50 protein-coding genes and 1 riboswitch (2 of these 51 cut by a window edge) are annotated in these 57,671 nt (G+C 43.4%); of the genes, 32 read left to right on the forward strand and 18 right to left on the reverse strand.

Going from position 1 to position 57,671, the window contains the following annotated elements:
• From F6K53_RS00235 to glp, 3 genes are all read right to left on the reverse strand, one after another.
• Positions 1 to 191, reverse strand: the start of a protein-coding gene (locus F6K53_RS00235) for an HD domain-containing phosphohydrolase (RefSeq protein ID WP_293067622.1). It extends 415 nt beyond the left edge of the window; only the first 191 of its 606 coding nucleotides appear in the window; it begins with the start codon at positions 189 to 191; its stop codon lies beyond the left edge, outside the window.
• A 245-nt stretch (positions 192 to 436) separates the two neighbouring features.
• Positions 437 to 2,065, reverse strand: a complete 1,629-nt coding sequence (gene hflX, locus F6K53_RS00240) for a GTPase HflX (protein WP_364302420.1) — start codon at positions 2,063 to 2,065, stop codon at positions 437 to 439.
• 511 nt (positions 2,066 to 2,576) lie between these two features.
• Positions 2,577 to 3,911 carry a gephyrin-like molybdotransferase Glp gene (glp, locus tag F6K53_RS00245; protein WP_293079545.1) on the reverse strand — a complete coding sequence of 445 codons (1,335 nt, stop codon included), beginning with the start codon at positions 3,909 to 3,911 and terminating at the stop codon, positions 2,577 to 2,579.
• A gap of 209 nt (positions 3,912 to 4,120) precedes the next feature.
• On the opposite strand from glp, the gene F6K53_RS00250 reads away from it, so the two are divergent.
• The 9 genes from F6K53_RS00250 (at position 4,121) to F6K53_RS00290 (ending at position 12,798) form a co-directional block, all read left to right on the forward strand.
• A complete protein-coding gene (locus F6K53_RS00250; RefSeq protein ID WP_293079548.1) occupies positions 4,121 to 5,476 on the forward strand; it encodes a Mur ligase family protein in 1,356 nt (451 codons plus the stop codon).
• A gap of 101 nt (positions 5,477 to 5,577) precedes the next feature.
• Entirely contained in the window at positions 5,578 to 6,405 is an 828-nt protein-coding gene (locus tag F6K53_RS00255; RefSeq protein WP_293067631.1) for a Uma2 family endonuclease, read from the forward strand.
• A 16-nt stretch (positions 6,406 to 6,421) separates the two neighbouring features.
• Positions 6,422 to 7,591 carry a DUF58 domain-containing protein gene (locus F6K53_RS00260; protein ID WP_293067634.1) on the forward strand — a complete coding sequence of 390 codons (1,170 nt, stop codon included), beginning with the start codon at positions 6,422 to 6,424 and terminating at the stop codon, positions 7,589 to 7,591.
• A 238-nt stretch (positions 7,592 to 7,829) separates the two neighbouring features.
• Entirely contained in the window at positions 7,830 to 8,195 is a 366-nt protein-coding gene (locus F6K53_RS00265) for a ferredoxin-thioredoxin reductase catalytic domain-containing protein (RefSeq protein WP_070395220.1), read from the forward strand.
• Positions 8,192 to 8,623 (forward strand): DUF309 domain-containing protein, encoded by a 432-nt coding sequence (locus tag F6K53_RS00270; RefSeq protein WP_293037216.1) that lies wholly within the window; start codon positions 8,192 to 8,194, stop codon positions 8,621 to 8,623. The genes F6K53_RS00265 and F6K53_RS00270 overlap by 4 nt, the downstream gene beginning before the upstream one ends.
• Positions 8,624 to 8,821: 198 nt before the next feature.
• The gene (locus tag F6K53_RS00275; protein ID WP_070395222.1) at positions 8,822 to 9,304 is read left to right on the forward strand and encodes an LptA/OstA family protein; all 483 of its coding nucleotides are present in this window, start codon (positions 8,822 to 8,824) and stop codon (positions 9,302 to 9,304) included.
• 159 nt (positions 9,305 to 9,463) lie between these two features.
• Positions 9,464 to 10,192 carry an LPS export ABC transporter ATP-binding protein gene (gene lptB / locus F6K53_RS00280; protein ID WP_293028094.1) on the forward strand — a complete coding sequence of 243 codons (729 nt, stop codon included), beginning with the start codon at positions 9,464 to 9,466 and terminating at the stop codon, positions 10,190 to 10,192.
• 38 nt (positions 10,193 to 10,230) lie between these two features.
• On the forward strand, positions 10,231 to 11,397 hold the full coding sequence (locus F6K53_RS00285) for an LptF/LptG family permease (protein WP_293028091.1): 1,167 nt from the start codon (positions 10,231 to 10,233) through the stop codon (positions 11,395 to 11,397).
• Positions 11,398 to 11,553: 156 nt separating this feature from the next.
• Positions 11,554 to 12,798, forward strand: coding sequence for a hypothetical protein (locus F6K53_RS00290; protein ID WP_293079551.1), 1,245 nt, complete (start codon positions 11,554 to 11,556; stop codon positions 12,796 to 12,798).
• Between the two features lie 522 nt (positions 12,799 to 13,320).
• On the opposite strand, the gene F6K53_RS00295 is transcribed toward F6K53_RS00290, so the two are convergent.
• Complete coding sequence (locus tag F6K53_RS00295; protein WP_293028086.1) at positions 13,321 to 14,745, reverse strand: NADP-dependent isocitrate dehydrogenase; 1,425 nt, start codon at positions 14,743 to 14,745, stop codon at positions 13,321 to 13,323.
• Positions 14,746 to 15,426: 681 nt separating this feature from the next.
• Here F6K53_RS00295 and F6K53_RS00300 point away from each other — a divergent pair.
• From F6K53_RS00300 to F6K53_RS00325, 6 genes are all read left to right on the forward strand, one after another.
• Positions 15,427 to 16,134: a response regulator transcription factor gene (locus tag F6K53_RS00300; RefSeq protein ID WP_293067643.1), complete on the forward strand. Its 708-nt coding sequence runs from the start codon at positions 15,427 to 15,429 to the stop codon at positions 16,132 to 16,134.
• 380 nt (positions 16,135 to 16,514) lie between these two features.
• Complete coding sequence (locus tag F6K53_RS00305) at positions 16,515 to 17,003, forward strand: adenylyltransferase/cytidyltransferase family protein (RefSeq protein ID WP_071106454.1); 489 nt, start codon at positions 16,515 to 16,517, stop codon at positions 17,001 to 17,003.
• 523 nt (positions 17,004 to 17,526) lie between these two features.
• Positions 17,527 to 18,264, forward strand: a complete 738-nt coding sequence (locus tag F6K53_RS00310) for a GUN4 domain-containing protein (RefSeq protein ID WP_293047808.1) — start codon at positions 17,527 to 17,529, stop codon at positions 18,262 to 18,264.
• Between the two features lie 171 nt (positions 18,265 to 18,435).
• Entirely contained in the window at positions 18,436 to 20,040 is a 1,605-nt protein-coding gene (locus tag F6K53_RS00315; protein ID WP_293067647.1) for a GAF domain-containing sensor histidine kinase, read from the forward strand.
• Between the two features lie 320 nt (positions 20,041 to 20,360).
• On the forward strand, positions 20,361 to 21,743 hold the full coding sequence (locus F6K53_RS00320; protein WP_293028073.1) for an IctB family putative bicarbonate transporter: 1,383 nt from the start codon (positions 20,361 to 20,363) through the stop codon (positions 21,741 to 21,743).
• A 71-nt stretch (positions 21,744 to 21,814) separates the two neighbouring features.
• A complete protein-coding gene (locus F6K53_RS00325) occupies positions 21,815 to 21,985 on the forward strand; it encodes a hypothetical protein (protein ID WP_293037574.1) in 171 nt (56 codons plus the stop codon).
• Here F6K53_RS00325 and smpB read toward each other — a convergent pair.
• Positions 21,972 to 22,439, reverse strand: coding sequence for an SsrA-binding protein SmpB (gene smpB / locus F6K53_RS00330; RefSeq protein ID WP_075903642.1), 468 nt, complete (start codon positions 22,437 to 22,439; stop codon positions 21,972 to 21,974). The two genes, F6K53_RS00325 and smpB, sit on opposite strands and share 14 nt — an antisense overlap.
• Positions 22,440 to 22,579: 140 nt before the next feature.
• A riboswitch (Glutamine riboswitch) is annotated at positions 22,580 to 22,664 on the forward strand.
• A gap of 35 nt (positions 22,665 to 22,699) precedes the next feature.
• Between smpB and F6K53_RS00335 the strand changes: the two genes are divergently transcribed.
• Together F6K53_RS00335 and F6K53_RS00340 are read left to right on the forward strand one after the other, a co-directional pair.
• A complete protein-coding gene (locus tag F6K53_RS00335; protein ID WP_293026007.1) occupies positions 22,700 to 22,873 on the forward strand; it encodes a DUF4278 domain-containing protein in 174 nt (57 codons plus the stop codon).
• Positions 22,874 to 23,212: 339 nt separating this feature from the next.
• The gene (locus F6K53_RS00340; RefSeq protein ID WP_293067652.1) at positions 23,213 to 23,614 is read left to right on the forward strand and encodes a hypothetical protein; all 402 of its coding nucleotides are present in this window, start codon (positions 23,213 to 23,215) and stop codon (positions 23,612 to 23,614) included.
• Positions 23,615 to 23,655: 41 nt separating this feature from the next.
• On the opposite strand, the gene F6K53_RS00345 is transcribed toward F6K53_RS00340, so the two are convergent.
• Genes F6K53_RS00345 through F6K53_RS00355 form a run of 3 tightly spaced genes read right to left on the reverse strand, consistent with a single transcriptional unit; the run spans position 23,656 to position 26,189 of the window.
• The gene (locus tag F6K53_RS00345) at positions 23,656 to 24,846 is read right to left on the reverse strand and encodes a TRC40/GET3/ArsA family transport-energizing ATPase (RefSeq protein WP_293026011.1); all 1,191 of its coding nucleotides are present in this window, start codon (positions 24,844 to 24,846) and stop codon (positions 23,656 to 23,658) included.
• A gap of 53 nt (positions 24,847 to 24,899) precedes the next feature.
• A complete protein-coding gene (locus F6K53_RS00350) occupies positions 24,900 to 25,325 on the reverse strand; it encodes a DUF2358 domain-containing protein (protein WP_293037587.1) in 426 nt (141 codons plus the stop codon).
• 45 nt (positions 25,326 to 25,370) lie between these two features.
• Positions 25,371 to 26,189 carry a DUF928 domain-containing protein gene (locus F6K53_RS00355; RefSeq protein ID WP_293067659.1) on the reverse strand — a complete coding sequence of 273 codons (819 nt, stop codon included), beginning with the start codon at positions 26,187 to 26,189 and terminating at the stop codon, positions 25,371 to 25,373.
• A gap of 225 nt (positions 26,190 to 26,414) precedes the next feature.
• Between F6K53_RS00355 and F6K53_RS00360 the strand changes: the two genes are divergently transcribed.
• From F6K53_RS00360 to F6K53_RS00370, 3 genes are all read left to right on the forward strand, one after another.
• Entirely contained in the window at positions 26,415 to 28,106 is a 1,692-nt protein-coding gene (locus F6K53_RS00360; RefSeq protein WP_293067661.1) for a transglutaminase family protein, read from the forward strand.
• Positions 28,107 to 28,276: 170 nt separating this feature from the next.
• The gene (gene hisA / locus F6K53_RS00365) at positions 28,277 to 29,050 is read left to right on the forward strand and encodes a 1-(5-phosphoribosyl)-5-[(5-phosphoribosylamino)methylideneamino]imidazole-4-carboxamide isomerase (RefSeq protein ID WP_293026019.1); all 774 of its coding nucleotides are present in this window, start codon (positions 28,277 to 28,279) and stop codon (positions 29,048 to 29,050) included.
• Positions 29,051 to 29,828: 778 nt separating this feature from the next.
• Positions 29,829 to 32,123 carry a tyrosine-protein kinase family protein gene (locus tag F6K53_RS00370; protein ID WP_293079555.1) on the forward strand — a complete coding sequence of 765 codons (2,295 nt, stop codon included), beginning with the start codon at positions 29,829 to 29,831 and terminating at the stop codon, positions 32,121 to 32,123.
• 90 nt (positions 32,124 to 32,213) lie between these two features.
• Here the strand turns inward: F6K53_RS00370 and F6K53_RS00375 are convergent, their stop codons facing one another.
• Positions 32,214 to 32,462 (reverse strand): hypothetical protein, encoded by a 249-nt coding sequence (locus tag F6K53_RS00375; RefSeq protein WP_293079558.1) that lies wholly within the window; start codon positions 32,460 to 32,462, stop codon positions 32,214 to 32,216.
• Between the two features lie 1,203 nt (positions 32,463 to 33,665).
• Positions 33,666 to 35,309 (reverse strand): hypothetical protein, encoded by a 1,644-nt coding sequence (locus tag F6K53_RS00380; protein ID WP_366511306.1) that lies wholly within the window; start codon positions 35,307 to 35,309, stop codon positions 33,666 to 33,668.
• A gap of 288 nt (positions 35,310 to 35,597) precedes the next feature.
• On the opposite strand from F6K53_RS00380, the gene F6K53_RS00385 reads away from it, so the two are divergent.
• Complete coding sequence (locus F6K53_RS00385) at positions 35,598 to 37,253, forward strand: glycosyltransferase family 39 protein (protein WP_293067670.1); 1,656 nt, start codon at positions 35,598 to 35,600, stop codon at positions 37,251 to 37,253.
• A gap of 69 nt (positions 37,254 to 37,322) precedes the next feature.
• Here the strand turns inward: F6K53_RS00385 and F6K53_RS00390 are convergent, their stop codons facing one another.
• Positions 37,323 to 38,927: a glycosyltransferase family 39 protein gene (locus F6K53_RS00390; RefSeq protein ID WP_293067672.1), complete on the reverse strand. Its 1,605-nt coding sequence runs from the start codon at positions 38,925 to 38,927 to the stop codon at positions 37,323 to 37,325.
• Between the two features lie 523 nt (positions 38,928 to 39,450).
• Positions 39,451 to 40,686 (reverse strand): transposase, encoded by a 1,236-nt coding sequence (locus F6K53_RS00395; protein ID WP_293067705.1) that lies wholly within the window; start codon positions 40,684 to 40,686, stop codon positions 39,451 to 39,453.
• A 243-nt stretch (positions 40,687 to 40,929) separates the two neighbouring features.
• Between F6K53_RS00395 and F6K53_RS00400 the strand changes: the two genes are divergently transcribed.
• Positions 40,930 to 42,930, forward strand: a complete 2,001-nt coding sequence (locus F6K53_RS00400) for an FAD-dependent oxidoreductase (RefSeq protein ID WP_293067675.1) — start codon at positions 40,930 to 40,932, stop codon at positions 42,928 to 42,930.
• 480 nt (positions 42,931 to 43,410) lie between these two features.
• Here the strand turns inward: F6K53_RS00400 and tatC are convergent, their stop codons facing one another.
• Complete coding sequence (tatC, locus tag F6K53_RS00405) at positions 43,411 to 44,193, reverse strand: twin-arginine translocase subunit TatC (protein ID WP_070395249.1); 783 nt, start codon at positions 44,191 to 44,193, stop codon at positions 43,411 to 43,413.
• Positions 44,194 to 44,265: 72 nt separating this feature from the next.
• A complete protein-coding gene (locus F6K53_RS00410) occupies positions 44,266 to 45,855 on the reverse strand; it encodes a glycoside hydrolase family 57 protein (RefSeq protein ID WP_293067678.1) in 1,590 nt (529 codons plus the stop codon).
• 245 nt (positions 45,856 to 46,100) lie between these two features.
• Between F6K53_RS00410 and F6K53_RS00415 the strand changes: the two genes are divergently transcribed.
• The gene (locus tag F6K53_RS00415) at positions 46,101 to 47,300 is read left to right on the forward strand and encodes a histidine kinase (protein ID WP_293037618.1); all 1,200 of its coding nucleotides are present in this window, start codon (positions 46,101 to 46,103) and stop codon (positions 47,298 to 47,300) included.
• Positions 47,301 to 47,376: 76 nt separating this feature from the next.
• Here the strand turns inward: F6K53_RS00415 and mutT are convergent, their stop codons facing one another.
• The 4 genes from mutT to F6K53_RS00435 form a co-directional block, all read right to left on the reverse strand.
• Positions 47,377 to 47,790, reverse strand: a complete 414-nt coding sequence (gene mutT, locus F6K53_RS00420; protein ID WP_202970699.1) for an 8-oxo-dGTP diphosphatase MutT — start codon at positions 47,788 to 47,790, stop codon at positions 47,377 to 47,379.
• A gap of 121 nt (positions 47,791 to 47,911) precedes the next feature.
• Positions 47,912 to 48,412: an A/G-specific adenine glycosylase gene (locus tag F6K53_RS00425; RefSeq protein ID WP_293029534.1), complete on the reverse strand. Its 501-nt coding sequence runs from the start codon at positions 48,410 to 48,412 to the stop codon at positions 47,912 to 47,914.
• A gap of 396 nt (positions 48,413 to 48,808) precedes the next feature.
• On the reverse strand, positions 48,809 to 49,156 hold the full coding sequence (locus F6K53_RS00430; protein ID WP_293029537.1) for a DUF760 domain-containing protein: 348 nt from the start codon (positions 49,154 to 49,156) through the stop codon (positions 48,809 to 48,811).
• Positions 49,157 to 49,388: 232 nt separating this feature from the next.
• The gene (locus tag F6K53_RS00435) at positions 49,389 to 50,348 is read right to left on the reverse strand and encodes an RNA polymerase sigma factor, RpoD/SigA family (protein ID WP_293029540.1); all 960 of its coding nucleotides are present in this window, start codon (positions 50,346 to 50,348) and stop codon (positions 49,389 to 49,391) included.
• A gap of 159 nt (positions 50,349 to 50,507) precedes the next feature.
• Between F6K53_RS00435 and F6K53_RS00440 the strand changes: the two genes are divergently transcribed.
• The 9 genes from F6K53_RS00440 to F6K53_RS00480 form a co-directional block, all read left to right on the forward strand.
• The gene (locus F6K53_RS00440) at positions 50,508 to 51,146 is read left to right on the forward strand and encodes a histidine phosphatase family protein (RefSeq protein ID WP_293029543.1); all 639 of its coding nucleotides are present in this window, start codon (positions 50,508 to 50,510) and stop codon (positions 51,144 to 51,146) included.
• Positions 51,147 to 51,787: 641 nt separating this feature from the next.
• Positions 51,788 to 53,245 carry a PAS domain S-box protein gene (locus F6K53_RS00445; RefSeq protein ID WP_293037621.1) on the forward strand — a complete coding sequence of 486 codons (1,458 nt, stop codon included), beginning with the start codon at positions 51,788 to 51,790 and terminating at the stop codon, positions 53,243 to 53,245.
• 571 nt (positions 53,246 to 53,816) lie between these two features.
• Positions 53,817 to 54,041 carry a sensor histidine kinase gene (locus tag F6K53_RS00450; RefSeq protein ID WP_364302468.1) on the forward strand — a complete coding sequence of 75 codons (225 nt, stop codon included), beginning with the start codon at positions 53,817 to 53,819 and terminating at the stop codon, positions 54,039 to 54,041.
• Positions 54,041 to 55,780, forward strand: coding sequence for an EAL domain-containing protein (locus F6K53_RS00455; protein ID WP_364302453.1), 1,740 nt, complete (start codon positions 54,041 to 54,043; stop codon positions 55,778 to 55,780). Before F6K53_RS00450 ends, F6K53_RS00455 begins: the two co-directional genes overlap by 1 nt.
• A 42-nt stretch (positions 55,781 to 55,822) precedes the next feature.
• The gene (locus F6K53_RS00460) at positions 55,823 to 55,945 is read left to right on the forward strand and encodes a hypothetical protein (protein ID WP_293027957.1); all 123 of its coding nucleotides are present in this window, start codon (positions 55,823 to 55,825) and stop codon (positions 55,943 to 55,945) included.
• Between the two features lie 23 nt (positions 55,946 to 55,968).
• A complete protein-coding gene (locus tag F6K53_RS00465; protein WP_293037627.1) occupies positions 55,969 to 56,361 on the forward strand; it encodes a response regulator in 393 nt (130 codons plus the stop codon).
• Between the two features lie 108 nt (positions 56,362 to 56,469).
• On the forward strand, positions 56,470 to 56,670 hold the full coding sequence (locus tag F6K53_RS00470) for an ATP-binding protein (protein ID WP_293027952.1): 201 nt from the start codon (positions 56,470 to 56,472) through the stop codon (positions 56,668 to 56,670).
• Between the two features lie 21 nt (positions 56,671 to 56,691).
• Positions 56,692 to 56,919 (forward strand): ATP-binding protein, encoded by a 228-nt coding sequence (locus F6K53_RS00475; RefSeq protein ID WP_293079564.1) that lies wholly within the window; start codon positions 56,692 to 56,694, stop codon positions 56,917 to 56,919.
• Between the two features lie 171 nt (positions 56,920 to 57,090).
• Positions 57,091 to 57,671: the 5' portion of a YebC/PmpR family DNA-binding transcriptional regulator gene (locus tag F6K53_RS00480; protein WP_293027962.1), read on the forward strand. It continues 187 nt past the right edge of the window; the window shows 581 of its 768 coding nt (coding positions 1-581); the start codon lies at positions 57,091 to 57,093; the stop codon falls past the right edge of the window.

Raw genomic sequence — 57,671 nt, forward strand, 5'->3', positions numbered from 1 at the left:
ATTTTCCCTAAACCGTGGCAATAGCACAAAAAAACCAGCTGACGCATTGCTTCTGGCTCTAAGTTTAACCAGCGCCCAAAATGCATGCACATAGTTCGCAGACGATAGCACCTTAAGCCAATCGGGACGTTGCGAGCCAACTGGATTTGTTCAAGGAAATTTAGGATATCGGCGTCCCCAGAACGAAGCATCAAACTTTGAAGTTGGTTTTGGTTTTAACAATTAAATTATCCCTATCTATTAGCTTACAGTTGTGATTTTTTTATGAAGCTAACCCAGTTGATTAAGTCATTATATCATAATGGTAGTCCTCTAAAAGTAGTAATAGACTTTGATAAAATCGACTCATAGCAAGACATAAAACTGCCAAAAGAACTACTTGTTTAGAACGAGCGAACTCACGATTTTAGTTATTTTTTTATGAAGCTGATTCACTTTATTGAGTTGCGATCGCATAGTGAACTAACTCAACTAGTTTCTGACGCAATGTCTCCAGTCCAAGACGTTTACTAGCAGAAATAAAGACTCCTTGAGGAAATTCTTCTTTCGCTAACGCTAGGGTATCACTATCTACTTGGTCGATTTTATTAAATACTACTAAAATCGGTCCTGGTGTAATGGGCATATCCCTCAGAATCCCCATTACAGAACGAATGTGACTAGCCCACGCTGAATGGGATAAATCCACTAAATGCAGCAAAGCATCTGCTTCTGTTACTTCTTCGAGGGTAGCCCGAAATGAATCTACTAAGGGTGGGGGTAACTCGTGAATAAACCCTACCGTATCGATCAATAGCATAGCGCTAGATTTCCCCGTTACTGAGTCAACAATAGGTAAGCGTCGGGTGGTGGGGTCAAGGGTAGCAAATAACTGGTCAGCGGTATAAACCTCAGCATTGGTTAGGGTATTCAACAGGGTAGATTTGCCAGCATTTGTATAACCAACGACCGCTACTGTCGGAACATCCTGTTGCTGACGCCGCTGCCTTAACCTTGACCGATGAGCCTGTAATTGGTTTACTTCTTGTTGAAGTCGGGCAATTCGACGCTGAATGGAGCGACGTTCGGTTTCCAGTTTGGTTTCACCCGGACCACGAGTACCAATGCCACCCCCTAACCGGGACATCGCCTGACCCCGACCAGTAAGGCGAGGCAACATATATTCTAGTTGTGCCAGTTCCACCTGCAATTTACCAGCACGGGACTGAGCTCTTTGGGCGAAAATATCGAGAATCACTTCAGTACGGTCTACAACCCGAACACCAATTTGGGATTCTAGGTTGCGAGCTTGTGCTGGTGATAGGTCGCGGTCAAATACTACCAGATTAGCGGCTAGAGTTTGGGTAGTCAGGGCAATTTCCTCTACTTTACCGCTACCAACTACTGTTTGGGGATGGGGATGCGATCGCTTTTGCTGGATTACCCCTAATACTTCTCCACCAGCGGTTTCCACCAACCGCCCAATTTCTGCTAAGCCATCTTCAAATCGCTCTGGGCTGATTTTTTCAGTCATTAACCCTATAATCAGCACCCTATCTTGGTCAACATCGACTTCCTGAGCCACAAATTGCCGTCGAAACTCAGCTTCTAGCTCTTCGACCAATTCCTGGAAATCCTGCTTGGTCAGAATATCCAGACTAATGGGTGATGATACACTCCAATTTAGGAGTTGAGAGTCTACCTTATTGTGTCCTTCTGAGTTACTAGGAGGGAGCAAATGTGCGAGATAGGTTTCTTTGATATAACCTGTTGCTCCACCACCCCGCCTTATCATACCTGACCCAGTAATCGTAAGTACCACCAATGCATCCAATCGCTGAATTGCCATAGCCGTGAGGGTAGATTCTCTAGGGGTTTCTGATTTGAGCTGAGTGGCGATACAGCGAATCCCGCACAATCGTTCAGCACCGTAACGGGGCAATTCCAGGGGAGGAATTTTGGTCTGAGTAGGGGTACCTACAGCCACACGAATCACTTGTCCCCGGCGATTGATGTAGGTGCATAGGGGCTGTTGAATGTCTGTGCTAATGGCTGCAACACGTTGAGCAAACTCCGGTGTAGTCAAGTTATCGCTAGGTAAGCGTTGGTGATACAGCCGTTTTAGTTGCTTGAGCTGGCTAGGCTTAAGACCTTGAAGATTACCGTAGATAGTATCGATAGGCGCTACTGACCAGTAACCTGGTTTCCAAGACTACTCTATCTATTTTAGGACTTACACAGTGAAACCAAAAATCCGGCTTTGCTACGGGTATAGGGTGATGGGGTGGGTGACCGGTTGACCGGGTGTGGCGAGCAAGGTATGACAACAAAGCGTTAGTCCACAGGAATTACGCACCAAGACCCTTAAAACCCAGTTTCTGGTTATAAATTAAAGATGCTTGCTTCCATGGCTTTTACCTTTTAGACATCTCCAGAAACTCGGTTTTGACCCAGGCAGTCCAAGGGTTTGAGGTTAATTTTTGGAGATGTCTATTATATCAAATCCGGATAATTGTCTACATTTACGATATCTAGACAAAATCTTTTTGCCCCTGCTCCCCTCCTACCCTGCTCGCCTCACCAGGAAGTATGGTTATTCAACCGGATTTCATATTACCTTTTGCCCTAGCCAAACCTTCCCCTACCTGTAAGACTAATACTGATTCACCAGCCCGAATCAAGGTTTTACCGATTGGCACCAGCGCTAGACCATTGGTATAAGCAAGATTAATCAAATTACCAGAACTATGACTACCACTGGCCAGATGAAATTCGTAGGCACCAGCTGCATCTAAACACAGTTGTCCCCACAGGTAAGTTTCCCGGCTTCCACCGGCATGTAAGTCATTAGATGCGATCGCTTTGACAAAAATTGGTTTCGAGACTTCCTCCGGTAAACCAGATAGTTTTAACAGTGCTGGTTTAACAAACCGCCAACAACTAACTAGTGCTGAAACGGGATTCCCAGGTAGACCAAAGTACAGTACTGGACGTTTTGAACAGGAGGGAGTGCTAGAAAGGTCACTGTCTTCTATGGAATTAGGCAAGGGGGAGGTAAAGGTAGCAACTGTTAGGGGTTTACCGGGTTTAACGGCAACCGAGTGGATGTGAATCTCTGCCCCGAGCTGGGCTAAGATTTTGTCTACATAGTCATAATCTCCCACTGATACACCGCCAGTAGATAGAACCATATCTGCTTCGGAGATAGCGTTTGCGATCGCATTTTTTAGATCGTCTGGCTGATCGCGCACAATCCCCATAGCTATGGGTACTCCCCCTAAGAGGGAGACAAAGGTAGCCAAGGCATACTGATTAGAATCGACAATTTGACCAGGTTTTAGGGGTTGGTCAGGGGTTACTAGCTCGTTGCCAGTGGAAAAAATTGCCACCCGAGGACGCCGATACACTGTCAATTGGTTACACTGAGCTGCAGCTAAAATGGCGATTTCTGGAGCACCAAGCCTAATGCCTGGTTTCATAAGACTGGTTTGGGCTTGGTAAAAAGATGCCCGATGACGGACAAAGGCTTGGGGTTGGGGAGCCTCCAAAATCACCACCTGGTTGTCCTGGAGCTTGGTGTTTTCTTGGATCACCACCGTATCAGCTCCTTTTGGCATACAACCTCCAGTAAAAATCCGTGACGCTTGTCCGGGTTTGACTTCACATTGGGGTTGATATCCAGCAGGGATTTCTTCTACTATAGTTAAAACTACTGGTTGTTCGCGATTGCAGGATTGGACATCGCTATAACGCACGGCATACCCATCCATGGCTGAATTATCCCAGTGGGGAAAATCTAAGTTACTGGTCACTGTTGCTGCCAGAATTCTATTAGTGGCAGCGGATAGCTCTACCACCTGTGTTTCCAGCCGTGGGTCAAAGGGTTGAACCAAATTGAGAATGATTGACTCTGCTTCTTGAACTGCTAGCATTGCCTATTAAGTATGAAAGATGAACGATGCAGCACTATTGCATGAAGGACACAGTGAAGTACTTGCGCTGTGGTGGGCGTGAAATCTTCCCTAATTATCCTCCACTTCATCAATGGTAGGTTTTTAGTTTTGATCGGAAGTTTCGATTCTGATCGGTTCATCTTTGGTTCCAACTCTTTAATCCACGAACAACTTGTAGCTTTCATCCCGTGACTAGATCAATTATCGATAGATTACGATTAGGGTTATCCGTAGGCATTGCCAAAACCGTCACCGCTCTGGTTCGGTTATTAAACCTAGGGGCAGCAAGTGTTCTGCCTGGAGCAATTGCCCGTCGTCTCCAGCCTCAAGTGCTTCCCTTACTCTTGGATCAGGTCAGACGAGGTGTGATTCTAATTGTTGGTACTAACGGTAAAACTACCACCTCTCTACTTCTATGCACTATCCTGGAAGACCTTGGTTGGCAAGTTGCTCACAATAGTACTGGGGCAAATTTGATTAATGGCTTAGTGACCGCACTCCTAGTTAATACCAATGGCATTGGTCAGTTGGATGCTGACTACGCCCTTTTGGAAGTAGATGAAAATGTGCTGCCCTTGCTATTGCTTGATTGTCAGCCTAAATTTATTTTGGGCTTAAACCTGTTTCGTGACCAGCTGGATCGTTATGGGGAAGTGGATACTATTAGCCGTCGCTGGCAAAATGCGATCGCTCCCTTACCTGAGGAAACCGTTGTAGTTTTAAACGGCGATGACCCTACCCTGTCTTACCTCGGTCAACAGTTACCCCAGAGAGTCCTTTTCTTTGGGTTAAGTGAGCCAGATCTCTATCTTGATGAAATTCCCCATGCCGTTGACTCAATTTACTGCCCCAGTTGTGGACATCCCCTGGACTATGAGGGGGTTTATCTGTCCCATCTAGGAGACTATCACTGTCCTCAATGTGGCTTTAGTAAACCTCAACTCGGAGTCAATAGTAGCCAGTGGCCACAAATATTAATTGGTATCTATAACAAATACAACACATTGGCAGCGGGATTACTAGCCATAGAGATGGGAATTGACCGGGATACCATCTACAACAGTATTAAAAGCTTTCGCGCTGCCTTTGGACGAGCAGAAGAATTAGTTGTCGATGGGAAGCGGGTTCGGATTCTGTTATCCAAAAATCCAGTAGGGATGAATGAAACGATTCGGGCTGTAAATGACTTGCAAAAACAAGGTGGAGCATCCACTAAGCTAGTGGTACTCAATGACCGAACCCCCGATGGCACAGATGTGTCTTGGATTTGGGATGTGGATACAGAGAAATTAGTGAACTCAGGGGGAACTGTGGTAGTCAGTGGCGATCGCGTTTATGATATGGCACTCCGTCTACAATACAGCCAGAATCAAGACCAGAATCAAGACCAGACTAATTGCCAATTGATTATTAAAGAAGATTTATCAGACGCGATCGCTACCGCTTTGGACGAAACTCCAGCTGACGAAACCCTTCATATTTTGCCTACTTATTCTGCCATGTTGGAAGTGCGGGGACTTTTGACTGGGCGCAAAATTTTGTAGGTATTTTTAAGGGAGATAATTGGAAATTTTATTAAGTCCTGACTCATGAAAAATTCTGCCAAAATAAATCTATACCCCCAGCAGTAGCCGATCAGGAAACCATGACTCAAAGTATTGACCGGGTTGTTTTACCTCCTCCTTTCCCAGATCACACCCAACTACCAGAATCAGATGGAAGTTTTGTGAAAAATTTTCAGGAACACCCCCAAAGCATATTACTGACAGATTCGATTGGACCAGTTTTACAGCAAATCCATCCTGATGGACACTATGCCATTGGGCAAGACTGTGGTATTTATTGGCGAGAAACTGACCCACCCGAAAAAGGAGCAGAAGCTCCTGACTGGTTTTATGTTCCCAATGTTCCCCCTAAGTTAGATGGTGAAATTCGCCGTTCCTACGTTATATGGCGAGAATATATCGCTCCTTTAATTGCTCTTGAATTTGCCAGTGGGAACGGGGAAGAAGAACGAGACCAAACTCCTCTATCCCGAAGTGAGGAAGGAAAAGTAACTAAACCAGGCAAATTTTGGGTTTATGAGCAGATTATACGCATTGCCTATTACGGCATTTATGAAATCAAAACCGGTAACTTGGAGGTCTATGAATTCCTTAAAGGTTTCTATCACAAAATGAAGCCCAACGAGCGAGGTCATTATCCCATTGAACCATTAGGAATCGAATTGGGACTGTGGCAGGGAACCTATCAAAATCAAAACCAACTCTGGTTAAGGTGGTGGGATAACCAAGGTAATCTATTGCTGATTGGTAATGAGCGGGCGGAAGTAGAACATGCACGAGCTCAAAAAGCTGAACAGGCAATCTTCGAGGCTGTGCCCCGTTTCCTCAAGATGGGACTAACAGTGGAACAGGTAGCAGAAGCCCTTAGCTTGAGTGTAGAACAGGTAAGACAACAAGTTGAGGGTTGAATAACTGTAAAAAGTCATGAGCGTTATTAAACAAACCACCGAATGGTTAGAAACCAACTGGGTTAATCCCGCCTATGGAGGTTTGCTTTTAGCAGGTATTGCCATCTGTTTCTTTGGCGCTGCCACCAATACCATGGCAGGATGGCTCTATGTGATCAGTGCGATGATTTTTGCCCTACTGGTAATTGCCGCTATCTTGCCAGTGCGATCGCTTCACCATCTATCAGTACGCCGACATCCGATCTCACCGGTCAGTGTCGGAGACCAGTTAACCATTGAACTAGAAATCGAAAACCCCACCCTCCGGCCTCAAACCCTATTACAAATTCAGGATATGCTGCCACCGGAACTGGGAGCAATGACCAAAACCCCAGTAGCCAATATTCCAGCCCAAAGTGTCCATCGCTGGGTTTATTACCATCCCACTGCCAAACGAGGAGTCTATCGGTGGCACCAGGTACAATTGAGAACTGCCACACCCTTGGGATTATTTTGGTGCCGTCGCCGTCGATATGTCAGCGCTAGGGCAGTAGTTTATCCCACTGTACTTCCCCTTACTCGCTGTCCCCTAGTGGATGAAATGGGTAAAGAGGACAGTATGCAAGTCCAAAGCGATCGCAAATCTCAATCACTTAGCCAAGACCTTACCAAAGCACTACGACCTTACCGAGTTGGTGACCCTACCCGTCTGATTCACTGGCGCACCAGTGCTCGTTACGGTGAATTACTGGTACGGGAGTTAGAAGTATTGACTGGTTCTCAAGAAATTATCATATGCCTCGATAGCTCCAGTCAATGGCATCCCGAAGACTTTGAACAAGCCGTGATTGCTGCTGCTTCTATTTACTCCTATGCTTGTCGGACTAAGCCAAATGTGAAATTCTGGACACCGAGAACAGGGTTATTGCACGGTAACTCAGTAGTGTTAGAATCCCTTGCTGCCACCCAAGCCGGAGTTGATGGTAAAGCTGAAGAGCAACCCTATTTACCCCCCTATCTACCCTTGATCTGGCTGACTCAAAATCCTGTTAGTCTTAACTCCCTACCCCCTGGAAGTCGTTGCTTACTGTGGCCAAAAGATGTATCCGTGGGGAAGCCAGTCCAACAACTTAAGCGCGATAGTTTGGGAATTGTAATTAATACGACTGAGCCCCTAAAACCCCAGTTACAGCAACCGATACGATAGCAAATAAGCTGTGGAACGCAACGGATTATTAACAGAGGTAAGGTCAGATTTTTTGCAGTCATGTCTGCTGATTTAGGGTAAAGCAGAGGGTTTTGGTATGTCTTAACACCAATTCAACCCCATCAAAACAATTATCCTACACTATGTATCGGTATCCCAACGATCAACAACTATCCGATTTACGTTTAAGACAGTACGATACAATGCTAAAAACTGTTTCACAAGTCAATTTTCCTAAATGACTACATCACCAATAGCTAATCAAGCCAGTGATAGTAAACTGGAGGCGATGCAAAACTTTGCTCAGACTTATGCTCAGCGTACTGACACTTACTTCTGTGTTGACCCAAGCGTAACTGCTGTGGTTATTGAGGGACTTGCCAAAAACAAAGAAGAACTCGGTGCTCCCTTATGCCCTTGCCGCCATTATGAAGACAAAGAAGCAGAGGTGAAAGCTACCTTCTGGAATTGCCCTTGTGTCCCCATGCGGGAACGCAAGGAGTGCCACTGTATGTTATTTTTAACCCCGGATAATGATTTTGCCGGTGATAAGCAAGAAATTTCCCTAGACGAAATTAAAGCTGCGCGAGATAGCATGGCATGACAGCCATAGTACTACCTGAAGAATTTTGGCAGGGTGTCGATCAATTTAATCAGCAAGAGTTTTACGCTTGTCACGACACCCTTGAAGCTTTATGGATAGAAGCAGTTGAGCCGCAAAAGCGGTTTTATCAAGGCATTTTACAAATAGCTGTTGGCTGCTACCACCTAGGTAATCTAAACTGGCGTGGTGCAGTGGTTTTACTCGGTGAAGGGATCGGACGTCTCAGTAACTATCAACCAGACTATGGGGGGATTGATGTCACTGAGCTACTATCTCAAAGTGTTAATCTCCTACAGGCATTGCAAAACGTCGGCTCAGAGCAAGTTGCTGATTTTGTTAGACAGTTAGAGGCGGCTGACAGCAATGATGTTGTAGTTGGTGGCGAAGGGGTTAGGGGTTTTCCAAAACTCAAGGGAGTTGATGGTTAACCATTAACTTGTTAACCATTAGTTCTTAGGACATGCTTTGAAGGGATGAGAAACTTTGTTGGTGCCTAGTCGTCAAAACTAAAACACGTGCCTTAGAGCAAAAAGCCCATTTTAATTCCCAAGCTATGGCTGGATTTGCTTAAACTAGTAGGCAGAACAGCTTATTGGTATTCGAGATCAGTCATCACACACAACAGCATGAAGTCCGACCTTAAATATACTAACCGATTAAGGCATAATCTAGGTCTAAGATTATTCTTGCCAGTTACCTTGGTAGGTGCGATCGCATTACCAACTTTCCTTAACATCCCCCAAGCACAAGCCCAAAATAAACCATCAGCTGCTGATGGAAGTGCCTTGACGGTTCGCTCTGATGTCCAGGAAGCTAACTCCAAAACTGGCGTAGTCACAGCCCGTGGCAATGTCCAAATTAACTATCCCGCTCGCCAAATACAAGCAACTGCAGCCCAAGCCCAATACTTCAGCCGTGAGCGTCGTCTGGTTCTCAATGGCAATGTTTTTGTGTTGCAGGAGGGCAATAGTATTCAGGGTGAAACCATTACCTATTTGATTGATGAAGGACGCTTTGTAGCCCTGCCTCAACAGAACCAACAGGTAGAATCAATTTACATCGTTACAGACTCAGACAGCACCACATCACCGGCTCCAGGGCTTCCCTAGCTAAATCAACCCCTACCATCAGTCATTATGGCTTAAAAACTAGATCTTAATTGATAGAATAGCCTGCAACCACTTATGGTCATTTCCTGGTCATTAGTTAATTACCAAGTATATAAAGATTATGGACTATTGACTAATGACCGATTAAAGGTGCTATCTGTGAAAATATTATTAGATAATATCCATAAGTCCTATGGCAGGCGCAGTGTTGTCAGTCGTGTTCATCTTTCCGTTGCCCAAGGAGAAGTTGTAGGGTTGCTTGGTCCTAATGGTGCTGGTAAAACTACAACCTTCTACATTGCCACTGGTCTAGAAAAACCCAATCTGGGTACAGTTTGGCTAGATGATCAAGATATCACTGCCATGCCGATTAATCGGCGAGCCCAGCTAGGTATTGGTTACCTGGCTCAGGAAGCTAGTATTTTCCGCCACCTTAGTGTTCGGGACAATATTCAATTAGTCTTAGAACAAACTGGTGTGCCTCGTAGTGAGTGGCGATTAAGAATGCATTACTTACTCCAAGAGTTTCGTTTGGAAAAAGTCGCCAATACCTTAGGTAATCAAGTGTCTGGAGGAGAGAGACGTCGAACAGAACTGGCAAGAGCGTTAGCTGTTGGTTCACTTGGACCGAAGTTCTTATTCTTGGATGAGCCATTTGCTGGTGTCGATCCCATTGCTGTCTCAGAGATTCAAAAAATTATGGCTCGATTACGCGATCGCCAAATGGGAATTCTGGTGACTGACCACAATGTAAGAGAAACCCTAGCGATTACTGACCGCGCCTACATTATGCGAGAAGGACAAATCCTGGCTGCCGGAAGTGCTGAAGAACTTTATGATAATCCTCTAGTACGTAAGTATTACTTAGGGACAGGGTTTCAACGATAACAGAAGCTATTAAAAATTAATTTAGTGATTAGCAAATCATGAAATTTGGTAAATCCAAGTCCATCATTGCACTAATGCCTGGCTTATCAGTGATGGATCGGTACATCGTATTTGAGCTAATCCCACCACTGCTGTTTGGTATTGGTGCTTTTTCATCACTGGGTGTAGCTATTGGAACCCTATTTGAGTTGGTTCGCAAAGTTACTGAAGCAGGACTACCATTGGGAATTGCACTTCAAGTGCTACTGTTGCAGATACCCCAGTTTATTTCCTATGCTTTACCAATGTCCATGCTCCTAGCTGCTCTGATGGCATACTCTCGCCTCAGCAGCGATAGTGAGTTGATTGCCATGCGCAGCTTTGGGGTAAGCATCTACCGACTCGTAATACCTGCTGTAGTGGTGAGTTTGCTCGTTACAAGTCTGACATTTGTATTTAATGAATTAGTGGTTCCTGCGGCTAACTACCAGTCCAAAATCACCTTAGACAAAGCGCTTAAAAAAGAAAGACCATCCTTTCAGGAAAGGAACATCTTTTATCCCGAATATCAAAAAGTAAAGCTACCCAATGGCAAAAAAGTTAACAAAATTAAGCGTTGGTTCTACGCCGAGCAATTTGATGGTAAGCAGATGAGGGGCTTGACAATTTTAGACTTTTCTCAGACCGGTCTAGAACAAATTGTAACCTCTCAATCTGCCGTTTGGAACCCAACTGAAAATCTCTGGGATTTTATAGATGGCACGATCTATATTATATCTCCCGATGCTTCTTACCGCAATATCCTTAGATTTGAAAAACAAAAGCTACAACTTCCTAGAACACCTTTGGATTTGGCCAAAAAAAATCGTGACTATGGTGAAATGAACATTGCTCAGTCTCTAGAGCGTTTGGAGGTATTACGCCATAGTGGTAATGCTAAAAAAATTCGTAAACTTAGGATCAGAATTCAACAAAAAATTTCTTTTCCCTTTGTTTGTCTAGTTTTTGGTTTAGTGGGAGCTTCCTTGGGAACTCGTCCTCAACGTACAGGTAAAGCAACCAGTTTCGGAATTAGTGTTTTAGTAATTTTTTCTTACTACTTATTAGGGTTTATCACCAATGCCCTAGGTCTAGTTAACATTTTCTCTCCTGTTATGGCAGCCTGGTTGCCCAATTTATTTGGACTAGGTGCTGGAGGATTGTTGTTATATAGAGCTGCGCGATAAGTAGGCTAGATAGACAGGTGGTTATTGTTGCTAATTGTAAATTGCTAATTGTAAATTGCTAATTGTAAATTGCTAATTGTAAACCTGAATCGGTTGATTAGAGGCTAGCATCAAGTTACAGCGAAGCTGAAATGTCTAACATCGTTGAAACGTGCCATGTCTTCTCGTCATCAACCTCCTGCCTACCTCCGCTATTGGAAAGCTCAACTACAACCTTTGGGACGACCAGCATTTTGGGGAGCAGCTGTCTTGTTATCCCTAATGTTGTGGTTTCTCCGGGAATACTGGAACCATCCAGAATTGTTAAGGGCAATTGGGATCAATCAAGTGGCTGAAACTGATACTCCCACCGTTGAACCAACCCTGTCTTCTGAAGATGATGAACTAGCGGCAAGGTTAGCTGATATTGATAATTCTGCCGTGCTATTAGCAGAGCTCGAAGCCCTAAGTGCTATATCAGTACCACCACAGCAAACCAAGAAAGGCAAAAAGTCTAAAACCAAAAATTCAGAAGGGTTATTTACTCAAGTTATTCAGCAGACAAAAGCTAACTCCCAAGCAAAATCACCTTTGCTAAACCCAAACTTCCAACCTCAGCAGTCCTCAAAAGCCAGAAATCCCTTTGCTACATCTACAAACGATTTGTTTAATATCCCTCCCGTTCCTGGGAGTGACTTACTGAGCAATCCTAACTCTGTTAATCAGAGATCTTTATCCTCAAGCACACTGAACCAGACTAATTCTGTGTTGGGGTTGGGTTCCCTCAATTCCCTCTACACTAATCCAACACAGTTACCAGTCAGCCCTTTACAGGAAGCCTTGAATAGGCTTAATGCTGCTAAGTCTGTTACCGGTAATAGCAAAGCTCAACTACCTGCTAACATCTTGCCTTCAAATATCTCCTATGGAAACAGGGGACTTCTCGAACAACGGAACTCAGGAACTCAGGAAATTAAAGCTAGGGGCGGAATACCGTTGACGGCAACTGGGAATCAAGCATTACCGACTCCCTCCTATCCAGGACAAATTACCTATCCTGGGGTAACAACACCAGGTGTAACCGGCAACAGGACTTTCTCGACCACACCCACAACAGCTCCTTCTCCAGGACAAATTAATTATCCTGGAGTCAATCTACCTCGAACAAGGAACGATAGAACTTTTCCGACAACACCTACAGTTCCTCTCAATTCCAACACCTACTCTACTCCATTCCGGCAAGCTACCGGTGTAACAACGGCAGCACCTCTTAGACCAGTAGCACCGCAAGGAACAAGTAAATTGGGGCAATTTTCTACCCAGTCTACTAGTCAAAATCAGTTTTTCAATCAGCGTCGCTTAAAGTCTAAGCTTGAACCAAGTCAGCTGAGGCGACGTGACATACTCCCGAAGCTGCCCTAACGGGACAGCGCGGGATTCTTACCAACTCCAGCTATTGCCATCGGGCTTTGCCCGACGCGGGGCGCGTTCGGATACAAGGCCTTTGGCCACGCTACGCGAACGATAAGCTTTATTAACGACACGGTCAGAAGTTACCGCAAGAATAGGGTTTGAAGTTACGGTAAGACAGGGTCGCCTTTATGGTCGGCAGGCTATGCGTAAAAGGGTTAAGGCTATTGTTATAAGGCGACCCTGTCTAAGGCGCGCGTCTCTGGCCTTTATGGTTAGTCGGTTATGCGTAAAGGGTTAAAACTTTATGATTAAGGCTGCCCTATTCTAAGGTTTCGTCTCCGGGATGCCCCGACCCGCCGGAACAATACAAAAAAAAGTTCTATTTTCAGTTGGTAGGTGGCGATTAGCTCTTAATTTGTTTTCCCTACCATTGTTAATATATCACATTGGCATTTCGACGTTCCGACCCTTGTCCCGCGCTTCCCATACGACACTTACCCAATGAAGGAAAAGTGCGGGGCTTCTCGAGGTTTAGCTAAAATATTTAATGATTGCCTCAGCAAACTCAGAACACTTCAGGGGAGGTTCTACGGGTGGAGTCATCATCCGGGCTAGGTCATAAGTAACTTCCCGGTTAGCGATCGCATCTGATATCCCCTTCTTAATCAAATCAGCAGCTTCTTGCCAACCCATATACTCTAGCATCATCACTCCTGATAAAATCACAGAGCCTGGATTTACCCGGTCTAGACCCGCATGTTTGGGAGCTGTGCCATGGGTGGCTTCAAAAATCGCACACGTGTCACCAATATTCGCTCCTGGACCCATACCTAATCCACCAACCATAGCAGCAGCGGCATCGGATAGGTAATCACCATTAAGATTCATTGTGGCCAAAATAGAGTATTCCGCTGGTCGAGTCTGGATTTGTTGGAAAATGCTGTCCGCAATCCGGTCATTGACCATCACCTTATCTTGCCATTGACCTTGCCCATGGGTGTCCCAGATGGAATTAAGGACATTTTCCACTTCCTGGATCACTTTCCCCTGTTTTTCTGGGGTCAAGGCATCATAACCCGGTTCAATCGCGCGAGCATTCTCTTCCAGGGTAATATCAGGATTTTGCTCTTTGTTGCTCAGAATCCAAGATTCCCGTTCAGTTACAGATTCTGCTCGAAACTCTGTGGTTGCAAGTTCATAACCCCAGTCCCGGAACGCGCCTTCGGTGTACTTCATAATATTCCCCTTATGTACCAAAGTCACCATCTGCTTAGGCTTAGGTAACCTGAGGGCATGTTGGATGGCGCGGCGCACTAAACGCTGGGAGCCAGTTTTACTGATGGGTTTAATGCCAATACCAGCATCTAAGGGAATCTGTTTTGTGCCATGTTCTGGAGTCGCTGGGATTAGATCCTGATTGAGTAAAGTAATCAATTTTTCAGCAACTTCGCTTCCTTTGGGCCATTCAATACCCAAGTAGATATCTTCTGTATTTTCCCGATAGACAATCACATCCAGTTTCTCTGGAGTTTTGTGGGGAGAGGGGGTTCCTGGGTAGTACTTACAGGGACGCACACAGGCATAAAGGTCATTAATTTGCCGCAGGGCGACATTGAGAGAGCGTATACCACCACCCACAGGAGTTGTCAAGGGTCCTTTGATAGCAATGCCGTATTCTTTGATGGCATTTAGGGTGTCTTGGGGTAAATACTGATAAGTACCGTACTTTTCGCAAGCTTCGTCACCGGCGTAGATTTTAAACCAGCTGATGCTGCGCTTGGCACCATAGGCGCATTGGACCGATGCATCAATTACCTTCTGGGCAGCTGGCCAGATATCAACGCCAGTACCATCTCCGCGAATAAACGGAATAATTGGGTTGTCAGGAACAATGGGTTGACCATCCTTGTAGGTAATGGCAGAACCAGTCTGGCAAGGGGAAATTTTCTCGTACATAAAGTAGTTTTAATGAATTTCAGATGGAAGTTGGCAATAGACTTATAGTCAGAAAACTACCAGATCTACTGCACTGGGGTTGAGACATTAAGCTTTTTTGCTGATTAACCCCAGGTAAATGGTAGTTTACGTAAGGTCTATCCATAGGGGGATGGCAAAAACTATACTATAGTTAAGCTTCTCATTAAGATAATTACTACTTGACAGGACAAGAGTGGCAGAAAGAGCAGGTAGTTGTTGAGCTTTCTTCCCGAAAATTCCCATTTCTGGGTATTAGCATGAGTGAACGTAGTTCAAGTTCAAAGCTTTGATGAAGTTATTACACCATGGCTCAACTGTTTTAAATCAGCCTTTATGCTGAAATAGGGGTTCTATAGCTTAAGTTCTCCTGTAATAGGAAGGTGTTCAACTGTTTTACAACAGTCAGCCAAGGCTGCTTTGTGCAGCGCCATCGCTCCTAAAAAATTGCTTGGGTGATGTGTCAATAGTTAGGGCTTCAACACCGAAACTTACAGTGTTATTAGCATAGATTCTGCCTATGGTCAATCGAATTACGATCAAAAGATATGGTGTATTGTTTGTCTGAGTGGGCCTTTCACAGACTTCCAGCCAGATGGCAGCAGCATCAATTCATGACCAATTGGCAGGAGTGTTTGTAGAAAAGGTGGCTCCAGAAAGAATATGAAAAAGATTTTAGTTGTTGACGATGATAAAACCCTGCTAACTCTTTTGAAGCGCTACCTGGAACATCGAGGATACCAGGTAGAACAAGTGTGTTCGGGAACTGAAGCCTTGGAAGCTTGTCTCAAAAATCCACCGGATTTGGTAGTTTCTGATGTGCTGATGCCGGAGATGGATGGGCTAGAGTTTTGCCGTCGTCTGAGAAACATTCCCAATGGTAGGCTGATGCCATTTATTTTTTTGTCTAGCAAAGCAGAATTAGAAGACCGTATTAATGGTCATTCTATGGGAGCAGATGATTACTTAACTAAACCCGTTGCTCCCAGAGAACTAGAGGCAAAAATCGAAGCACTGCTAGAGCGCTCGCACCGTATCCATGCTGAAATTGTTCGGTTGATGCAAGCTACTGCGATAGCTCCTGGCCATCTAGCTAACCAATTCTCAACACCAACAGCTGTTGAGAATTCTAAGACTTTTGCTCAGGTAGGGGCAAAACCTCAACCTCTCCCCTTGACACCAGCAGAAGAACGAGTATTTTGGCAAGTTATTCAGGGGTTAACCAACAAAGAAATAAGCGATCGCCTATTTATCAGCCCTCGTACTGTTCAGACTCATCTCAGTAGTATACTCCATAAGTTGAAACTACATAATCGTAGCCAATTGGTGCGCTTTGCCTATGAGCAGGGATACAAAAGGCCTAAGGAGTAGACATGGGGCAAAATCGGGTTTATTGGTCAATCTTCGATTTTGACAGAGCTGCCTTGTATTTATACTTCCAACAGACATCAACTGAGCTTTTATTTAAGTATCAGCTATCACCAATGAGTATAATAGTATTGATAGTATTGGTAGTTGAGCTTCCCAGCTTAATAAATCCCTCAAAAGATACACTAGCATAGCTTGGGGAATCTGTAAACCTCCCTGACCCTCTTGGTAAAAAATCCAATCAACATGGTAAACAGTAAAGTATAAATCAACTACTTTGGGGCGAGGGAGGTAGCCTTGGTAGTAGGTAAACCTACTACTGGAGTAAGTCCTTTTAACTCAGCACTGTCTGGCTGATGCACTCAGAAATATTTTCAAGTTAGATGACTGGAATCTACACTGCCGATGAATTACAACAGCTGATCACCCACGAGTCAGAGCGATGGCGACCACTGGTATTTACTAATGGGTGTTTTGATCTACTACACATTGGTCATGTGCGTTACTTAAAGATTGCCAAATCCTTGGGTTCATCTCTAGTGGTGGGGCTAAATAGTGATCAATCAGTAAACCGCATTAAACCATCACAGCCAGGATATCCTCCCCGACCACTGGTTCCTGAAATACAGAGGGCAGAAATTCTGGCAACTCTCAAACCCGTAGATGGGGTAGTGATTTTTGCTGAAACCACAGCTACTCGTTTAATTGAAGCATTGCAACCAGAGGTGTATGTTAAAGGGGGTGACTACAGTCTATCCACTTTACCAGAAGCCCCGATTGTTCAATCCTACGGGGGGCGGATTGAGTTAGTCCAGGTTGAATTTCCTACCTCCACTACTCAAATCATTAACCGCATTCTTCAGGCTCGATAAGCACGTGAGAATAGAGAATGGTTGAAATTTGATAAGTTGTTGTGGGTGTAAATTGATTATTTGTCAATTTTGGAAAAAACTTTTCATACCCTCGGGTGTTGTCTCTCCGTCGCGGGTGTCTCCCTATCTACTTCAGTATAGGCACCCTTAAATTAGCCATGATAGCACGCTTACATTAGGTACTAAGCACGCTTACACCCTTAACTATTAACCATTAACCATTAACCATTAAACCAACACCTAACCCCTAACCCCTAACAATTAACCTGCAAGTTAATTGTTCGAGCAGCTTAGGAGTAAAGCACCGAAGCGAGACAATTGACGGACTACGATCGGTGAAATTTTGGCAAAAGTTCTTCATCGTAAAAGGTTTAAGGTTAGACCATTATAAGCTTGAAGGTTGTATACAAGCGGTCCGGTGCCGTAGTCTAGGTTAAAAGCATGAACTTGCTTGACTCTCGACTTTAAAACCTATCATATTCAACTTCAACCTTCTTGAGTGCAACCTCAAACCCTACCCTTCATGAGCGATCAAACGGCCCCTTTCCCAGCAGAAGTCTCTAACACAGTTGCCGAACTCCAGCGCCAGCTAAAGTCTAGTTCTGAAAAAAAACAACAGGCTTTGATTCAGGAACTTGCCAGCACTGGCACTGCCGGGTTAGACGTGTTAATGGAATTTTTACAGGAGCAACGTGCCAACCCGACTATCCTCAGTGCTGGTTTTGCCTATCAAGCCCTCCATCAAGCCAATATCCCCAAAACCAATGAATTTCTGCAAACCTATTTTCCTACTGGGGTTGTACCCCTACGTTCTGAAGCAGGCATTGATTACACACCCGTGCAACAGCTGCTAGTTAAACAAGACTTTCTCGCAGCTGACCGTCTTACTCTCGAAAAACTCTGTGAGTTAGCAGGAGCTGCTGCTCTACAGAGAAGATGGTTGTATTTTTCGGAAGTAGACAATTTCCCGATTACGGATTTGCAAACTATTGATATCTTGTGGCTTATTCACTCTCAAGGCAAATTTGGATTTTCTGTGCAGCGGGAGCTTTGGTTGTCTTTGGGCAAGAACTGGGAAAAACTTTGGCCAAAAATTGGTTGGAAAACTGGCAATCGCTGGACCCGATATCCCCATGAGTTTATCTGGGATCTCAATGCACCAAAAGGTCATTTGCCTCTTTCCAATCAGCTCAGAGGTGTTCGGGTATTTTCCTCTTTGCTTTCTCATCCAGCTTGGTCTAGTCGGACATCACTCCCATAAGCGGTCAGGAAGGAAAAAAACACAAAAATGCTTCTGATACCGAAAAATTTGGCATTATTTAAGCATTTATTTTCCTGAGAATTTGTTTACTTCACTACTCTATCTGGGAACCTTAAGTGTTGTGGGTAGCACTACAGTCGCCAGTGGACTGTGGTGCTACCAAAGGTAACCATGGGGAATGGGTTGGTTATGGGAAAAGAAAATCAACTTTTTTGTACTCTGGATGGTTTGAATCCTAAAGAACGGGAAAAAAAACGACTGAAAACTCTTCGGGATTTAGGTCTACTCGAAGCAGAAACAGTACCAGTTTTCGACGAGGCAACTCAGACTACTGCCCGATTTTTAGATGTGCCTATCTGCATTTTGGGCTTTATGGTACAAATGCAACAGCACATCAAATCAGCTGTGGGATTATCTAGAATCGGGCTAATGAATCGAGTGGCACAGTCCCGTCAGTTGCCCCGTAGTGAATGCTTTTGTAGCTATGTAGTAGATAGTCATCAAATGTTGGCGATTAATGATACAGTCACCAACCCTGTCTTTGCTAGTAGTGTACTGGTTCACCACTACGGTATCCGTTCTTACTTAGGTGCACCACTGTTAACTGCTGATGGAGAGTGTTTAGGTACCCTAGCAGTTATGGATTTAGTACCTCGCAATTTTACCACCAAAGATTATGAGTTTTTGGCAATTACGGCTCGTTGGAGTCTCAGTGAATTTGAGCGGAATCATTTTTTGAAAAAAGAGCGTGACCGCTTTGTTCACTGGCTACCCAACTCTTCAACAGAGCCTCAGCACTCTCAGGAATTCGAGTCTGATCCGGAAACTTCTAGCCCTAGGAATCTCTCTCTAGATGGGATAGCTGGTTTTAACTCAGTTCACACCATTAAGTACAAATTACTAACTCAGCTGACACAGGAATTGCGCACACCTCTAACATCGATTATGGGAATGGCTAGTGTATTAAGTCGCCAAGTTTATGGGTCTTTGACTGATAAACAAAAAGAATATCTAGAAATTGTTTATTGCAGTGGTCGTCAGCTGGTATTGATGGTTGATGAAATTCTTTGCTTGGGAATTTTTGAGGAAAACAGCGAACAACTAAATTTAACTGCTGTAGATATTGAAATGCTCTGTCAACAAGCAATTAACAATTTAGCACAGATAGCGCAGCAACATCAACAAAAGTTGCATCTATCTGTAGAGCCAGGTAATCGCATCTGGTTTCTGGATAAAGAAAAGGTGCGACAAATGCTATATTACCTTATATTCAGTGTGATTTACTCGGCTGAGGCAGGGGGTGAAGTCCGCATCCATGTCTCTCGAAAAACTGATTTGGAGAGGGCTAATGTCGTGTCTTTGAAAATCGCGGTTTGGGTTTCTCACCCCTGGCTCGGAGATGGTCTACCTCAGATGTACGGACAAATTTCTGAGTTACCGTTACAATCCCCCTCAGCAGCAGCAGCGGTTGCTAATGCTTTAGAAACCCCATTCATTACTGAAGCACTGGGAATCAGTGAACTACCTTCGAGTTCTAACTTCCTCTGTGACAATCAGTTTTTATCCAGTTCTTTTGATCCAGAAACTACTAGTTGGGGTTCTGAATCGGAAAAAAGACCTCAGAATAGTGAATCTCGTGAAAGTTTAGGGCTATTACTAAGCTGCCATTTAGCTAAACGCCATAGAGGAAAAATTTCTGTTCAAGGTTTGCCAGAGTTAGGGTATCGCTACGTGATTACTTTACCTAAATTAGAGTCTCCTGATCAAAACTGTTAAACCACTGTTCCGATTCATTGACTCCTATGTTAAACTAATATAGGCAACGGTACTGTCAAGGTGATATAGCCATCAGACCTAGACCGTATTTATCAAAAAAACTCATAAGTAGAAGACTAACGGCTGATCAGGGTTGCTCAGTTAAGAAATTGTTTAATTTTGCTTAGTCTTTGTGAAGTGGTCGATAGCAAAAGTGCTAAAGACCCCCTGAGAACACCAGCTTTTCGGGAAGCGTCGAAAAGTTTTTTAGTATTTGGTGAATGAATCCTGATCTAAAATCAAAGATTATAGATAGGGTGGGTTCAAATAAAAAATAGACAATGAATTCAGCATGGGCTAAGTTTACTCTCTCAAATTTACAGCTGTATCGGTGGCGAGGCACTAGCTATTTGTATCGCCTGGTGGGACTCCTAGATGCTTGGCGTCAGAGTAGCTTGCTCCTACAGTGGTCTGACCCAATAGGAGCGATGATAGTTGCTATGGTGTTCGGTTTAGCTCCTTTTGTGTCCAATGCTCTAGTAGGCATCTTGTTAATTGCAAGTGCAGGGTTCTGGGTATTGCTAACCCTATCTGATGATACAGGAAAGCCCAAGGTAAGCCCCATTCATCTGTTAGTTTTCTTCTACTGGAGTGTTGCCACTATAGCCACCGCACTCTCTCCTGTGAAAGGTGCTGCCTGTAGTGGTTTGGTGAAATTAACCCTTTATTTGTTGTTTTTTGCCCTGATGGCAAGGGTATTGCGTTCCGGTCGGCTTCGTAGCTGGATTATTACCCTGTTTCTCCATATATCACTCATTGTCAGTATTTACGGCTTGCGGCAGTGGTTTTTTGGGGCTGAAGCATTAGCTACCTGGGTAGACCCCACTTCAGCAGCAGCAAAACTGACGCGGGTCTATAGTTATCTGGGCAACCCGAATTTACTAGCTGGTTATCTGATCCCAGCAGTAGCATTGAGTTTAGCAGCAGTATTTGTCTGGCAGGGTTTGCTCCCCAAAGCCTTAGCACTGACGATGGTGGTCGTGAATTCAGTTTGTCTAGTGCTAACCTTTAGTCGGGGTGGATGGATTGGTTTTGTTGTTTGTATTTTCGTCTTCTTGATCCTGCTGGTGTATTGGTACAGTGTACAGTTGCCCCCTAAATTACGCCCTTGGGCAATGCCAGCGCTATTAAGCAGTTGTGCTGGGGTGATGCTTCTCGCAGTCATGTTTGTTCCAGCTATACGCGATCGCATTGCTAGTATTTTTGTTGGTCGGGAAGATAGTAGTAACAACTTCCGCATGAATGTTTGGTCTGCTGTGGTGGACATGATTCGTGACCGACCCATCATTGGCATTGGTCCAGGGAACAACGCCTTCAACAAAATCTATCCCCTTTTCCAACGCCCGAAATATACCGCCCTCAGTGCCTATTCCATTTTCTTAGAAACTGCCGTAGAAATGGGTTTGATCGGGATGTTATGTTTCTTGTGGTTGCTAATGGTCACTATCAACCAAGGTATGCAACAACTGAGTCGTCTGAGAAATTTAGCTAACCGTCAGGGATTTTGGCTGATGGGAGCCATTGCTACCATGTCAGGAATGCTCGCCCATGGTCTGGTAGATACCGTTTGGTACCGTCCTCAAGTACAGACCCTATGGTGGCTAGTCGTCGCCATTATTGCCAGTTTCTATGTCAATCCCAATTCTGAGTCCTCAAAAGTTTAAAATTTGCAGGTTGCTTTGAAGGTTGCAGGTTACAAGTTACCAAGTTACCAAGGTTGAAGGTTGCTAGTTTTGTGCTAAACAAACAACTTTCAACCCTCCAACCTCCAACCTGCCCTACGGGAACGCCAAAGGCGAACAACCTCCAACCTGCCCTACGGGAACGCCAAAGGCGAACAACCCTCCAACCTACCAATCTACCCTTCACCGAAAGCCAAAGGGCAACAACCTTCAATAACGTTTGATAGCCCGTGCCATATCTCGCTGATCCTGACGCCTCTTGATCGTCTCGCGCTTATCATGGAGCTTTTTCCCTCTGCCTAAACCAATGCTGACTTTAACTAAGCCGCGCTTCAAATAAATCTTTAAGGGGACAAGGGTTAAACCTTGCTGTTCTAATTTACCGGTGAGCTTATTGATTTCCTTACGGTGCAGCAGTAGTTTTCGGCTGCGACGGGGGTCATGATTAAAATATTCGTTGATATTTTGGTACGGAGAGATATGGACATTGAGCAGCCAAGCTTCCCCACCACGAATCAACCCATAGCCATCCCGCAAGTTGACCTTGCCAACTCGGATAGACTTCACCTCCGTTCCCTTTAACTCAATCCCCGCCTCGTAAGTCTCTAAAATTTGGTAGAGAAAACGAGCTTGTCGATTATCACTAATAACTTTATAACTTTCACCTTTATCACTCATAGTCTTGCCACTCCCACAAGCTTGCAGTTATTTAACTGTAGCGCCTGAGGTTAGAACTGGCGACAACGGGAAACTATTAACTTTTATGAAGATATTGAGATTTACGGGCAAAACGGTTACAATAGATACAGAAACAGAAAATCGTTCATCTCTTCATGACTTGAGCATGGGTGATCAAGCTTCATGGAGAGACGGAAGTAAGGATAAATCCTGAAGGAACGCGCCTCTTATCACTACACTGACATTATGAGGCGAAGACTATGAAACTTTCTTATCGCGGTGTTAGCTACCAATACTATCCTTGCACAGTTTCCACCACAGCAGTTGACTTGATTGGCAAGTACCGGGGACTGAATTGCCGATTGGGTAGTGCCCATCCTTTACCAATTGGCCAACACAAAGTAAACCTCAAATATCGTGGCGTTTCTTATTAACTAAATATTAGCTAAGCATTATAGCCAGTGGTGGCGATATGCCTAGGCATGTGCCCTATCAGCAATAACTCTCTTGGTGCGGGTTCCCTACCGCTTTGAATAAGCGCGGGGTTCCACCCCATCTTTAATTTGGCTTCCTGATTGGATTACAACCCAGCTGGATACAGAAGTACTAGATGCACCCTGACTAATTCCCTCAGCCACTAACAGAGTATATCCTCTGTAAGTGGCTGAGGTTTTTTTTGTGTTGATATCAGTTTTTGCAGATTTATGATATAAATATTTATGATAGTTAACATAAAATAACAATAGATTACCTAGAGGCAGGAAAAATTAACTATGGGACTCTTTAATTTGTTAAACTCTCAGACCAAGTACGTTGATGAGGACAGCCAGGACATGGCACAGTCTATAGAAGCTAACCAGTCCCAAGAGTATTTCTTGGACACAGATGAAGCCAAAACAATGGGAAACATTGACTACATGCGCAGCAGCGTTAAGGTCAAGAAATCCTATCCCAAGACCAAAACTGCTATTTTAAGCGGTGAAGTGGTAGAGCAGATCTCTGCTACGGATAAAGCAACCCTTTCCCAAAATGAGACACCTATAGCCACCTCTGAGCCTGCTTACCAGTCTGGAGGGACATTAGAACAAAACGGTCAGGTAAGCTCTAAACCCCGTCGCCCTGACTCAAGCCTGGATCCGTTCCTCAAAATGGCTCAGGATCTAAGAAAGGGTTAATTTACTGCTGTGTAGATTGACTCCAATTCTACAAGGCATGATCAAATCTTAACTGCACCAGTGGCAAATTTGATTTTTAGATAATCCTCTTCCATCTTGGCTCCTGAAGGTTTTAGGGCTGCTAAAGCTTGGGGGAGGACTAAATTGCGGCGATGGTTACCAATGCGAACATTCAATTCATCTCCTGTTTGAGTAAGCTGTATTTTGTCTTTGGGTATACCAGGTAGATAGAGTTCTAGGCTGTACTCATTTTTATGCTGTATTACTCTAATGGTGTTTTCTTGGTAATACACTTGAGTGGGATCTTCTGAACCATAGAGGGTTTCTTTGAGACGCTCCAACGCCTCAATACCGCACATCTCTTGGGAATAGAGGGGAACTTCTTTAATGGGTAAAGGGCGGAAATTGTCGTGAATTTCCTGGCGGTACTGTTGCTGATTTTCTTTCCAGCGTTGGAAAAATGGGTCAGTTACTTGGTCAGGAATGATCCGATTGGCAACAACTAGATCAGTGGCAACGTTGTATAGGCTTAAGTAAGCATGAGCTCGTAAGGACTCCTTAATCACCATTCTCTCAGGATTAGTCACCAGACGCACTGATGTTTGTTGGTTGTCAGTGAGTACCTTCTCTAGGGCTTCAATTTGTTCATAAAACTCATAAGGAGCATCCATGACCTCTTTATCTGGTAAAGAAAAGCCAGCAATGGGTTTGAATAATGGTTCAACCAAAGGTCTCAGAGCAACTGACATAGTTTGTAGTGGCTTATAAAAACGGCGCATATACCAGCCACTTACTTCTGGTAAGCTCAGTAACCGTAGCGCAGTACCAGTGGGAGCTGAATCAATAACCAGAACATCGTACTCGTCTTCATCGTAGTGGCGTTTCATGCGGACGAGACCGAAAATTTCATCCATACCAGGAAGAACGGCTAATTCTTCTGCCTGTACCCCATCTAAGCCCCTAGCTTGCAGCACTTGGGTAATGTAACGCTTAACCGCTCCCCAGTTTCCTTCCAATTCCATCAGAGCGTCAAGTTCTGCTCCCCAAAGGTTGGGACGGACTAATCGGGGTTCGTGACTGAGTTCAATATCGAAACTATCTGCTAGGGAGTGAGCTGGGTCAGTACTCAGAACTAGGGTTTTGTAGCCTAACTCGGCACAACGCAAGCCAGTTGCAGCGGCTACAGAGGTTTTTCCTACTCCTCCTTTACCGGTCATCAAAATTACGCGCATGGTATGCTCCAGCTGTTCTGAGAAAAGTTTACATTTATTTACTTTACATTACTCTACAAAAGCTGCTTAATTACGTCCAGGCGTGAACAGTCCCAATAATCTATATGAGAAACAATTAATCCCTCAGGATTCAGCTTTAACTCGCTCCAGCCAGGAATAGTAATTCGAGGTTTCCAGGGTAATGGCGTAGTCCAGCTCAGAGTCCAGCGGGTTTTAATTGTATCTCCTGACTGGGAAATGTGTTGCAAATCTAGATGGGGCTCAAGGAACCAGCGATTGATAAAGGCAATCATTTGTTTGTAACGCTCAAGCCCGCGAAACTGGTTGAGGGGGTCTTTAAAATAGACGTCTGAGGCGTAGATGCTATAAGTTTGGTCAGCTGGGAACCTTTGATAGTCTTGTTGGAGAATTTGGGCTATAGGACTGAGAATCTCTTGTTCTTCAGGGTCTTGAGTGTTATTATACCGATTTGTATTCATACGTTGTATTCATACAGGTATTAATAACCTAATATATTTCGTTATTTAGTTGTTAGTCCTACTGGCTTGTTCAAACAAGGTTTTTTTGGCAATTCCACCTAACCCGACGGAAGCCAGGAGTTTGTTCCAAGCTTCTTCCAAGTTCTCGTCTTTGGGGCTCTGCCTTCGCAACTCTAACAGAGTCGTTAATGTTTCGTACCAAAGCCGATCATTTGCGTAGATCGCAACACGCTGTTGGAGGGTTGCTTGCTTTAGACTTTGCCCTAGGTTTGGATCTTCTTCAACTCGCTTGACCCCACCATCAATATAGATATTGTTTGACGAGTCGCCGGGATCAATCAATCCTACCTGCCAGTCATACTTCTGATTAACTTCTAACGGAGGTAGGTTCACAAAGGGAGGAAGCGTTATACTCCTAAATCCAGGATATACCGTATCGGGTAAGGGATACTTGACTGAGTAAAGCTCCTTTCCATTGGCATCTTTCAGCACAAACTTTAAATCATGCCCTGATGCATATTTTATACAGGGCATATACCAAGAGAAAGTGGGGTATTCAGAAACCGTTGTTCCCATCCCAGAAATCGGAACCAAGGCTACAACAGGAATGTTGCGGTTTGATATATAGTAGCAATCCCCCCTAGTTCCTCCAGGACGTCCGACATCCGAGGGTGTACCATTTTCGCCGTCTGAAGGTGGATTATATTCAGATAATTCCCAGTGGTTCGGTATCTTCTCAATCAGTTCCCTCCCTAGGGAAAAACTCGCCTGAGCTTGTACCTGGGCTGGAAGATTGACTGCCAGAGTAAAAGCCAAAGCAACCATTAAGAGCGTAAATTTTGATGAACGTGTTAACCAAGCCATGATAAAACTATTCCCTGGTAGAGCCAAGTTTCTCTTAAGTAAGCAGGATAAGTAACAAGTATGGCAGAACAACAGCCCTTCGAGGAACCCGTAACCCCTCTAAGAGGATCAGGTTTTCAGACCTTACCTGCATCATTTTAACAATAACTTCAGGTATTTGAGACATCGCCACTATAAGCTTATAATCTTGTCGAAATCTTTATCTGTTCTTCATCTGATTTCCTCATGATTCTGAATTCAGCTTCATTTTTTAAAGAGCGACAAAAATTCGACAAAACTATCCGACCAATTGGAGCATCTTCCTTGCAAGGGATAGCATTTTGGAAAGAAAAAATAATTGCTATCGACTCGATTAAGGGTTATCTCCTACAAATTGATACCTTCACGGATAACACAACAATTTTGAATCCAGAACGGGACTCGGATTTGGTCGGTGTGACTGGTTTAGCCCTGGCAGGAGAAACCCTATGGTTAACACTACAATCTAGTGTATATTTTTGCCAGATAAATGATAATTTAAACCTACAACACTTTGTTGATTTGCCTTACACCGCTAACGGAATCGCTGTTAAAGATTCAACTGTTTATGTTACCTGTAAAAAAGTTGGATATATTATTATTTATAGCAGCAATACAGGTCATGAGATTACCCGGTTGCGTTCTCCCGGAGTTGGCATTGAACATATAACAATCCGCGATGAAGAACTGTGGGTATCGGATGACCAAGAACAGACAGTTTACTGTCTTGATCGAGCAACTGGCGAAATTCAGTTCAGTGTACTCACCCCCTTTGAAAATCCTACTGGCTTAGCGTTTTGTTCTGACCCCCAGACGGGAGACGATACCCTCTATGTTGCTTATGCAACTGAGGAGGCTTACATCCGGGATAACCCTAACGCTGATCCTAATTATGAATTGCAGTATCGCGATCGCACTTTTATTCATCCGTTACACTTTACCTACAATCCGGAAGGTCGCTACGCACTCTCCAATGGCTATTTAATCGAAATGTCCTACGTGGAGGAACTTGATCCCCTCAAGGATATCGAGTTGAATGATTTGGAATGGCGAATTGCCTTGCCATCGGAAACTGACCGACAAAAGGTCTCAAAAGTCGAACCCGTGGGTATACCCTTTACTATAGACGTTCAAGATGGTCAGCAAGTTGCCGTCTTTAAGTTTGACAACCTCAAGCCAGGGGAACGCCATATCTTTGGTTGGAAGGCACTCCTAGAAGTCTGGAGTATCAAGTACCGCCTGACACCACGGGATATGGAGGCGTTGCCTGAGTTAGCGCCAGAATTTCAGAACCGTTATTTGGTGGATGATGACAAGTTAGCCATGGATACAGAAATCATCCGCCGTTCGGCTAAAGAAGCAATTGGTAGCGAAACGAATCTGTTGCGGCAAGTCTACAGTATTCGCAATTATGTCTACGACAAACTTTCCTACCACGTGACCCCTAAAATAGATACTCCTGACATTGTGCTACGACGGGGTGTGGGGTCTTGCGGGGAGTATTTGGGAGTATTGCTAGCTTTGGGACGCCTTAATGGTATTGCCTGCCGCACTGTTGGTCGTTACAAATGCCCTCCCCATCCTGACCAAATCGGTATTCCTTTGGTACCAGATTTTAATCATGTTTGGATGGAATTTTATATCCCAGGAATCGGCTGGCTACCGATGGAATCGAGTGCTGATGATACGGTTGAAGGGGGTCCTTATTCCACTCGGTTTTTGATGGGTCTTGCCTGGTACCATATAGAGATCGGTAAAGGAATTAAGTTTGAAATCCTGAAGAGTCAAGGGGTGCCTGTGAAAAAGGAAGATATTTCCATTGGTGAGTTAGCCATTAATCATGTGCGGTTTAAGATTCTGGCAGAATTGCCCAGTGGTAGTGCTTCAATCGAACAATAACGACTACTACTGGCAAGGGTAGCCAGAAAGAAGTGGCTTGCAGGGGATCTAAGACCAAATCGAGGACGTAACTCCTAGACTTGGGCTACCCCCGTGATGTCAGAAGCCTACACCATACCTGCTGGGATTGGTGTGCCGTAGTTCAGTATAGGTTAGGGGGAAATTTAGTCATGGATGTTATTCCAGCTATAGACTTACTTGAAGAAAAATGTGTGCGGTTAGTCCAGGGAGACTACCAACGTGCGCAAATATTTAACGATAACCCAGTCGAGGTAGCGAAACAATGGGTTGAACAAGGTGCATCAAGGCTGCATGTCGTTGATTTGGATGGTGCAAAACTGGGTAAGCCAGTGAACACTAAAGCAATCGAAGCAATTGTGCAGGCGGTACCTGTGCCAGTGCAAGTCGGTGGTGGATTACGCTCCCGCTCCGGAGTCACTCAACTGTTGACTCTAGGCGTCGATAGAGTCATTATAGGGACGGCAGCGGTGGAAGACCCTTCCCTAGTGGAACAGCTTTGCACTGAATTCCCAGGGAAGATTGTAGTTGGTATTGATGCTCGTCAGGGATGGGTGGCCACTCACGGTTGGTTAGAAACCTCAGAAATTGCAGCTATTGACCTAGCTGAGCAAATGACTCAGCTGGGAGTAACTACGATTATTTACACCGACATTCACCGGGATGGAACTCTGTCTGGACCAAACCTAGACGCTCTAAGAGAACTAGCAAGTCATATCTCCATCCCCGTGATTGCCTCTGGGGGTGTCAGTTCAATCACTGATCTATTGAGTCTACTGACTCTCGAACCTCTAGGGGTTAGGGGTGTAATTGTTGGTCGTGCGCTTTACACCGGAGATATGTCTCTGAAAGAAGCTATTCAAGCAGTCGGTCCTGGAAGGTTACAAGATATCCCTCTAGATATGGGGTTTTCTAGCTTTGCTTGAGGAGTCGTCAATGGAAAAATGGAAAAATGGAAAATTGATCTGATTCGAGCCAAATACCCCATGATCAGTTTTTCATTGTCAGGGGCAATTTATTTTAAGATAATCATTTGTCTAATTGCTTCCTGATTAAACTTTAAAAGTTTAGTAAAGGGGTAAAGGGCAAGGAATTCCAACCATTGACCTTTTCCTTTTTATATTTATAACTTAAATTCAAGACCATACTACTAAACTAAATTGCCTTCTTGAAGTGTTATTTAGCTAGGCAGGAGGACAAGCTAATGGGGAGATAGGTAGATAGTGCTACCGCAAGCATATGCGCTACTTGAGGTGCTACTTGAGGTGCTATCAGTGGTCAGCCGTCAGCTAATCAACGGGAGGTAGTCAACAAGGTTACGGGCTGGTACCGCTGGTTGAAAATTCCTGCTCGTTTTGCTGATCTGATCCCGTGCAGTGAAAGCGGCTGCTAGTTGATAGTTTATAGCTGATAGCTGACAGCGGTAGGCTGAATCCTTACGATAGTGCTACCTATGAATTTAACTTGGTACCAGCAAACACGATTCCCCTAACTTAACCATTCCTTCATTTTATCCGGATATTTGATAAGTTTTGCGTAAAATTTTCCAGTTCTAGTGTCAAATACTAGTTTGTTAACACAAACTAACTACAGAGCTGATGGTTAGTGGCAAATACTGAAGGATATGATAGGGGAGCGATTAGCCATAGGTTCAGTTACTCTTGAACATAACTTAAACCAATAAATAAAAAGGCACATATAGAGATGGGCAATAAATCAGAGCTTTTCCCACAGGGGAATGGTAAATATTTCCACTCACAGCCCGTCATCTACCACACTAGAAACTCAAAATACTATCAGGATGGGCGTAAGCTAGAGGAGATTTGGACGATCATACGGCGTCGCTTTTTAGCGGCTGCTGGTGTAGCAATTACGATCACAGCTAGTATTTTTGTATGGACTTCTAATCAGAAACCTCTGTACGAAGGCAAGTTCCGACTGCGTCTGGAGCCTCTGACAGCACAGGATGATGAAAATCAATCGACACCAGGTTTTGAGAGCTTGGCTTATCAAACCCAAATGCTGGTACTGCGTAGTCATAAACTGATCACTCCCGTGATTGAGGAAATAAACAAGCGCTATGGAAAAACTAGCTACAAGTCTTTAGTCAAGAATAATCACCTGAGGATCAAACACATTGAAGGAACTAGTGTCTTAGAAGTCCGCTACCGTGATAGCGATCCTCAAAAAGTTCACTTTGTTTTAAACCAGCTTGCCGATAATTATATCAAGTACTCCCGCCAACAAGAAGCAAGTTACCATCACAAGGACCTTGAGCTAGCAAATAGAGAGTTGCCTCAAGTTCGCCAAGAGGTAGACAGACTGCAGGAAGAACTGCTGAAGTTGGAGCTAGGGTACAAGTTAATTGACTATGATAATCAAAAACAGCAGCTTTCAACTCAGATTAGCCAGATTAAGCAACAGCAATTAGATACTCACATCCAGCTTAAGGAAGCTCAGTCCTTTTACCAGATCATTTCTCAAAAGCTAGGACTGTCATCAAATCAGGTCAAGGACTCTCGTGCTTCGGAGTTAGCTTTGGCTCAAGTGACTTTGGCCGAAAACCCCTACTACCAAAAGATGCTCAACCACCTAGAACAGGTTGAGGCTGAGATTGCTATCGAGTCAAGCCGCTATACTCCAGACAGTCCCACCATCAAGACCCTCAAGCAGCAACAGTATAATTTCTTATCCCTGGTACGCTCTGAAGCTGAACAGGTACTAGGTATTAAACTTACAGATACAGATGTTCCTAAGATATCACCCAATTCAATTCACCAGCAGCTAACTCAAAAACTGGTAGATCAGAGCATCCAAATATCAGTTTTGCAAGCACGACAACAAGCTCTTGCTGAGGAAGAAGAAAGTCTTGAGCAAGACATGAAACAGATGTTGGCGATAGATCCAAAGTACACCAGTTTACGGCATAAACTTAAAGAGACAACCCAACGATTAGATACTCTGTTGGAGCTTAAGGAAAGCTTCCAGCCTTATTCTTGGGAACTTATTCTCAAACCCAAACAGCCTCAATATCCGATTCCGCAACATCAGGAACTTCAAATTATTTTGGGAGCGATCGCAGGTATATTACTGGGTGCAGGAACAGGGTGGTTGATGGAGCGCTTAGACCATGTCTTCCACTCTCCCGACGAACTTAAATATCACACCCAATTGCCTCTTCTTGGTGTTATTCCTTACCATCAAGCACTTAAGCCGACCAACTCATCAACCAGTCGCAAAGGTATACCTTTTGTTCCTAGCTTCCCTAAGGTACAGAAAAATAACTCAACGCCAAAACTGCAACAAGCTTCTCCCTTTTTAGAGGCTTTCCGGTTCCTCCATCGCAATATCGGCTTACTGGGCTGCGATAAGCCAATCCAATCTATTGTGATTAGTTCAGCTAGACCAGAAGACGGGAAATCTACCGTTGCTGTTCACCTAGCTATAGTGGCTGCTGCTATGGGTCGGCGGGTGCTACTGGTGGATACAAATCTGCGCCGTCCCCGGGTACATAAAATTTTTGGTTTGAACAATCAACTTGGTTTGAGTAACGTCCTTAGTAAGCGGATCAAAGCTAACCGAGCCATCCAGCAAGTGCCCATGTGGGATCATCTTCATGTGCTAACTGCTGGTTCCCCAGCACAGGATCCGATTCGGTTACTATGTGCGCCAAAGATGGGAACTTTGATGGAGCATTTTAATGCTGTTTTTGATTTAGTTATTTATGATACACCTCCTGTCATCGGACTTGCCGATAGCCGCCTCCTAGCAGCTAACACGGATGGTATGGTCTTGGTAGGTAGATTAAATAAGACTGACCGCTCAGTTCTAATGCAAGCCTTGGATGAACTAAAAACCTCTAGGACTAATCTTTTAGGTATTGTTGCTAATGATGTTGAGAACTACGCAACTAGCTCCTATTATCACCATCAGGACTACTATACAACCGATTCAGCAACCATGAAGGTGAAAAAGCTTCTAGATCAGAACATGAGATGATATGAAGTCCGGTTAATAACTTCTAATATGGTTGATTGCTTTTTTTTAATGGTTAATGGTTAATCGTCAATTAACCATTAACCATTATAGTTAGTGAGCAGTAGCTGGCGATGAAAATACGTATGTTAACAGAACTAGCATCACCCTTGACACCATCAAGGTTAGTGTTAACACGACTAGAGAAACCTGGACAGTTAAGCGTAACCGTTTACCCTTACGATACAAACGTTTATCCGGTACAGGGTGAGCAGTTTTAGAAAAGAGTGTTAATGGTTGATTAGGCTGATAAGGATTCCAAAATACATGGGCACCTAAATTATGCTCGGCATAGGGTTTCATAGTTCAAAATTAGAGGTAGTGTGTTGAGAGCGAACCAGCGTTTACGCCCTGTGGTGTAAACGTTAGTAGTAAAACACCAGACAGAAACTATCTCAGTCTTGATCGTGATGCAAAACCTCTGTCCAAATTGATTTGGAGGGGCTTGTCGTTTTTAAGCAGGGCTTACGTATTTGTTTTACAAAAGCGATTTCAGGGGGTATGCGCGACCACCGGATGAATGGGGTGGTAGGTTAAAACCAGCTTTTTATTCCTTTTTTCTGGTATAGTAGGGTATAGTAAATTGGTGTAATTTGTAGTTAATAACTCAAATAGCGGTGAAAAACCCGCACGGTCAGCAAAAAACTACAAGATACAAACTAAAAGATACAAGTAAGCGCAATGTATGTGGCCTTAAGCTCAGCATAGTTGAGCTTGTAGGAGCTTGTTGACTGCTGCCACTGGGAAGATAGTCCAGTGACAGCTACTTTCAGTTGAATAGCTTGGTTTGAAACCGCTTTGGAACAACCGCTGAGAATCCCGCCTACTTTAGTGCTGGCATAAGTCAAAAGTAGTTTTAATCCTTTTATCCCCTATAGCTAGCAGGGCTGTTTCATTGGTTTAGACTCTGGATGAGTAAGGGGAGAGGCAGAGGAGAGGGTAGAGGGGGAGGAAGATGATATTGTTTGGTTATTTTGTCTTTCTTCCAAGTCAACCTTGTCTTCCTTGTCTTCCTTTTTCTGTATTAGATACAACAGCATTGCTTTAGCCCTGGGATAGGTAGGGTGCTGATTGCTTAATTTGGTAATTCCTGCTACAGTGGAAAAATCGGCTTTAACAACAATTTAGGGCATCTAACTAAAATCTTGAACCCAGTCGTTTCAGATAAGTTGAGGGGTTTGACCCCCTAATTAATTTAATTTTGTTTTTTGGGTTAGATTGATTGGGTGAAGAATGGGATGCGATCGCTTTTTAAAGTGATGATGAAAACCAAGAGTTAGTGTCATATCCAGTAGCGTTCAGGGCTGGGATCACCTAAATTGCTAGGGTTTGCCAAATTATCTATTACCCATTAAATAGGTAGGCATGATTTAACCGACTAATCGAACCGAATGATGTCAAGTTTTGTAAAATATCTAGAAATTCAATCTATGCCCTTAAGCCAGCATGTTTAGATAGATTTGTTTATATATAGTTACATAGCTGCATTGATTTGGGCTTACCTATTTAACTGTTACTAGTTCTCGCCATACATTCGGTATCCAAAACCACAACGTCCTCTGTCTCGAAAACAGAACAGGAATCGATTACGTTAACAATTGCCGGAAAAATGGCTTGTTTGAGTCGAGCTTGAGCTTCTGCTGCTACTGGTTGATACTGCATAATCCAGCGATTATTAGCTATATATTGTGGATTAAATGCTTTCTTATCTAACAACCAAAAATCAATGTCGTACTGCCTAATAAAGTGTTTGACTTCGGCTAAGCTTGAACTGTACTGGGCTTGAATTAAGTCAATCGCTCTGTTGCGAAATTGGTTGTAATAGTTAGTATGATAGGGAATACCGTATTCTCTACTTACTAAGATTGACCGTCCAGAAAAGGTTGGCAAGAAATCCGCTTCCTTTGATAGTGAGGCAATCAGGATATCGTTTGGTTGTTTAGCAAAGAATTCATAGAGGCCATGTTGCCTCCCAACCTCATAGTTGGTTTTGGGGAAATTACGGAAACCAAGAGGAGACAAGATTAGAGCCATTCCCACGAGTGTAACAATTGCTCGTCCCAACACTGGTTTCCCTTGAATTCGAGGGAAGGCTAACCTCTGGCAAGCTTGAATAATAGCATCAAGTAATAGAGTTATAGCGATCGCAGCAGCTAAGACTAGCACAATTCGCAGACTATGCTTACTGTAACGGCTGGGTAGATGCAGTCGGAACAGGACAGCATGAGCCATAATGAACATGCCAAGGGATACCAGGGCCAGTTGAGTCAGGAGTACCGTTTCCCCTTTGACTTTCTTCACTAACGGTAGCCATGAGGGAAATCTTAGCAGGATAGGCAATAGTAAACCAGCACAGACAGCTATAGGTAAACGCTGTCTTCGGGGAAATAGACCACTGCGAGCATCTTCCAACCAGAAATCCCATGGGTTGTGATCGAAAAAGGCGACTCGCCCTCCTGGTTGGAATTCTGGCATGGTTTTGGCTTGCTGTGCGCTGATAATTGGACCATAGTCAGAAGTGGTCAAAGCATAGGGCAACAGGACGATGAATGCCACACCTAACCCAGCTGCACAAAACCAATAGTCATTCTTCTGGGAGGATAGTCTGATTTTACCCTCTCGCCAACGCAACAGTTTCAGCACCAGAACCCCACAACACAGGAAAACGCACTGAGGATAAAATAAACCCTGGAGGGTGATCACTACGAGACAGGGGATCAATGAGCGCCGTGATAGGTAGTACAAAAATGCTAACAGCAGGGGATAAATAAAAGCCCTAGGGGTTGCTGATACTAAATCATCGAGCATCCATAGGGTTTGATTTAGAAGCAAAGACGCAATAAATCCTGCAGCTGGGATGGGCAGCATTTGTAGACAAAGCCCGAAACAGTAACTAGTGGTAATCAACCCTAGCACCATGGGTAGTAGTTTATTCAATAAGAGGGGATGAATCCCGACAAATCCGATCAGCCGATAGAGGGTAGTATAGCCAGCGGGTGCTACAGATTGGAAGTAATTGGCAATCAGATCATCGGGAAATAAGCTGGGATCAAAAAACCGTTGCATCCAAAATACATGCTGTCTGGCATCATCTTGTACAATGTATTGATTACTAAAGGCTTCTTCAAGGGCGATCAGGCTGTAAAGCATAGCAAATGCTAGGCTCAAGCTAAACCAAAATATTACTTGGTTTTTAGGGGGATTCGAGGCTGGGGGATTCATACTTTTTTGTGTTTGGGTAGAGACACTTAAAATGGGATAATGGGGTGACGGTTATCGGTAAGTTTCTAGATTAAGTATTATTGTTAACAGTGAAATATTATCGTTAACATTAACATTAATCATGAAACGGTCAATAAAAAGCGATCAATTACAATATCAAAATTAAACGAACACTAATAAATTTCCTTTGTACTTTTCGGTGTACTTTTTTGTGTGATGGAAACCAAACGATTACAGCTAGGGAAATTCCCTCAACCTCCCTTGCGACTATTATGCATTAGCCTACTGCTCTTAGGAATAGTCTTTCGCTTAGCCAATCTCGACAGCAAAGTCTATTGGGGGGATGAAACTTTCAGCTCCTCTAGAATTGCTGGCTATTCAGCGGAAGAAATTATCGGGGATATCTACACTGGTGAAGTCATTAGCGCTACAGAATTACAAAAATACCAGACCCCTAATTCTGACCGTAGCCTCGCCAATACCTTACGAATTATAGGGGAAGAAGCGCCACAACACCCGCCAGTTTACTATATATTAGCCCGATTCTGGGAACAATGGCTTGGTAGTTCCCTAGCACTCAAGCGCACTTTACCTGCTCTAATTAGCTTGCTGGGATTACCCTGCCTGTACTGGTTGTGCTTAGAACTATTTGGAGCATCATTGACCCCATGGCTTGCCGTGTCGCTATTCGCTGTTTCACCGATCCATATTTTGTATGCCCAGGAAGTTCGGGAATATAGTCTGTGGACTGTGAGTATCTTGCTATCGAGTGCTTCCCTGTTACGAGCGATGCGAGTCAACAGTAGGGTGAGTTGGTGCATTTATGCACTTTCTGTAGCGCTATCCTTCTACTCTCATTTATTTTCAGCACCCATTATCCTAGGTCACGGCATTTATGTCCTGATCATCGCAGGTTGGCAAGGGCGTCAACGGGTAATTGCTTACATCTCAGCGGTCACAGCAGCACTGTTGATATTTTCACCTTGGTTAGCTGTTTTCTTGGAAAATGAACCCAGAGCTAGCAAGCAATGGGGATGGGTTATTAAAGAATTACCCCCCCTGGATCTGGGTCGATATTGGCTGAAGAATCTACTCTACGGCTTTTTTGATGTACCCCTAGGCAAGGAGTACCCGTTTGACCTAACCTTTAGCTACACCCAGCCTAGAACTTACCTAGTGCTACCAATTGTGGGGCTAGTGGTTTATGGGCTATATTTTCTCTGTCGCTATACTCCAAAACAAGTTTGGCTATTTGTTTTGCTCCTGATGGGATTTACTAGTCTACCCTTAGTGCTACCAGATATAATTTCAGGAGGCATGCGCTCAACGATTGCTCGATATCAACTCCCAACTTACATCGGGATTCAACTGACTATTTCCTATTTACTCTCCACCAAACTAAGTAAGTTTTCGATTAGTATTTGGCAAAAACGTTTATGGCGATTGACTACAGTTATCTTAGTCTCTTGTGGTGTGATATCTGGTGTGCTTATTGTTCAAGCTGAAACTTGGTGGACGAAGTACAGCGACTACTATAATGCAGACGTTGCTAATATTATTAATCAGTCTCCTGCTCCCCTTGTACTCAGCGATAGTACTCACAATCGAATTCTATCCCTAAGCCATAAGCTTGACTCGAAGGTTCAATTACAACTGATCAAAAAAATCAAAAATGTTTCAGAAATACCTGAAGAACGCTTACCCAAACTATCAGGTAAATTTAGTGATGTTTTTGTCTTGGAAAATATTCCATCACCCTCATTGCTACGCCCCAGTATGGAAAAACATAATAACTATAAATTTAACCTGATATACGAAGGAAATATTGGCTTTAAAAAACGGAAAACTCTGTTGTGGAAAAAAATTGATTAGATTTGATTAGTCATTAGTCATGAGTGATTGGTCATTGGTCAAGTTTCTTTTGCCTTTTCACTTTTGGTTTCACCGCACTAGCTTCCAGAGATGCTTGCGTTTATGAGCTGCTTTAACGTCATAGGGTGACTCCTCTTCAAATTTTTGTCGCAGTTTTGGAGAAGGTCTATATAAGAAGACGTCACTGAAACTGGAAAAAACTTTAGGAGAATCCTTAGTTTTGATTAACTGTAAGGTCACCTTTGGCTCAAGTAAATAACTCAGAGACACTAATCGCATGATATCACTACTAATCACCAAGGGACGATTGGATTGATTAATAATATGAGCTTCCTCAGGCGTGTAATAGTTACTGTATTTATGCCACCAAGTTTCTGCTTGAGAACTAATGGCACAAGACAGCACACTTCCTGAAATAACTGTAATAGCGACTAATCGCCATAGTTGTTGTCGTTTTATTGTCTGACCATTAAGGGGATTAATTTTTTTAGCAAGGAGGTAAGCAACAGCAAGTTGTATACCCAAGTAACAAGGAATGAAATAGCGAGCCATGCTGGAACGCTGTCCTCCTAAAATTAAATCCTGAGCAATGGGAAACATGCCAACAACTGCGATCATGGTCAAGATAAATAACCAAACCCGCTGCTGACTATGACGACACATAAAATAAATAGAATAGCCTACGATAATTAAAATAAGGATATCGAAATAAATCAGTAAATGGTCGTAGTTAAACTTTAGATCTCGACCTGACCGCACATCAAATAAGGGATTGTTATAGCCAATCTGGATATCGAAAAACACAGAACTCAGATTGATAAGCCAGCGGGTGATCAGTTTACCGAGTGGAGTCTCTTTATCCGCCCAATCCCCCAATTCAATACCGTTTTCAATTACCAATCTGAGCCAAGGTAAAAAGGCAATAATGCCGAAAAGCGAAGCTAATCCATACCTAACGACTTGTTTACTAAAACGAAATTTTTCTATACAAATAACATAGATACCATGTCCAATAAAAACTAATCCAGAAAGCAAATAGCTGTAGAGATTTAGAGAAACTGTTATGGCATAGATTACCCAACTGATCAGTGTGCTAAGACGCATCGCCCTCAGCAAGGCTATGCTGGAAAGCAATGTGGTCAATGTCCACAAGCTATATTGTCGAGCTTCCTGGGCATACAACACATGGAATGGAGAGACACACAGCAATGCGATCGCAATCCATCCTGTTAGGGGAGACTCGAACAACTCCAAACAAAGCCAATAAATGCACGGCAAATTCAAAAGACTAATCAAGGCTGGTAAACTTCTCATCACCGTAACGGAATAACCGAACAATTTTGCCCAAAAGTGAGCCATCACAAAATATAACGGTGAATGTTGTGGTTCATGTAACGCTAACCCTTGGATCGTGTCACCTACATCTTTGTTATCATTAGGACGCTGATACTGCTGTAATTCTTTAACATTAATTTGACGACCATCAATTTCTTGGATAATTTCTGCTTTGGTATAGCCAGAAATTCGCAAGGATGTATATGCTTCATCAATCCAATACACTTTTTTGTCAATATTGACTAATCGAAAAACTATTCCCAGGAGTAAGATAATAAGAATTAAATACTTAGACAATTGAGCAGATGTAGGTCGATTAAATTTTATATGATTTCCCATGAATTATCGGGGTAGGGGTTATTAATTGGTGGCCTTTGAGCAGAGGTTAAGGATTGGATAAGCGTTGGGAAAATTAAGTTAGCCGTTTCAGGCAACACCAAATAGTAAAGCTTACCCCTCAGGAGCACTATGGCAAGACTAAATTGATGGCCAGCACTTTCAAACCTTAGCCGAATCGTGATTTAAGACTGAAACTCGGAATTTAGGGAAGGGACCAGTGAAGGCAATACCAAAGGCGGGATATGACGACTGGTAGTTCTGCCTTAGTTAGAAAGATTATGAGCCGACGACACCGGATTAGCCATCGTATTGATTAGTCCCTTACATATCTTTACATAAATTCGTTCCGTTCAATCAACTCTACCAACTTACCTGTATTATGGAAGATAAAATCCATTGCCTTTATATATATGTGGTGATTTGTTTAATACTGGCTGTGGTGATTATTGGGATTCCGCTGCTAATTATATTAGGTATTGTCAGTCTAATTATGCCCATAATTGCCTTATTGACACTCCCCGTCCTAGAAGAACGGGGATTCTTTGATCAACGAGGTCACTTGCTTCTTCAGACCGGAATCAGAAGAAGTAGAGGTGTCCTCTCCTAAAGCGTTGGGATCGATGATCCAGGTTCCGGTGTGCCCCACCGTACCCAAGGCTCTTTTTAGGATATTGATAGCTGCATTATGATCGCGTTCGCGTAGCGTCGCCTTCGGCGAATCTAAAACACATCCACACTTACAGGTGTGAGTCCTCGTTGATAGCGATTTCTTGACAACTTCACAACAGCTGGAACAATTTTGACTAGTATAAGCGGGATTAACTGCTATCGTTTGTCTACCAAACTTTTGTCCAAAATATTCCAGCCATTTCCTGAACTGATACCAACCTGCATCATTAATAGATTTAGCAAGACAATGATTTTTAACTAAATTTATTACTCTTAAATCTTCGTAAGCAACCACATCGTTAGAGTGGATTACGCAGCGCGCCAGTCTCTTGGCGTGCTCTTCACGCTGCCTACTTATTTTAAGATGTGTCCGGCCTAATTTATTAACGGCTTTCTTACGGTTGGATGAGCCTTTCTTTTTGCGAGAAACCCGACGCTGGTAAAACTTCAGTCTTTTTTCGCCTTTACGATAAAACCTAGGATTTGGCTCTACGCCTCCCTTGGAATCGGTATAAAATTCCTTAAGTCCTACGTCTAGCCCAATATTAGTATGAGAAGGTTCTAAAGATTCCTTTTCATCAACTTTTATACAGAACTGAACATAGTAACCATCCGCGCGGCGCACTAATCTAACTCGCTTAATTAGCTTCTGATCATAACGCCATAATTCCCAAGTTCCTTTAAGTCTTAGTTTTCCAATACCTTTTTTGTCTAAGAAATCTATTGACTTAGTATCAGAAGACAACTTCCAGCCCGATGTTTTGTATTCAACCGATCTGGAAAATTTCTTGAATTTGGGATATCCCTTTTTGCCAGGAACTTTCTTTTTGCATTTATCGTAAAATCTAGCAATTGAGCTATAGGCTCTTTCAACCGAAGCTTGACATGCATGAGAGTTCAAATCCTTTACAAAAGGATATTCAGCTCTAAGCCACGTATTATGACGATACAGTTCTTTTTGTCCTATACCCTTATTGTCCATCCAATAACGGATGCACTTGTTGCGGACAAATTGACCAGTGCGGATCGCCTCATCAATCGCGGCATATTGAGTTTTATTCCCTTTGACCTTGAACTCTAAGACGATCATTTTGACGTGAAAAAACTCTACGTAATATTGTAGCACAAAAAAAAGCCGTCGAACGAAGGACGGGGCTTGAAACCCAAATTTTTTAGTCAAGGTGCTGGAAAATCCTAATCAGCCCTATCGCTACCCGTATATTTTTCGGGTGCTTTGACATGCCATGGCATAATTGATACAACGTTTGGGAGATGACAGTATTGATAAGTTAGGGTAATTTATCGTCAAAGATTTTACTGACTATCTCGAATCATGAAGCGATCGCTTGTCCGTATTTCCCTATTCATATCATTACTAGGGTTTACTCCATCTCCTGGTATAGCAGCTCCCCCTAGAACTCCAGACCAAACCGAAGCCTGTGAAATCTTAGTGATTGGAGGTGGATTGGCTGGTGCTGCGGCTGCCTATGAAGGCTTATTGGCCGGGCAAACGGTGTGCTTGACTGAGATTACCGACTGGGTAGGGGGACAAATTTCTGCCCAAGGAACCTCTGCTCTGGATGAACGACCCACTCAGCGATCGCGTTTATTCTATCCTAAGGGCTATCTAGAATTACGCGATCGCATTAAACGCTACTACCGTCAACTCAATCCTGGGGACTGCTGGGTAAGCGAATCCTGTTTTCTACCCCGTGATGCTCACCAAATCCTGTTTAATATTTTACGAAAGGCGGCCAAACGGGGAAAAGGGACATTAAAATGGTTTCCCTCTACTGTAGTTAAGGAACTAGAGATTAGCCCAGATGGCAAAACCATTGACAGTGTGATTGCTATTCAGCACAAAAGTACTGCTGATGCTCCTGCCCTGAACACCTTTCCCCTATCTCAAACTATTGAAGATTGGTATAGCTACGAGAATTCCTCCCGCTTTGAGAAAAGCATTTTGCGCATTGTTCCCCAACAGACCCAAGACAATAGTTCTAATTGGTATATTATCGACGCAACAGAAACTGGTGAAATTATTGCCCTAGCTGACGTTCCCTACCGTTTGGGGATTGACTCCCGCTCCTACCTAAACCCTTCCGCATCTAGTGCTACTGACGACCCCTATTGCACCCAAGGCTTTACCTACACCTTTGCCATGGAGCAAACCAAGGAGCCTCAAACCCAAGAAATGCCCTCCTTTTACCCGCAATACCAACCCTACTACAGCTATGAATTACAGCGCCTAGCGGACTTTGAAGGAGTATTCACCTATCGGCGAATTTGGAGTTCTAAGCGGGGTAAACGGATCCGATGGGGGGTTACTGCTCCCACTCCAGGGGACATTTCCATGCAAAACTGGACATGGGGTAATGATTATCGTCCTGGCACTTCAGAAGATAATCTAGTTTACACCCGTCGCCAATTACGAACTACTGGTCAACTGGCTCCCGGTGGCTGGATGGGAGGCTTGCGTACGGAAAGTCTACGGAAAGGAGAAGAAAACGCTCTCGGTTATTACTATTGGCTAGTCGCAGGAACTACCGACTCCCAGCTTGGGGATGGGGTAAAAGAGCCTCATCCCAATCACCGCTATCTAACGGGGTTAGATTCTCCGATGGGGACAATGCATGGGTTGTCTAAATATCCCTATATACGGGAAGGGAGGCGGATTATTGGACGCCCTTCCTTTGGCTATCCTCAAGGCTTTACTATATCAGAAGTGGATATTTCCCGCCGTGACTACCAGGATGAGTATTATCGGCAGACCCTCTCACCAGACGAATATCGCCGCTTATGGGCAGTACTGGCTGGATTAGAAGCCCCCTCTGTGATTCAAGGTAAAATCCAGCCAGATCAAGTCAGTCAACGCAGTCGCTCTACTATCTATCCTGATTCTGTGGGTATTGGTCACTATGCCATTGACTTTCATCCCTGTATGACCCTAAGTCCAGCAGAAACCCCAGGAAACACCGAGCGTCAAGGGGAACGGCGGGGAGCAGGTCAAGCCTATCCGTTCCAAATTCCCCTGCGAGCAATAATTCCCCAGAAAATTGACAACCTATTAGTAGGAGGTAAAAGTATTGCTACCAGTCACATTGCCGCTGCTGCTTATCGGGTGCATTCCTTTGAATGGTCATCCGGTGCTGCTGCTGGTACAACCGCTGCTTTTTCCTTAGAAACTGGGATAGCACCTTACCAGCTTCTAGAAGAACCCCTCCTGCAACAAACCCAACTCCAAGCTCTACGCCAGCAGTTGGAAAAAAACGGTAATCCCACCGCTTTCCCAGACACTTCCATCTTTAATCAGAATTGGGAGGATTGGCGGTGAACTGAGACAGTTAACTAATAGTAACTATCGATAGTAATTATCTTTAGTAGGCTACATTTTTTGATAATGGCTCTTCCATAGATATAGCAACCGCCAGGGCGGTTGCTATATTATCTGTTTCTCAATAGTAATAAGTCATGGTTGTGCCATGACTTATTATTAATAATTAGCGACAATAATGCTAAAGATAGTTAGTTAGTAATTGGTCATTAGTAATTAGACTACTATTCCCTATTCCCTATTCCCTATTCCCAGAAGGTATTTGTAGCCAACATTCAATTACCTTCTGGTTTAGATATTGATACTAATCAGTATTTTTAACTATCATAGCATGCTGATTAATATCAGCTGTGGTAGTCATAAAATTAGCAAATTAGTTGGTAATTAAAGTTCGCTGACAATTAACGCATATCCAGCACATGCTAACAATTATAAGCGCGATGGTAGTTTTGATAGCGGGTTGATTAAGCTGACTTAATATTATTTCCCGACCAACTTTACCATTCCAATCCCACCAAAATACAGACCAAGTACAGCACCCCCCAGTAAACTTTGAGTGAGAGGATCTGTCGAAGGAGTCAGCACCGCTCCCAAGATAGCTGCTCCTAGGACAACTGTGCGCCAACCAGAAAGCATTTGCTTGGAAGAAACAATTCCCAAAAACCCCAGTAACATTTGAATAACTGGGATTTGAAATGCCAAGCCAGTACTAAACATCAACAATAATACAAATTCAAAATACTTATCAATTGACCACAACTGCTCTACTACATCTGCTCCGTAACTGATAAAGAAATTCAGAGCGGCAGGAATTAGAGCAATGTAGGCAAATACCAAGCCTAGGAAAAACAGAACTGTTGATCCTAAAACCACAGGTCCGATGAAGCGTCGCTCCCGACGAGTTAACCCTGGTAAAACAAATAGAAGGATTTGGTAAAGAATAAAAGGACTAGCAACCAATAAGCCACTATAGCCAGCCACTTTCAAGGACACAAAAAAGTATTCCCCTGGAGCCAGTTGCAGAAACTTGACCCCCCTAGCTGGAATTTCCAGCAACTGAACAATCGGCTTAACTGCCACAAAGCAGCCAGCCATGGACAAGAATACAGCAATCAGCGAGTAAAAAATCCGCTTTCGCAACTCCTCTAAATGGTCGAACAGAGACATCTCGACATCATTAGGTACCTCGTCGAGATAGGTCTCAGGGTCTTTGAGAGTATCCAAACTTTCCTGGGGAGCAGTATCTAACTCAGAAGGCGTCATGGATTTTGATTGGCTTAGGGAACGTTCTCTATTGTATCTTCTTGTATCTTCCCAGGATTGTGTGGGGAGATTTCAAACAGGACGATAGACGCGATAGTTAATCTTGGGAAAGATATTGTCAATTTTCTCGACTTTCTCCAGCCAGCCTGCATCAATCTTGCCCAGCTTGATATCATCGTAAAGCTTATTAAAGCGCATCAAATGCGATCGCGTTCGTCTAACTGCATAAGGTACCATTGTCTCGGTGCGCATAATAAATGCCCAGTCTGACGATTGCGCTAGTAGTAACTCTCGCGCTGCTTGATTTAATGCCTTCCACTCCAACTCATCTGTAGCTTCCAACCTTGACAGCTCAATCATCCGTTCTGTAGCTTTGTGCAGATGAGGGTAAATCCAGGTATTGGTTTCATTCAGCCAGTATTCATGAAAGCCCTGATACCCCCAGCTAGATTGAGAAGGTTTACAGACTTGTTGGATCGGATTATTCCGCAAATAATCTGCCAAATGAGTCATTTCATAGGTGTTCTGGTCATACCAGGACTTACGGAGCAAGACATCCAGAAACCAAGGTCCCTCGTACCACCAGTGACCAAATAACTCTGCGTCATAGGGAGATACCACAATCGGAGAACGCTGTATCATTGCTGCTAGATGTTTAACCTGCTGCTGGCGATTAAACATGAAATTTCCAGCATGTTCCGCAGCTTTGTCTTTTGCCCAATACGGATCATACAGTTGCTTTTCCCCTAATCCTATACCACGGTCTGTAATTTTGTGATATTTTATACCCGTATTCTTCCGCTGTCCATGGGGCATAATATATGCTTTAATGTAATCATAATCTGCTTCCCAGCCTAAATCCTTGTAGAATTCCCGATATACTGGATCTCCTGGATACCCGACTTCCGAAGACCACACCTGCTGGGATGACTCATGGTCACGACCAAAGGCAGCAACTCCTGTCTCAGTATAAATGGGGGCATAGGTACCAAACCGTGGTCGGGGACGAGCGTACAGAATACCATGACTATCCATCAGAAAATAGCGCAAACCAGCATCTGCTAGCATCTCCTCAATCCCTTCGTAGTAAGCGCATTCCGGTAACCAGATGCCCTTGGGCGGACAGCCAAAGTTTTGCTCATAATGTTCACAAGCCACCCGAATTTGAGCCCAAACTGCTTGGGGATACATTTTCATCAAAGGAAAATAGCCATGGGTAGCACCGCAGGTGATAATTTCCAGGTTATTACTGTCTAAAAATTGTTTAAATGCCTTGACTAAATCCCTTTCATAGTGTATCCAGGTTTGGCGAATAGCGCTGAACTCTTGAACATAATGTTGGGCTAGGTAACGGATATGACCATTATGCTGATTATGCTCAACCTCCTTCTTGGCTAGTTCTTGGAGCAGTGACAGATGGCGCTCATAACGTTCTTGTAGTAGTGGATCCCGTAGCATCGACACCAAAGGTGGTGTCATACTAATGGTTATTTTGAAGTCAATCCCATCCCGCTTTAATCCCTCAAAAACATGTAGTAGGGGAATATAGGTTTCAGTAATGGCTTCAAATAGCCACTCTTCTTCTAGAACATAATCACTTTCTGGATGCCTAACAAACGGTAAATGGGCGTGAAGGACAAGAGCAAGGTAGCCAATAGCCATGATCAAGTAGCAGCCGTGGGTAGATTATTAAAGGAGAATTGACGCAATCCGCGATAATGTTACATTATTTTAAGATTTTAGTCTCAAATAGACTGGGAAAGTGCCAGAAAAGGGCTGGTTAGTAACGAGACTATAAAATAATAAAATAGACATTAAATTGTAAGGAAGCACACATCACCAACAAAAAATAACAAATCTTAGTCTTATTCCAGCCTTATTGGTTAAGAGTGCTAACACCAAATTGCATGCAGGCAGCTACAGAAACATACACTAACTCCCCAACCTTTCTACAACTGCTGCTGTTTGTCGATGAACGTCCCGGTTCCCGTAAACAGCTCCAGTCTATCCACCATTATCTGGAAACTCTCAAGACAGAGTATCCCTTTGAACTAAAGGTTGTGGATGTTGGGGAACAACCCTATCTAGCTGAACACTTTAAGCTAGTAGCAACCCCAGCACTGATTAAGATTAATCCGAAACCCAAACAAACCCTTGCAGGTAGTAATCTAGTTGCCCAGCTGAAGAACTGGTGGCCCCGCTGGCAACGCTCTCTAGAAGAAAACCAAACCCAACTTACCCAAGGATTCCCTTTACAACCAACTGTTAGCTCATCTAACTCCTCGGCTGAGACATCACCAGAGACAGCTGGTTCCCTGGCTTGTGCCTTGGAACTGATTCGACTGTCCGACGAAGTATTTCGCCTCAAGAAAGATAGAGAAGAATTGCTTGAGCAGCTGCAATTTAAAGACCAAGTCATATCCATGTTAGCTCACGACTTGCGCAGTCCTTTGACAGCAGCATCCATTGCCTTGGAAACCCTACAGCTAGAGCAACCAGTAGCCCAGAATGGCAGAAAATCTGGGCTGACGCCACAGCTAAAGGCACGGCTGTTTGAGCAAGCTCGTAATCAATTGCGCACTATCAACCGGATGGTGGTGGATCTGCTGCAAGCTAGGAAGGGAAGTAATGCTGAATTCAACATCCGACCTCATAAGCTGAATTTTGGCAGACTTTGCCAAGACGTTCTAGTTCAGATGCATGAACAGTTTCAGCTCAAAGCTCAGGTTCTGCAAACCGACATCCCACAAGACTTGCCTCCTGTCTACGGCGATGAAGAATTGGTGCGTCAGGTGCTAATTAACCTGCTGGATAATGCGATTAAGTATACTCCCAAAGGGGGGAAAATTGCTGTGTCTAGCATCCACCGTACTACCCAGAAAGTTCAAGTTAGCGTTTGCGACAATGGTCCTGGTATACCACAAGAAAATCGCGATCGCATTTTTGAAAACCACTTCCGCCTTAAGCGAGACGAAGCTATAGAAGGCTATGGGTTGGGCTTAGCCCTATGTCAAAAGATTATCCGTGCCCACTATGGTCGCATTTGGGTTGATTCACCTATCAAGGGTGGCAGCTGTTTTCACTTCACCTTACCGATTTATCGATAGGAAATGGGGTTTAAGGTTTAAGGTTTAAGGTTTAAGGTTTAAGGTTGTTTTCTTGAACTGATCAGGTAATCGCTGTTCAGTCTTGAGAGCGCAAAGCCGCAATAATCTGAGTATTGGCTTTGGGGAAGGGAAACTGATCTACTTCATCTAAGGTTACCCAGCGAATCTCATCACATTCAATAGGTTGCGGAACACCACTGAGATGGCGACAGTGGTGTACACTTAGCACAACACGAAAGTGGCTGTAGGCGTGATTAATTGTGATCAGGTGTTCACCAACCTCAATCTCAATGCCCAATTCTTCCTGAATTTCCCGTTTAATACATTCCGGAACAGTTTCACCAAGCTCAATTTTGCCACCAGGAAACTCCCAAAGACCACCCAATAAGCCTTTTGCAGGTCGGCGGTCGATTAGAATTTGTCCCTGGTCGTTCCAAATCACAGCGACACCGATATTTTTTGTGGGTAGGGGAGAAGATGGTTCACGCATAGGTATTTCAGATTGAATACCATGATTGTAAGCCTGACAGTAAGTTTTCCAGGGACAATCAGGGCAATTGGGAGTTTTCCGAGTACAGATAGTTGCTCCCAAATCCATTATTCCGTAGGTTTTACTCTCGAGGATGTTGATGATCCAGTAAGGCTTCTGATAGCTTCCATAATTGTTGAGTGGCTTTGGCAGGTGGTATCGACAATGCTACCAATCGTGCTATTACTCGTTTAACATTACCATCGAGAATAGGCACTGGCTGATTGAAGGCAGCGCTGAGAATACCACCTGCTGTTGTTCTACCAATCCCTGATAATGCTAAGACCTGGCTCAGCTCTTGGGGAAAAACGCCACCATGACACTGCATAATTGTTTTAGCGCAGGCGTGCAAGTTGCGAGCACGGGAGTAATATCCCAGACCCTCCCAAGCTTTGAGGACTTGCTGTAAATCAGCAGATGCCAGATGTTCGAGGGTGGGAAATTGCTCCATCCAGCGGTGATAGTAGGGAATGACCGTTTTGACCTGGGTCTGCTCTAGCAGAATTTCAGACACCCAGATGCTATAGGGTTCCCAACTTCGTCGCCAAGGTAAATCTCGACCAGCTCTGGTATACCAGTCCAAGAGTGATCTTCTTTGTTCCGATACTTTTTAGCTACCAAAGTCTATCAAGATAAACTTTAGCCCGCCAATGCAAGCTGATTCGAACGCCAGGGGGTATCTCCCAAAGCACAAAGAAATATTCCTCGTGCGCCATTAAATTTCTAGAACCAGATCCAATGTCACTACAAAACCCTTGGTTTTCGGGAAATATTAATTAAGACAAGGTCGTGGCACTAATATAATAGTTAAAGTATAGCAAATTACTTGAGGCAATGGCCAACCTTTGTGATACTTTTGCCTACTGTCCACTAACCTCAATAATAGAAACCGACAGACTCAGGTGATGATCTGCCGATATTCGATTGGGCATTTTCTATCAAAAATCTATAGATTCAGCCCTATGGGGCCAAGGTTTGACTAATCTTCCTCCACAGATTGAGATTCAGCTATTTGCAAAGACTTGTCAAAAACCATACGTTGTTCAGCGTTCCTAAGGAAATAGCCGCTAACCATGGCTGAAGCCAAAAGGCGACCTAGATTCTCACGGCTAGTACTGATAGTTACCCCAAAGTCTTGGGAAGGCAAGTTTCCCAACATTCCCATAATATTGTTTTCCATCACCTGATAGACTTCCGAAGACGTTGGTCTAGACAGCTGGGTAATGGTTTCTGGACTCATCGATTGAACATACTGCCAGAGTAAATTATTGTCAGAATCTTTATCAAAGAACTCAGGAACATGATTGGGATTGGATGCGTTATTCACCGTTTTACCTCCTAGCGATGGCTAATTCCGGTTTTTCTACTAGAGTCGGCAGCCAATGATGATGTTTATCTGTTTAGCTCTACTGCTTCGTATTTCTAATTACTTTAACAGGCAAGTGACCATGGCAAAGTAGGTGGAACCGAACCATCTAGGATCTGATTTTCTCACCTATTGGTCATTAGTCATTGGTGATTGTGGCTAATGACTAATGACTAAACCAACTCAGAACAAATTAACTAGCTGGGATATATTCCCGCATATCCCCTTGACGCTTACGAAGTTTAGCGATCGCTTCTCGTTCGATTTGTCGCACTCGTTCACGGCTGATGTTGAGGTGTTGACCAATTTTGGCTAATGTCATTGGTTCGTCCTCTGCCAAGCCATAACGGAGTCTCAACACCTGCCTCTGCTGCGGTGTCAAATCATCCATGAATTTCTCTAAGTCTAGCTGCATTAACGATTGAGTCACAAAGTCTTCTGGTCCAGGACCGGTGTCTTCGAGCAACTCAACTAATTCTGTATCTTTGTTATCCCCCACTCGCAACTCCAAAGAGAGGGGTTGACGTGCTTGCTCGAAGTACTCGCGCAATTGTGATGGTGTTAGGTTCAACTCAATTGCCAATTCTGAGATAGTAGCTGTTCGTCCCAGCTTTTGGGAAAGTTGGCGCTGGGCTTTTTTGATTTTGTTTAACTTCTCGGTAATATGGATAGGAAGGCGAATCGTGCGCCCTTTTTCTGCGATCGCACGAGTAATTGCCTGCCTTATCCACCAGTAGGCGTAGGTAGAAAAACGATAGCCTTTGGTAGGGTCAAATTTTTCTACACCCCGCTGCAAGCCGATGGTTCCCTCTTGAATCAAGTCCAGCAACTCGAGATTACGCTTAATGTATTTCTTTGCCACTGCCACCACCAATCGCAAATTGGCTTCCACCATCTTGCGTTTAGCGGATTCACCAACAGCTATGCTAGACTTTAACTGAGAATCCGTTAGGCAAGATGCTGTTGCCCACTCAGAAAACGTAGGTTCACGACCCAGCTGTTGGACAAGGGACTCTTTGACTTCCTTTAAGGTTGTTAACTGTTTAACCTTTTTCCCGTAAGAAATTTCCTGCTCATGGGTCAGTAATGGTACACGACCGATTTCCTTTAAATAGGTACGAACTAAATCTGTAGAGTCCTGAGCGGTTTTCATTGAATTCGATGGCGTTATCAGTGAGATTTAAATTAAGAAAATTAAAGCAGACCATGCTGGTTTTCCAAACCAGATGATAAGCTTTGTGGGATTCCAGTTAAATTATTTTAATAAATTTTACATAACTTAACTAAATTCCCGAAGAAGGTGTAAGGTAAGATGACCCAAACAGTTTGGATTGCCAGACACGGAAACCGCCTTGACTTTGTTAACCCCGAATGGTTCAACAAGGCAGAGCGACCCTATGATCCACCGCTTTCAGTAGATGGGGAACTGCAAGCAGCGCAACTGGGTCAACGCCTTGTAGGAAAAGGAATTAGGCATATATTCGCCTCACCGTTTTTACGAACTGTCCAAACGGCTAACCAAGTCGCAGAAATTCTGGATTTACCTATTAAGCTAGAGTTGGGTTTAAGTGAATGGCTCAATCCTGAGTGGATGGCAACTGAACCAGAAAGACTGCCTAATGAAGTATTGCACAAGCAGTTTCAGCGAATTGACACCAGTTATACTTCCTGTGTAATCCCTGAATATCCAGAAACAAGTGTTGCTTTACTCAAACGAACAGGTGAAACGGCACAACGTATCACCGCTCAATTTTCAGAAGATTTACTACTGGTTGGTCACGGACCATCAGTAGTTGGAACCACTCAGGGACTAGTGGGTGCCACACAAAACATTAAAGCATCCTTGTGCTGTTTAGTTAAACTAGTGCGCCAAGAAAAACAGTGGGTGATGGAACTGAATGGAGATACCTCTCACCTGAGTCAGACAGAAGATGTCCTCCGGTTTAATTGAAGGGTATAAGCTTCCATAACATACAAAGTTGTTTTTGTCAATAGTCTACAGCCATAGTCTCCTTTGACTCATCATCTCACACTTCCCTTCGCCCAAGGGGCGACAGTGGCGCGAACGGGTAAGACCTAGGGCTAATCTGGCTGAGGGACGCGCTTTGACCCATAACCAATCACCAAAGACCAATGATACACTAACTGTTCGTGAATTTACAGGTGTCAAAATAGACAAACTAGCTAAGACACCGTAGTTTCCACGAGGGCTAGAAATTAAGACTGTGCAACAATTTAGGCATCTAGTGGTGGTATAACATCTTACCATCACCTAAGGTTGGGCGGCGAGTGTTGCCCCTATGTTCTTGGTATGGGCATGAATCGACGCCTTGCAATGGTCAGTGGTCAATGGTCAGTTCCATGCATGTAATTAGCAATTAGCCCATAGCTAAAAGCTAGTAGCTGCAAAACAACTGACACAAATAAACAAGCATGGACAACTGACCTCAAATCCCCCGAATTGATTGGTGGGGATGGGCTGAAAATTATGGTACAGCGTAGAATTGATGGCGGTTGCCTCTATGTCCAGTCTAGGCTAGACAGTTCGGCTCTTAGCTAATTTTATTGGTTATGTTACCTGAGCATACACCCATGGAATCGAGCACTGGACATCAAAGAGTGGACTATCACCTCTTGAAAGTCCAAGCGGAAATGATTAACCAGATTGCCCAGGTTACAAGGGGGACGTTAGTCCTCAATGAATTGCTACCCACCATAGCTAATCAATTACATCAAATCTTGCAAGTGAGTGGCTGTTTAATGTTTCCCACTCACGACCCTCCAGCTATGGCAACTCATCAAGTTAGCTTTCCCATTACCCAATCAGTGGAGAGTACAGGCGAGCCATGTCTGATCGAGGTATTTCGCCACCTCTTTCAGAGTTATCACTCCTGGCTAGCTCAGGGCAAACCGTTGATTATTCCTGAATCGGAGGGAAAACTCCCACCAGAACTGAAGGAATTAACCTATCCATGTGACCTCCGTGCCATCATGATGGTGCCACTGCTGCATGGGCAGTCTTGTCTAGGTAGTATGACCTTGTATCAGTGCGTACACGAACGAGAATGGACAGTCCAAGAAATTGCCTTTATCCGAGGGATCGCCGATCATTTTGCCATTGCCCTAACCCACCAAGAACTTGAGCAACTCTATCAAAAACAAAGCCAAGAACTTAAACAAAAAGAGTCTGCACTAAAAGTAAGCGAGGCTAGAAACCGAGCCCTCTTAGAAGCGATACCAGATGTAATCTTTCGTGTCAATCGGGATGGCTTTTACTTGGATTGGAAAGCGGCCATTGAAAACCCTGTGCTGTTTCTCACCAATAACTGTATTGGGAAACATTTACATAACTGTTTACCCACTGAGGTAGCAGGATTAATTTGGGAGCATGTGGAAATAGCCCTAGAAAGTGATGAGATGCAAGTTATTGAGTCCCCAGTCAGACAAGATGGTAAACTCCGCTACTTTGAGGCTCGTATTGTTAAAAGTGGGTTAGATGAAGTTGCTGTTATTGTCCAGGATATCACTGAGCGTATTGAAGCACGACTCACCCTAGCACAAGTCAATGATGCTTTGGAAGTCAGAGTTCAACAACGTACCGCTGCTCTGAGGAAAGCGAACCAAGCACTCAAGGGGGAGATTATTGAGCGCCAGAAGGCAGAAGAGCAGTTGCGGCAGAGTGAAGAGCGGTTTCGTAATGTCGTAGAAATTAGTAGCAATTGGATGTGGGAGATGGATGAAAATGCTGTCTATACCTACGCTAGTCCCAAAATCTGGGACTTACTCGGTTATGAACCATCAGAAGTAGTTGGCAAAACTCCCTTTGACTTAATGTTAAAGGAAGAGGCAAAACGTGTGATGGAAATTTTAGCTTCCTTTACCGTTTTAAAACAGCCCTTTAGCAACTTGGAAAATACCAGAATTAATAAAAATCGTCAGTTAGTGGTTCTGGAAACCAGTGGTGTACCAATTTTTGATCGTCTTGGCAAGTTTTGTGGTTATCGAGGAGTTGATAGAGATATCACTAAACGGAAACAAACGGAAGTATAAATCATAAATGCACTGGCTAAATAGAAACAACTTGGGGAGCTAAAATCCAGGTTTATAACCATGAAACTTTACGAATTTTGTACCCCTATAATAACGATTTATTCATCAGCGAATTTACTGGGACATTACGGAACAAAATGATCAAAATCTAAAAAAAAACATCACCTACATCGCATTAAAAACATGGTTCAATATATAACCATAATTTTGAATGATATCTTGCTGATTTGCAAGGTATAAGCCGGTAAAATAGAGTTACAGCTAAAGCCGATAGACTTGGAAAGTTTTTGCACCGATTTAATTTATAAAATCCAGCTTAATGAACGAAATGAGCACACAATAAAATTTACTTATAGCTTAGAAAAGTTTTAAAAAAAATTAGGTAGTAATCATGGAAAAAATAATGCGGCTAGTTCGTTATCATCCGCCCGACCGTATATGGATGAAAAATTGCTTAGGCAAATTTTGGAGAATTTGCTGAGTAATGCACTGAAGTATTCTCCCAAAGGTAGCATAGCACAGTACAGTTGAGCTTAAACTCACTTGCTCTGCCAATCAGGCTATCTTTAAAATCAGCGATCAAGGTATTGGTATTCCTGAAGAAGACCAAGGACTACTCTTTGAGACCTTCCATCGAGGTACGAATGTGGGGACAATTACCGGCACTGGCTTAGGACTGGCAATTGTCAAAAAGTGTCTCGATATCTACCAAGGTCAAATTGATCTAGAAAGTGAGGTCACTGTCGGTACAACATTTACTGTAACCCTGCCAATATATTACTTGCTATCAAATTAATGATGAGAAAAATATTAGTGATTGAAGATGAAGAATTTGTCCGGGAAAACATTATAGAACTCCTCGACGCCGAAGGATTTGATGTCATTGGAGCAGAAAATGGTCGTGTTGGTGTTAATTTAGCTAAAGGAACTATCCCAGATTTAATTATCTGTGATGTCATGATGCCGGAAATGGACGGTTACAGTGTCTTAACATCCCTGCGTCAAGACTCAATGATGGCAACAGTTCCTTTTATTTTTTTGACAGCAAAGGCTGCTAAAAATGATTTTCGTCAGGGTATGGAACTAGGGGCAGACGACTATATTACCAAACCCTTTACCAGAGCAGAACTCCTCGGGTCAATTTCCAGTAGACTCAAAAAAAAAGCTGCTGTTCATAAGCATTACAATACTGAACTTCAGGAAGCTAAAAATAAACTCAATTACTTAATCCGCCATGACAGCTTGACAAACCTACCTAATCGGCTGTCGTTGCGAGAACGGTTTAAGCAAGTAAAACAACACATCGACGATAATCACAAACTGCTTACCTTTCTGTGTTTGGGTTTAGATCGGTTTAATCAAGTTAACAATAATCTCGGTCATTTTTGGGGTGATTACTTACTCAAATTTGTGGCTCAACGCCTAACTTATTGTGTGGATAATCAGGGTACAGTTGCTCGTTTAAATGGCGATCAATTTGCCGTTATTATAGCCACAGCTCAACACAAACAAGATGTCATCAATGTTGTCCAAAGCATTCTTGAGAGCCTCTCTCAAACCATCGTTCTGGATGATCAAGAAGTTTTTATCACCGCCAGTATTGGTATTACCATTTATCCCCGTGATGGTGAAGACGTTGAACAATTACTCAATCATGCCAACCAGGCGATGCTTCAGGCAAAGCGTCACGGTGGTGATCAATATCAGTTTTACACCAGTTCCTTGAATGTCAATTCTTCAAATTATCTTACCTTGCAGAGTAGCTTACGCTATGCTTTGGAACGGGAAGAATTCCAGGTTTACTATCAACCCCAAATCAGTCTCGAGACAGGAAAAATTGTTGGTGCTGAAGCTCTATTACGTTGGCATCATCCAGAACTTGGTTTGATTCCCCCAGCAAAATTTATTCCAATCGCGGAAGAAACGGGTCTGATTATATCCATTGGAGAATGGGTATTACAGCAGGCTTGTCAGCAAGCTAAAGTCTGGCAAAATGATGGATTCACCTCTTTTCGTATAGCAGTAAATTTATCAGTTATTCAATTTAATAAACCAGATTTTTACCATAATTTGATCAAGATTTTGCAGTCAACTGAGTTAACCGCTCGAACTCTAGAACTAGAACTAACTGAAAGTATACTAGTAAAAAACACTGAAACTGCTATTCGTCAGTTATATGAATTAAAAAACCTAGGATTAGAAATTGCAATTGATGATTTTGGAACCGGATATTCTTCATTAAGCTATTTACAACAATTTCCCTTTGATGTCATCAAAATTGATCAGTGCTTTGTCCGTAAGATTGAGCATAAACCTAACCAGGCTGCTATTACTAAGGCCATTATACAAATGGCAAAAAGTTTAAATCTACAACTGATTGCTGAAGGAGTAGAAACTCAAGAAGAATTTGATTTTATTTATTCTCATAAATGTGATCGAGTTCAGGGTCATTTGATTAGTAGGGCTTTACCAGCGCCAGAATTTAAACGTTTACTCAATAGCGGTATTGGGTTCCCACTACCTCAAGTCAATTAGATTAGTTTCACAAAGCGCAAAAAAATGGTAAGAACAAAAATTATGTTAATTGAAGATGAACCTTCAGTACGAGAAAATATACTGGAGTTACTGGAGGCTGAAGACTTTGAGGCGATTGCTGGTAGTAATGGTCGGATTGGTATCGAGTTAGCCCAGCATGCCTAACATATTTTAGGATTTGCGATGTTATGATGCCAGAATTTGATAGTTATGAGGTATTGCAGATCTTGCGCAAACATCCTGATACGGCAACCATTCCTTTTATGTTTCTCACAGCTAGAGATGAAAAAACTGATCAGCGCCAAGGAATGGAATTAGGAGCAGATGATTATCTAACCAAGCCATTTACTAGAGTAGAACTACTAGGAGCAATTACTACTAGATTGGAAAAGCAAGCTGCCCTTGAGTTGCAAAAAGATAAAAAACTGGATTATTTGCGCAGCAATATTACACTGTATTTGCCCTATGAAATGGATAAACCCCTAAATCTGATTCTGGATATTTCCAAACTAATTATGGATAAATGGGATAGTTTGGAACGATATCAAATTAAGACTATGGCAGAAGATATCCATCAGTAGGCTGAACGGTTATTAAGGTTAATTCAGAACTTTTTACTTTATGCAGAACTTGAAATAATCGCTACAGATTCCAATAAACTGGAAAATCTGCGAAAGACTACCAGTAAATTGCCTAATCCGGTTCTGGCTAATTTGATTCAGAATCTTGCTCAAAAGACAGGACGGGTTGAGGATTTGCAATTAGATTGGCAAGAGGCTACTATTCCTATGTACCAAAATCGACTTAATAAACTGTTGGAAGAGTTAATTAATAATGCCTTTAAATTCTCAGAAGAGGGAACACCTGTTTGGGTCAATAGCTATTCATAAAATAATACGTTTATCTTGTCAGTGCAGGACAAGGGACAAGGGATATCTAAAGCTGAAATGGCTGAATTGGAAGCTGACTTACAGTTTAAAGGTAACCTTGACGAACAACAAGGCTCAGAGTTGGGGCTGCTGATTGCTAAACGTCTAGCTGAGTTACACGGTGGTAAATTAACAATAGATAGTATACTAGGAGAACAAACTACAGTTCAAGTAATCCTACCCCTAATCTCCAAAGGGCTACTGCCTTGACCAAGAACCATTTAACATCTACCATTTCCCATGGACTTTCTTTCCTTAAGTTAGTAGCTATCCTAGAATAAATAATATTATATTATATTATGGAATGACTTGGGTAGGTTATATGCTTAAACCAAGAAGTGGAGGTATTTTGTTAGTTGGGTTGTAATCAACTTAACCGTTATGGCAGGACATAGTAAATGGGCAAATATTAAGCGTCAGAAAGCGAGGGTTGACGCAGTTAAAGGTAAGACCTTTGCTAAAATCTCTCGGGAGATTATAGTAGCTGCTCGCAATGGCATCCCGGATCCGGAGGGTAATTTTCAGCTGCGGCAAGCGGTGGAAAAGGCGAAGGCAGCAGGGATTCCCAATGAGAACATTGAAAGAGCGATCGCAAAAGGAGCAGGTACCCTAGGCAATGAGAGTGACAATCTCGAAGAAATTCGCTATGAGGGGTATGGTCCAGGAGGCGTTGCTATCTTGATCGAAGCTTTTACTGATAATCGGAATCGGACAGCAGCTGACCTGCGCTCAGCATTTACTAAGAATGGTGGCAATCTGGGTGAAACAGGCTGCGTTAGCTGGATTTTTGAGCAAAAAGGTATCGTTACGCTTACGGGTGATATCACAGAGGACCATTTGTTTGAAGCATCCCTTGAAGGGGGAGCTCAAACTTATGAGTTGAACGAGGATTCCGAAGGTGTAACGGCTGAGGTATTTACAGAAGTTAGCAACCTGGAAAACCTGAGTCAAATATTGAAAAA

Origin of the sequence: Moorena sp. SIO4A1, from assembly GCF_010672065.1 — a bacterium.
Lineage (GTDB): Bacteria > Cyanobacteriota > Cyanobacteriia > Cyanobacteriales > Coleofasciculaceae > Moorena.

Coding starts and splice junctions, on each gene's coding strand:
- F6K53_RS00455 (WP_364302453.1), top strand. CDS start 54,041: ATGATGAGAAAAATATTAGTGATTGAAGATGAAGAATTTGTCCGGGAA.
- F6K53_RS00400 (WP_293067675.1), top strand. CDS start 40,930: ATGAAGCGATCGCTTGTCCGTATTTCCCTATTCATATCATTACTAGGG.
- F6K53_RS00295 (WP_293028086.1), bottom strand. CDS start 14,745: ATGTACGAGAAAATTTCCCCTTGCCAGACTGGTTCTGCCATTACCTAC.
- F6K53_RS00305 (WP_071106454.1), top strand. CDS start 16,515: ATGACTGGAATCTACACTGCCGATGAATTACAACAGCTGATCACCCAC.
- F6K53_RS00355 (WP_293067659.1), bottom strand. CDS start 26,189: ATGGCTTGGTTAACACGTTCATCAAAATTTACGCTCTTAATGGTTGCT.
- F6K53_RS00460 (WP_293027957.1), top strand. CDS start 55,823: ATGTTAATTGAAGATGAACCTTCAGTACGAGAAAATATACTGGAGTTA.
- F6K53_RS00410 (WP_293067678.1), bottom strand. CDS start 45,855: ATGGCTATTGGCTACCTTGCTCTTGTCCTTCACGCCCATTTACCGTTT.
- F6K53_RS00385 (WP_293067670.1), top strand. CDS start 35,598: ATGGAAACCAAACGATTACAGCTAGGGAAATTCCCTCAACCTCCCTTG.
- F6K53_RS00260 (WP_293067634.1), top strand. CDS start 6,422: ATGAGCGTTATTAAACAAACCACCGAATGGTTAGAAACCAACTGGGTT.
- F6K53_RS00320 (WP_293028073.1), top strand. CDS start 20,361: ATGAATTCAGCATGGGCTAAGTTTACTCTCTCAAATTTACAGCTGTAT.
- F6K53_RS00415 (WP_293037618.1), top strand. CDS start 46,101: ATGCAGGCAGCTACAGAAACATACACTAACTCCCCAACCTTTCTACAA.
- F6K53_RS00375 (WP_293079558.1), bottom strand. CDS start 32,462: ATGAAACCCTATGCCGAGCATAATTTAGGTGCCCATGTATTTTGGAAT.
- F6K53_RS00315 (WP_293067647.1), top strand. CDS start 18,436: ATGGGGAATGGGTTGGTTATGGGAAAAGAAAATCAACTTTTTTGTACT.
- F6K53_RS00395 (WP_293067705.1), bottom strand. CDS start 40,686: ATGATCGTCTTAGAGTTCAAGGTCAAAGGGAATAAAACTCAATATGCC.
- F6K53_RS00350 (WP_293037587.1), bottom strand. CDS start 25,325: ATGAATACAAATCGGTATAATAACACTCAAGACCCTGAAGAACAAGAG.
- F6K53_RS00255 (WP_293067631.1), top strand. CDS start 5,578: ATGACTCAAAGTATTGACCGGGTTGTTTTACCTCCTCCTTTCCCAGAT.
- F6K53_RS00435 (WP_293029540.1), bottom strand. CDS start 50,348: ATGAAAACCGCTCAGGACTCTACAGATTTAGTTCGTACCTATTTAAAG.
- F6K53_RS00360 (WP_293067661.1), top strand. CDS start 26,415: ATGATTCTGAATTCAGCTTCATTTTTTAAAGAGCGACAAAAATTCGAC.
- mutT (WP_202970699.1), bottom strand. CDS start 47,790: ATGCGTGAACCATCTTCTCCCCTACCCACAAAAAATATCGGTGTCGCT.
- F6K53_RS00290 (WP_293079551.1), top strand. CDS start 11,554: ATGTCTTCTCGTCATCAACCTCCTGCCTACCTCCGCTATTGGAAAGCT.
- F6K53_RS00285 (WP_293028091.1), top strand. CDS start 10,231: ATGAAATTTGGTAAATCCAAGTCCATCATTGCACTAATGCCTGGCTTA.
- F6K53_RS00380 (WP_366511306.1), bottom strand. CDS start 35,309: ATGCTTTACAGCCTGATCGCCCTTGAAGAAGCCTTTAGTAATCAATAC.
- F6K53_RS00445 (WP_293037621.1), top strand. CDS start 51,788: ATGGAATCGAGCACTGGACATCAAAGAGTGGACTATCACCTCTTGAAA.
- F6K53_RS00310 (WP_293047808.1), top strand. CDS start 17,527: ATGAGCGATCAAACGGCCCCTTTCCCAGCAGAAGTCTCTAACACAGTT.
- F6K53_RS00270 (WP_293037216.1), top strand. CDS start 8,192: ATGACAGCCATAGTACTACCTGAAGAATTTTGGCAGGGTGTCGATCAA.
- F6K53_RS00440 (WP_293029543.1), top strand. CDS start 50,508: ATGACCCAAACAGTTTGGATTGCCAGACACGGAAACCGCCTTGACTTT.
- F6K53_RS00340 (WP_293067652.1), top strand. CDS start 23,213: ATGGGACTCTTTAATTTGTTAAACTCTCAGACCAAGTACGTTGATGAG.
- smpB (WP_075903642.1), bottom strand. CDS start 22,439: ATGAGTGATAAAGGTGAAAGTTATAAAGTTATTAGTGATAATCGACAA.
- F6K53_RS00370 (WP_293079555.1), top strand. CDS start 29,829: ATGGGCAATAAATCAGAGCTTTTCCCACAGGGGAATGGTAAATATTTC.
- F6K53_RS00465 (WP_293037627.1), top strand. CDS start 55,969: ATGATGCCAGAATTTGATAGTTATGAGGTATTGCAGATCTTGCGCAAA.
- F6K53_RS00345 (WP_293026011.1), bottom strand. CDS start 24,846: ATGCGCGTAATTTTGATGACCGGTAAAGGAGGAGTAGGAAAAACCTCT.
- F6K53_RS00335 (WP_293026007.1), top strand. CDS start 22,700: ATGAAACTTTCTTATCGCGGTGTTAGCTACCAATACTATCCTTGCACA.
- hisA (WP_293026019.1), top strand. CDS start 28,277: ATGGATGTTATTCCAGCTATAGACTTACTTGAAGAAAAATGTGTGCGG.
- F6K53_RS00390 (WP_293067672.1), bottom strand. CDS start 38,927: ATGGGAAATCATATAAAATTTAATCGACCTACATCTGCTCAATTGTCT.
- F6K53_RS00265 (WP_070395220.1), top strand. CDS start 7,830: ATGACTACATCACCAATAGCTAATCAAGCCAGTGATAGTAAACTGGAG.
- F6K53_RS00275 (WP_070395222.1), top strand. CDS start 8,822: ATGAAGTCCGACCTTAAATATACTAACCGATTAAGGCATAATCTAGGT.
- glp (WP_293079545.1), bottom strand. CDS start 3,911: ATGCTAGCAGTTCAAGAAGCAGAGTCAATCATTCTCAATTTGGTTCAA.
- F6K53_RS00300 (WP_293067643.1), top strand. CDS start 15,427: ATGAAAAAGATTTTAGTTGTTGACGATGATAAAACCCTGCTAACTCTT.
- tatC (WP_070395249.1), bottom strand. CDS start 44,193: ATGACGCCTTCTGAGTTAGATACTGCTCCCCAGGAAAGTTTGGATACT.